Source organism: Mobilisporobacter senegalensis (assembly GCF_003752155.1).
Lineage (GTDB): Bacteria > Bacillota > Clostridia > Lachnospirales > Lachnospiraceae > Mobilisporobacter > Mobilisporobacter senegalensis.
The window spans coordinates 1-57671 of record NZ_RJVG01000015.1 but is presented as its reverse complement, the minus strand read 5'-3'; the positions used below and the strand labels follow the sequence as shown (position 1 = coordinate 57671).

Here is a 57671-nt window from a genome sequence, read left to right as displayed (position 1 = left end):
AAAGAATCTTCTATTGTAGTATCTCTTAACCTGGTTAAGAATGGAGATGCTGATGCTTTTGTTTCTGCAGGCAGTACAGGGGCAGTTTTGGTTGGTGGACAATTTATTGTAGGAAGAATTAAAGGAGTAGAAAGACCGCCTTTAGCACCACTCTTGCCTACGATTAAAGGAGTTTCCTTATTAATTGATTGTGGGGCGAATGTAGATGCAAGATCATCCCACCTGGTACAATTTGCGAAGATGGGTTCTATCTATATGGAAAATGTAGTAGGAATTAAGAATCCAAGAGTTGCAATTGTAAATATTGGGGCAGAAGAAGAAAAAGGTAATATGTTGGTAAAAGAAACATATCCTTTACTAAAGAATTGTCCGGATATCAATTTTATTGGAAGTATTGAGGCCAGAGATATTCCATATGGAGGAGCGGATGTAATTGTTTGTGAAGCCTTTGTTGGAAATGTTATCCTGAAATTATACGAAGGTGTTGGCAGTGCAATTATCAGTTCTGTGAAAAAGGGATTGCTAAGTTCCTTTCAGAGTAAGATCGGTGCCTTACTTATCAAGAAGGACTTAAAGAGAACTCTGAAATCATTTGATGCATCTGAACATGGAGGTGCACCGCTTCTGGGACTGAATGGATTGGTTGTAAAAACTCATGGAAGTTCTAAGAGTACAGAAGTCAAAAATTCAATTATTCAATGTGTTACATTCAAACAACAGAGAATTAATGAAAAAATAAAAGAAAATCTATCTATGAATGAAGATTAAGAAAGGTGATTAGGATGGAATTTGAAAAATTACAAAAAATTATTAGTGAAGTATTAAATGTAGACAAAGATGAAATTACAATGGAGACTACTTTTGTAGATGATCTTGGAGCAGATTCTTTAGACATTTTTCAAATTATTATGGGAATAGAAGAAGAGTTTGATATTGAAATTGCTAATGAAGAAGCAGAAAACATTGTAACAGTAAGTGATGCAGTAGATCAAATCAAGAATGCTCTTAACTAACTATATTAAGGGTGTCTCAATTTTCTGTTGAGACACCTTCTTTATATATAAAGTGGAACTTAATTCAGGTGTGGTTTTTACCACAACTGAATCTTAGTGACACTTATCTAGGGACGTAGCAGCTGTTAACTCCCACTTTAGAAGTGGGAGTTTTACGGCTGATAGTCATCAGATTAAGAAAGGGGGATTTCTATGTCTTATACAGACAATACAAATAAATTTGAAAAAATAATTGGTTATCATTTTAATGAGAAAATGCTTTTAAAGCAGGCATTTACTCATAGTTCCTATTCCAATGAAAGAAAATTGAATAAATTAGCGAATAATGAAAGGTTAGAATTCTTAGGAGATGCCGTTCTTGAATTAGTCACCAGTGAATTTATTTTTAATGATTATCCGGATATGAAAGAAGGGGATATGACAAAATTACGTGCCAGCATTGTTTGCGAACCAACTCTTTCTTTGTGTGCAAAAGACATTGAATTAGGGGAATATCTGCTTCTTGGAAAAGGGGAAGACCTAACCGGTGGAAGAGAACGTAATTCTATTCTTTCAGATGCTCTGGAAGCTTTGATAGGAGCCATATATCTTGACGGTGGTTTTACTAATGCAAAAGAGTTTATCAGTAAGTTTATACTCTCTGATATTGATAATAAGAAACTCTTTTTTGATAGCAAGACTATCTTGCAAGAGATTATACAAAGTAGTTATAAGGAGCCTTTAAATTACAATTTATTAAGTGAAGAAGGTCCTGATCATAATAAAAAATTCACCGTAGAAGCTGTGATAGAAGGAAAAGTTTTGGCCAAAGGAGTAGGCAGGACAAAAAAGGCTGCGGAACAAGATGCAGCATATAAGGCTATTTTAAAAGTAAAGAACAAAATATAAGGTGAATATATATTCATCCTGAGAAAGGGTTATATAAAATATGTATTTAAAAAGTATTGAAGTTCAGGGGTTTAAATCCTTTGCCAATAAAATATTATTTGAGTTCCATGATGGTATTACTGGTATTGTCGGGCCTAATGGCAGTGGAAAAAGTAACGTTGCGGATGCCGTAAGATGGGTACTTGGTGAGCAAAGTGCAAAACAGCTAAGGGGTAGTAAGATGGAGGATATTATATTCTCTGGTACTGAAACAAGAAAACCTCTCGGACTTGCTTACGTTGCTATCACTTTGGATAATAAAGATCATAAACTTCCCATTGAATATGATGAAGTAACCGTTGCCAGAAGAGTATATCGATCCGGTGAGAGTGAATATTTAATCAACGGTCATAGCTGCCGATTAAAAGATGTTCAGGAGCTATTCTTAGACACTGGTATTGGTAAGGAAGGTTATTCGATTATTGGACAGGGCCAGATTGATAAAATTCTTAGTGGAAAGCCGGAAGACCGCAGAGAATTATTTGATGAAGCTGCTGGTATCGTAAAGTTCAAAAAGAGAAAGGCAATTGCCGGGAAGAACTTAGAAGAAGAGAAACAGAACCTTTATCGTATCAATGATATCCTTATTGAAATAGAAAAACAGGTCGGTCCATTAGAAAAGCAATCATCTGTTGCAAAAGATTATTTAAAATTAAAAGAAGAATTAAAAGAGTTAGACGTAAATATGTTTCTATTAGAATACGATAGAATACATGATAATACAGGAGAAGTAAATAAGAAGTTAGAAATTGCAACGAATGATTTAGAACAAACCCAAATTGAATATTCAAGTACCAAAGAAGAATATGATAAATTGGAAGTTCAGATTGAAGAATTTAATGCAGAACTTGATAAAAACCGGAATATACTTAGTGAGAGTAAACTTCGTAAAGAAAAATTAGAAGGCGAGATTAAGGTATTAAAAGAACAGATCAATACTGTGCTTCAGAACGAAGAGCATTATAAAGGAAGAGTTTCTATTATTGAAGCCAATATCGCAGACAAACAGAATGATTTAGATCGTTACCAAAAAGAAAAACAATCAATTGATGAGAAATTAAAATCATTAGGTGACATTCAGGCAAAAGCAAGTATAAAGTTAAATGAAATTTTACAAAATATCATTAATTATACGAAAGAAATTGAAAAGTGTAATAGCGAGATTATGGAATCTTTAAATGGAGATACCAATATTAAAACAAGTTTACAGCGCTATGAAACTATGCTTGAGCAGAATAATATAAAGAAAGTTTCTTTAAGCAGGCAGCTTGTTAAGAATAAAAGTGATGAAGCTTCCTATGAAGATACAATTCGTATTCACAGTGAAGAATTAAATCAGTTCAGTGAAGAATTAAATAAATTAAATAAGGGGAATGGAGAAATTGAATCAGAGATCCAAAAAATTCAAGGAGTACTCCAAGGATTTCATCAATCTTTAAATGAAAAACAGCAGGAATATCATAGAGAACAGTCAAGACTGGATTCATTAAAAAATATTACAGAACGTTATGAAGGCTATGGAAATAGTATTCGTAAAGTCATGGAGCATAAAGAGAAGGAATCAGGAATTATAGGAGTCGTTGCTGATATCATTAAGGTTGAACAAACCTTTGAAACTGCTATAGAGATTGCATTAGGTGGAAGTATTCAGAATATTGTTACAGACAACGAGAATACAGCAAAAAGATTAATTGAATATTTGAAGAAAAATAAATATGGCAGAGCTACTTTTTTACCCCTTACCAGTATGAAGAATAAGATTCCGTTTAATCATGTGAATGCATTGAAAGAAAAAGGAGTCATTGGGCTTGCCAGTAATTTAATAACTGTAGAATCCCGTTTTACGGATTTAGTGGAATATCTCCTTGGCAGGGTGATTGTGGTAGATACTATTGATAATGCAATTGCTTTATCGAAAAAATACAATTACTCTTTAAGAATCGTAACAAAAGATGGGGAACAGTTTAATCCTGGCGGTTCTATGTCCGGTGGTGCTTATAAAAATTCAAGCAATCTAATTGGACGAAGACGTGAGATTGAAGAATTAGAGGGAACCATTCAGAAAATCGGCAAATCCATTAAACTTTTAGAATTAGATATTAATAACGAAAAAGAGAATAGAAACAAACAAAGAGATTTATTAGAGAGTAATAAAAAGAAGATCCAGGAAATTTATTTATTACAAAATACAGCAAAAATAAATCTTGCTCAGGCAGAGCAAAAGAAAAATGAAGCTATTGCCAGCTTTGAAGCAATCAATCGCGAGAGTAAAGAAATTGAGCTTCAAATGAATGAGTTGAAAGATAATATTACAAAATTAAATGAAACTTTACAATCAAGTGCTAGCAGGAATAAAGAAAATGAGATTAAAATTGAGGAGATCAATCAAAAATTAGAAGCTGAGAAAAAATTTGAAAAGGAATATAGTGACCAGGTTGCCGGGTTAAAGATGGAATCTTCCAGTTTGGAACAAAGTAATCAATTTGCTCTAGATAATATAAGCCGTGTAGAAAAAGAAATTAATAAGCTTGAGGAAGAATTGCAGGAGATGATTACAAGCAAGGCAAAATCATCTCAAATTATGGATGAAAAGAAAGTAATTATTGAGAGTACAGAAGAAGAGATTACCTCTCTGAATCAGTCCGTGTCAGAAATTGAAGAAGTAATACGGCAAATCCAAAAGGATAAAGAGGAATTATCAAGAAGCCATAAATCTTTTTTTTCAAAACGTGAAGAACTGTCAGAACGTATTAATATGCTTGATAAAGAGTCCTTCCGCTTGTCAAATCAGGCAGAAAAGCTGTCAGAACAATTAGATTTTCAGATTAATTATATGTGGGAAGAATATGAGTTAACATATAGCAGCTGTTTACCACTTAGAAGTGATGAGGAAATTTCTTTATCACAGATGAAGAAATCTATCGGTGAATTAAAAAATAAGATTCGCAATCTTGGTGATGTTAATGTAAATGCCATTGAAGATTATAAGAATCTGATGGAACGTTTCGAATTATTAAGTAGTCAGAGAGATGATTTAATAAAATCGGAAGAAGCATTAATTAATATCATCAATGAATTAGATGTTTTAATGAGAAAACAATTTGAAGAGAAGTTTCATGAAATTAACAAACAATTTGACCATGTGTTTAAAGAATTATTTGGTGGCGGTAAGGGTACTTTAGAATTGATGGAAGATGAAGACATCTTAGAGGCAGGAATCCGTATTATTGCCCAGCCGCCAGGAAAAAAACTTCAGAATATGATGCAATTATCCGGTGGTGAAAAGGCATTAACAGCGATTTCTCTCCTATTTGCAATTCAGAATTTAAAGCCGTCTCCATTCTGTCTATTGGATGAAATTGAAGCGGCACTTGACGATTCTAACGTTAAGAGATATGCTAAATATCTACATAAGTTAACGAAAGATACACAATTTATTATCATTACACATAGGAGAGGTACAATGGCATCTGCAGATGTATTATATGGTATCACAATGCAGGAAAAAGGAGTATCTACTTTAGTTTCCGTTAACTTAATTGAAAATGAATTAGATAAGTAACTGACAATAAGCAATATATATAATAGAGGTGGAATATGTCTGAGAAAAAAGGTTTTTTTAGCAAATTAGTCTCTGGACTTGCAAAGACAAGAGACAATATTATATCTGGCATTGATTCAATATTTAGTGGATTTTCAAATATTGATGAAGATTTTTATGAAGAGCTGGAAGAAATTCTTATTATGGCTGATTTAGGAATTAATACGACTACAGCAATTATTGAAGAACTTCAAAAGAAAGTCAAAGAGCAGAAAATAAAAGAGCCAAAAGATTGTAAAGATTTATTAATTAGAAGTATAAAAGATCAGCTTCAAGTAGATGAACATCTTTATGATTTTGAAAATAAAAAATCAGTGGTTTTATTAATCGGCGTGAATGGAGTAGGAAAAACTACCTCTGTTGGTAAATTAGCCGGACAGTTAAAAGATATGAATAAAAAAGTTATGGTTGCAGCTGCAGATACATTTCGTGCAGCTGCGATTGAACAGTTAACAGAGTGGGCTAATCGGGCAAAAGTAGATATTATTGCACAAAATGAAGGCTCTGACCCGGCAGCAGTCATTTATGATGCAGTAACCGCTGCCAAGGCAAGAAACACGGATGTTCTATTATGTGATACTGCCGGCAGACTCCATAACAAAAAGAACTTAATGGAAGAGTTAAGAAAGATCGACCGGGTAATTGACAGGGAATATCCAGATGCATATCGTGAGAATTTAGTAGTAGTGGATGGAACAACAGGGCAAAATGCATTGGCTCAGGCAAGACAATTTAGCGAAGTTACGGATGTTACTGGAATTATTTTAACAAAACTGGATGGTACTGCTAAGGGAGGTATTGCAATTGCAATCCAGGCTGAACTTGGAATACCAGTAAAATATATTGGAATTGGAGAAAGTATAGACGATTTGCAAAAATTTGATTCTGATGAATTTGTAAACGCCTTATTTGACGAGAATTCTAACAAATAGTTGCAACAGTTAACCAAGGATCAAAAAGGAGACGTTTATTATGATGACATTGGATAAATTTGAAGAAGCTACAGAGGCCGTCAAGAAAGTTATTTTAAGGACTAAATTGATTTATAGCGAATATTATTCCACCATAACTGAGAATAAGGTATTTTTCAAACCGGAGAATATGCAGTATACAGGAGCTTATAAAGTGAGAGGTGCTTATTATAAGATAAGTACTTTAACAGAGGAAGAGCGGGGAAGAGGACTTATCACCGCATCTGCAGGTAATCATGCCCAGGGTGTTGCATATGCAGCAAAATTGTATAATGCGAAGGCAATTGTAGTTATGCCAACTACAACTCCTTTAATCAAAGTAAATCGTACAAAAAGTTATGGAGCAGAAGTTGTATTACATGGCGATGTATATGATGAAGCTTGTGAATATGCTGTGAAACTTGCAAACGAAAAAGGGTATACTTTTATTCATCCGTTTGATGATGAAATACTTGCAACGGGTCAGGGAAGTATTGCAATGGAGATATTTAAAGATCTTCCAACTGTGGATATTATATTAGTTCCTATTGGTGGCGGCGGACTTGCGGCTGGTGTTTCAACTTTAGCCAAATTATTGAATCCGAATATAAAAGTAATTGGCGTAGAACCTCTGGGTGCTAATTGTATGCAGGAATCTATCAAAGCAGGACATATTGTTACCTTACCGGGCGTGGATACTATTGCAGATGGTACTGCAGTAAAAACACCTGGCGGAAATATCTTTCCATACATACAGAAGAATATCGACGATATCATTACCATAGATGACCGTGAATTAATCGTGAATTTCCTTGATATGATGGAAAATCATAAAATGGTTGTTGAAAATTCTGGTTTACTCACAGTTGCAGCTTTAAAACATCTAAATGTCAAGAATAAAAAAATAGTTTCTGTTCTAAGTGGTGGGAATATGGATGTGATTACCATATCTTCCATTGTTCAGCATGGTTTAATTGAAAGAGGACGTGTATTCTCAGTATCAGTACAGCTCCCGGACAGACCAGGTGAACTTGTAAATGTTGCTTCTGTTGTTGCGGGTGAAAAAGGTAATGTAATTCGTCTTGATCATAACCAATTTGTTAGTATTAATAGAAATAGTGCGGTGGAACTTGTCATTACCATGGAGGCATATGGTCATGAACATAAAGAGCAGATTGTGAAAGCCCTAAAAAAACATGGATACAATCCGGTTATGGTTCAACCAAAAAGTTTATATTAAGTGTATTGAGTGTATTGAGGTGTAAAAACTCCTTTTAAGACATTCCAGAATATCAGTGAATAATTTTATTCATTTGGCTGCCTTTCCTTCAAGTGGTAACTTTCTTAATGAGCCATAAGCTGAGAAAAGCGTTCACATCGAGTTCACGCTTTTTCAATGTCTCATACGAAAGTTTGGCAACCACTTTCAGCCGGTCGACGCCAAACTGAATAAATTATACACTGATATTCATATTTCGTTATTGAGGAGTTTTTACACCTAATTCAGTCCTTGATTATAGTAATTTTTTGTTTGATTCCAATTGTTATTTCATGGTACGATGTTCATATGTATAAACATAGGGATTTTTAATGGATGGAATCAAACAGAGATTTATGGATTTTAAATTTCAGTTGCTTAATAAAAGAAAGTAGTTTGTTAAGTTTAGAAAGGACAAGTTTAAATATGATTTATTTAGATTATGCTGCCCATACTCCTGTGAGTGATGAAGTATTGCAGACTTTTTTTGATGTTTCAAGAGATTATATAGCAAATCCAAATTCTCCTTACAAGTTAGGAAGAGAAGCAGCAGCTAAGATGGAAGAGTCTACAAATCATATAGCAGCTCTTTTAGGAGTAAAAGAGAGTGAAATCATATATACATCTGGTGCAACGGAATCTAACAATCTGGCGATTAAGGGAATTGCCAGTGCTTATAAAAGATATGGGAAACATATTATAACTACCTATCTTGAACATTCGTCCGTTACAGGTGCCATCACTGCACTTCAAAATCAAGGATATGATGTGGATTTTGTCCCAATATTAGAAGATGGATTGGTGGATTTAAATCAATTAAAGGAATTAATCAGAGAAGATACTATTTTAGTATCTATTTGTTATGTAGATAGTGAAATTGGTCTGAAGCAGCCCATTGAAGAAATTAGTGAATTGTTAAAAGATTATCCCCATTGTTATTTTCACGTAGATGCTACCCAGGCAGTTGGTAAAGTACCAATCTCCCTTAATCTCATAGACTTAATGACTTTTACTCCTCATAAATTCTTTGGGATGAATGGTTCTGGAATTTTGATCAAGAAAGAAAATATTCTGTTAGAACCAATCATTCATGGCGGTATCAGTACTACAAAATTTCGAAGCGGTACGCCGGTCCTTCCAATGGCGGTTGCAGCAGAAAAAGCACTTTCTACGATGTTAGAGAACTTAGAGTATAATTATAGTTATGTCACAATATTGAATAAACAATTAAGGGAAGGATTAGAGAAATATTCTAATGTTTGTATTAACAGTACTTCCAATTCCATTCCTTATATTTTAAATATAAGTTTTAAAGGAATTAATTCTGGCGCATTCCAGGAGGCACTTGAGAAACATGATATCTATGTATCTACCAAATCAGCCTGCTGTGCTCCCAATACTGCATCAAGACCAGTTTACGCCATTACCAGAGATAGGAAACTGGCAATGTCAACATTAAGAATCAGTTTGAGCCATCAAACCACGAAAGAGGAGATTGATACTTTTCTTTTTGTTTTTGATGAATGTTTGAAAGAATTAGGTTAGAATACATTAATATTGATAGAAACCATATGGTAAAGAGATTTTAATTTAAGAATTTAAAGGACGAAGGAAATGGAAAAATATAAAGAGATAGAAAGAAGTATTATAAAAAGGTTTCGTAAAGATATATGGTCTAAATTCATTACAGCAGTGAATGATTATGAACTGATAAAAGAGGGAGATAAGATAGGGGTTTGTATCTCTGGGGGAAAAGATTCCATGCTACTTGCAAAATGTATGCAGGAACTTCAAAGGCATGGAAAAGTAAAATTTGATATTGAATTCTTAGTTATGAACCCAGGATATAATGATTACAATCGCCAGGTGATCCTTGATAATGCTGAATATTTAAATATTCCAATTAAAATGTTTGAGACTCAGATTTTTGATATAGTAGCAGAAGTGGAAGATTCTCCATGTTATCTATGTGCGAGAATGAGAAGAGGATATTTATACCGTTATGCCAAGGAACTGGGATGTAATAAGATTGCTTTAGGTCATCATTTTGATGATGTGATTGAAACGGTACTAATGAGCATGCTTTATAATGGACAGTTTAAGACGATGATGCCAAAACTTCATAGCACGAATTTTGAAGGGATGGAGTTAATCAGACCTCTGTATCTTGTGAAGGAAGATACCATAAATACGTGGAAACAATCCAATGATCTTCAATTTATCCAATGTGCCTGTCGCTTAACGGAGAATTGTATGCTTGGAGATGATGGAATCGGCTCAAAACGTAAAGAGATGAAAGTACTCATTAAGAAATTCAGACAGACAAGTTCGATTATTGATATGAACATATTCCGCAGTGTCCATAATGTGAATTTAAATACGATCATTGGATATCAAAAAGATGGGGTAGAGCATAGTTTCCTTGATGATTATGATGAGGAATAATTATATTCTATAAATATTATGAAAGGGAAGAATAATGTTTCTTGAAGCATATTATTTAAGGTGATTGTATGAATGTTAAAAAAGTTGATTTAGAATCTTACCCAAGAAAAGCACATTTTCAGTATTTTAAGAGTATGGCATATCCCTATGTTGGTGTAACGGTAAATATTGATATTATTGAATTACATCATATTATTAAAAAAGAAAAATTGCCCTTTTTTCTTTCGGTTCTTTATGTAGCATCGAAAGCAGCAAATAGTGTTCCAGAGCTTAGAAGACGGATAAATGGAGAGGATATTTTAGAATATTCGTATTGTAATACTTCACATACAGTTGCCCTGGAGGATGGGACATATTGTTATTGTGAACTGGATTCTTCCATGGACTTTAAAACATATATTGAATATGGGATTCAGAAACAAAATAATGCAAAGGAAAAAGGTGTTTTGGAAGAAGGAAAAGACGCAGAATCTTTTTTATTCGTATCGAGCCTGCCATGGTTAAGCTATACATCTTTGATTCAGCCGGTTCCTCATCCGGCAGATAGTAATCCCCGCATTACATTTGGCCGCTTCTTTGAACAGGATAATAAAATATTATTGCCAACATCTATATTAGCAAATCATGCACTTGTGGATGGGAAACATATTTCTGAGTTTTATGAATACTTTAATGAGATTATGAAAGAATTAAAGAATGAGTTATCAATTTAAGAACAAATTAATTCTGAATAGGATAAATATTTAGAAATAAAGGGTGAAAAAAAGTCAAAGGAAAGGAGAATGTACAAACTATGAAATTAATGATAGCATCTGATATACATGGTTCAGCCTATTATTGTGAGAAAATGATACAGTCATATAAAAATGAAAAGCCAGAGAAATTACTATTACTTGGAGATATCCTTTACCATGGACCACGGAATGATTTACCAAAGGATTATAATCCAAAACAAGTTATTACCATGCTGAATGAAATTTCAAGTGAAATATTATGTGTAAAAGGGAATTGTGATACGGAAGTGGATCAAATGGTACTTAATTTTCCAATTATGGCGGAGTACTGTATTCTTTATGTAGATCACCATATGATATTTGCCACTCATGGACACAAATTCAATGAAACCACTCCGCCGTCTTTAAAAAAGGGCGATATACTTTTAAATGGACATACCCATGTGTCAAAGTGTGAAATATATGAAAACTTTATCTATATGAATCCAGGTTCGGTTTCTATCCCGAAAGAGAATAGTGCACATGGATATATGATAATAGAAGAGAAGATTGTGTGTTGGAAAGACCTGGCTGGAGAAATATACAAACAGGAAGTAATTTAACAGGTTGCATTATATATTATTAATAACATTTTCCAATATATTGTCTAAAGCAGGATACCCCTCATAAAAACAGGAGGGGTATTTTTAACGCTTATTTTTCTCTTTCAAACATTCTTCGGGATCTATTTTTATTAATTTCCAATCCTCATCCTTAGTTTTCATATATTGGGCGATTTCAATATCGTTATCATTGGTCAATTGAAAAAATTCTATCATATAATCGTTATCATCTGTTCCTTTGAAATATATCTTTTTTACATAATCTTCTTTTTGTGTAGGATATCTTTCCTTTACAAGGGAACACCATCCGCCATATTTAACATCTACGACCCCCTCTGCATCCCAAGCCCATCCATGCATAGGAGCACATAGATAATCTTCACCATGGAATTCTAAGTTTGATATTTTAAATAGATCATTTTCTTTTATCAAATCAACATATCCATAATAATACCCAAAGTAAGCTACTGATTTTTCAGAACCTTCAATAGTCTCAATTTCAACAAAATAGCGAATAGTATTAGAATTATTATATACTGGAATTTCTTTATATTTTATTAAATTTAAATGAAGGATATTTTCAAAGGATTCTAAATACTGTTCAAAAGATAATTTTTCTTTAAATGGTGACGATAAAAAGGTATAGGCAAATGGATATGGAGTCATTGCATGACCAATCGTACCGCAGCCGGCGTGCTTTCCTTCTTCCGGATTAGCAGCGTCCCGTAAGATACTGAAGTAATTTAATATCATATCTTCTGGAGTTTTAAATAATTCATCAGGTAAAGTGATTTTGGACCAATCTTTTTTATAATAATCATCCAGAAAGGAGATGTTATAATTCCTATTGTTCAGCACAGGTAATTTAGAAGGACGATAATATGTCTCAACATCATCATTTTTATATATCATTGTATTCTCATCGGTTACTGTACTTTGAATATAATAAGTTCCTCCCATAACCATTTTTACGTCATTTTGATTCTGAAAATTCTTGAAAGGGAATGAAAAAATAATTATTGTTAGTATAGTAAATAGGATGATCATTAGATTATTATTTATTATTTTTTTTCTATTTGCCATTTTAAATCAACTTCATAAGGTTTATTATTAATGTATATGAAATGTAATGGAAATAAAGACAGAGAAAGGAGAACTATTCTATTGAAGATTTTACATACAGAAATTCCAGAAGTTCTAATCTTTGAATATGAAAAACAATTAGAAATCAGAGGATACGCTTATGCCTGGAAGCTCCTTTCTTAGTGAACAGTGATTGCAACCTTTAAGTTTGTAAAATCAGGTATTTACAAATTATATTTGTAATGATATAATACAGTATATAGTAAATATGCTGTATTATTTTTTTACATTCAACTCATGTTGTTTATCCTTACATAGCTACTTTCTAATATATAATTCTTATTTTTATCCCATCATATTTTTATACATTCACTATAATTCCCAATTTTAATCAAGCCCTTTTAGGGAGCTGACTAGAAATGAAATCATTTCAAATAGTTTTAAATAACCTATTTTTTAGCTCTATATCATCAAATTAGGATTCATTAAAAAAATGAAATATGAGTTGACAAGAAGTAAAAAATACGATACTATATTCATAGATTATAGAACATTAGTTCGTTTAGAGAAGGAGATATAAAATGGCAAAGGACGATAATAAGTTAAGAGCGCTAGAATCAGCGCTGGCCCAAATAGAAAAAACATATGGTAAGGGCTCTGTTATGAAGCTTGGTGATACGGCAGCCCACATGAATATCGAGACGGTTCCTACAGGATCCATCAGCCTTGACATAGCCCTTGGACTTGGTGGTGTTCCAAAGGGAAGAATAATAGAAGTATATGGACCAGAATCAAGTGGTAAGACAACAGTTGCTTTACATATGGTGGCCGAAGTTCAAAAGAGAGGCGGAATCGCTGGATTTATTGATGCAGAGCATGCACTTGATCCTGCATATGCTAAGAATATTGGTGTAGACATTGATAATTTATATATTTCCCAGCCAGATAACGGAGAACAGGCATTAGAGATTACAGAGACAATGGTTCGTTCAGGTGCAGTTGATATCGTTATTGTGGATTCCGTTGCGGCATTGGTACCTAAAGCTGAAATTGATGGAGATATGGGAGATAGTCATGTTGGTCTGCAGGCAAGATTAATGTCACAGGCACTTAGAAAGTTAACCGCTGTAATTAGCAAATCTAATTGTATCGTAATCTTTATCAATCAGCTCCGTGAGAAAGTTGGAGTTATGTTTGGCAGTCCGGAAACTACAACAGGCGGACGTGCACTTAAGTTTTATTCTTCCATCCGTCTGGATGTAAGAAGAATTGAAGCTTTAAAGCAAGGTGGAGAGATTGTAGGTAATAGAACGAGAATTAAAGTAGTTAAGAACAAGATAGCCCCTCCTTTTAAAGAATCAGAATTTGATATTATGTTTGGTCAGGGTATCTCCAGAGAAGGGGATGTGCTTGATCTTGCAGCGAATGAAGGAATCATTGTTAAGAGTGGAGCATGGTATGCTTATAATGATGCAAAGATAGGTCAAGGACGCGAGAATGCAAAATTATATCTGAAAGAGAACCCAGATATCTTTAATGAAGTTGAGAAGAAAGTCAGGGAGAAATTTAATTTAGAAGATTCGGTGACTTTAAAAGCATCTTCTGTGGAAGATGAGGAATAGTAATATGCACGTCCTTTTACTGAAGAAAGGACGTGCTTTTTTATGATGATTACTAGATTAGAAACGATAGATAAAAAAAGATATAAAGTATATATTGATTATGAATATAGTTTTATGCTGTATACTTCAGATATAAAAAGATATAATATTGTGGAAAATGAGGATATTAGCGAGGATATTTATCATGAGATCATAGAAGATACAGTTTACCGAAGAGCAAAACAGAAGGCTTTAGCAATCCTAAAATATATGGATAGAACAGAAGCAGAGCTTGGCAGCAAACTAAAACAGGCTTATTATACAGATGAGATTATCAAACGTACCATAGAATACGTTAAGTCTTACCATTATATTGATGATGAGAGATATATCAGTAATTATATTCAATCCAAAAAATCTACAAAAAGTAAGAAGCAGATTCAGGCAGGATTATATCAAAAAGGAATCGACAAAAATCTAATAGAGGAGTGCTTTGAGAGTGAATTGGAGAGTGATGAGGTAGCTTTACAAAAAGCAATCCACAAAAAGACAGATAATCCAGAGAATTTATCCTTTGAAGAGAAACAAAAACTGATTGCTTCCTTATGTAGAAAAGGCTTTTCCTATGATGATATCATGCATTTTCTATAAAATATGTATAAGTTTAATAATTCTCACATAGAATGGGAACTATTTTTGATGAAAATTAGCGAATTGCATAAAAACGTTGTAAGGATACTTGACATCTTAGTCAAAACAGTATAAAATTTATATGTTGTATACGTACAATGAAAACTAAATAAGGAGGTGCTCCTGTGCCAGAACTAATGAAAATAGTAGTTGCTATTCTTGGTACCTTCGTAATTTCTGCTCTAGTTTTTTGGAAGCTTGCTATATTTTACAGAATTAAATCTTATGAGAGTAAAGTAGGAACAGCGGAAGAAAAATCAAGAGAAATCATAGATGAAGCTTTAAAAACAGCTGAAACTAAGAAAAGAGAGGCCTTACTCGAAGCAAAGGAAGAGTCACTAAAGACTAAGAATGAAATTGAGAGGGAAACAAAGGAAAGAAGAGCTGAATTACAGCGTTATGAAAAACGTGTATTAACTAAGGAAGAAACATTAGATAGAAAAACTGAAGCACTAGAAAAGAAAGAATCTAAGCTTTCTGTAAAAGAAGCTGAGCTTGACAAACTTAGGAGTGAAGCTGAAGAACTTCATGCAAGACAATTACAGGAGTTAGAGAAAATTTCTGGACTTACCTCCGAACAAGCAAAAGATTATCTTTTAAAAACTGTTGAAGATGAAGTAAAACATGAAACGGCAATATTAGTAAAAGAACTTGAAAACAAAGCAAAAGAAGAAGCTGACAAAAAAGCAAAGGATTATGTTGTTACAGCAATTCAGAAATGTGCAGCAGATCATGTGGCTGAGACTACAATATCTGTAGTACAACTTCCTAATGACGAAATGAAAGGTAGAATCATTGGTAGAGAAGGACGTAATATTCGTACTTTAGAAACTATGACTGGTGTTGATTTAATTATTGATGATACTCCAGAAGCAGTAATACTATCAAGTTTTGATCCAATCAGAAGAGAAGTTGCAAGAATTGCGCTTGAAAAGTTAATAGTTGATGGTAGAATTCACCCAGCAAGAATTGAAGAAATGGTTGAAAAAGCGCAAAAGGATGTAGAAACAATGATTCGTGAAGAAGGTGAAGCGGCGACTTTAGAAGTTGGTGTTCACGGAATTCATCCAGAACTTGTACGTTTACTTGGTAGAATGAAGTTCAGGACAAGTTATGGTCAAAATGCTTTAAAACATTCCATCGAGGTTGCCCATCTTTCAGGCTTATTAGCAGGCGAAATCGGTGTTGATGTAAGAACAGCAAAAAGAGCAGGTTTATTACATGATATTGGTAAATCCGTAGACCATGATATGGAAGGTTCACATATTCAAATCGGCGTTGATTTATGTAGAAAATATAAAGAATCACCGATTGTAATTAATGCGGTAGAGTCTCATCATGGAGACGTTGAACCTGAATCATTGATCGCTTGTATAGTACAGGCAGCAGATACGATTTCTGCAGCAAGACCAGGTGCAAGAAGAGAGACGCTAGAAACTTATACCAACAGATTGAAACAATTAGAAGATATTACGAACGGCTTTAAAGGGGTCGATAAGTCTTTTGCAATTCAAGCAGGTAGAGAGATTCGCGTTATGGTAATACCAGAACAGATATCTGATGACGAAATGATATTACTTGCTAGAGACTTATCAAAACAAATTGAAAATGATTTAGAATATCCAGGACAGATCAAAGTTAATGTTATAAGAGAGTCCAGAGTTACAGACTATGCGAAATAAAAATTAATACTAATGTAAGATGACTGAAATCCTTAATTTATTATTTGAGGATTCGGTCATCTTTTTTTGTGGGTCGGTATAATTAAAAAACGGAAAGCATATTTTTTAGAGATACTATACTTATAACTGTTTATAAATAGTTTATATGGAGGGAGAAAAACGAGAAAAATCATTAGATTTACCCTTAGGACATTAATATTAACAATGATGCTCTTTCTTGTATCTTGTAAAAGGGACAAAACTGAGGATGATACTTATATATCAAGCGTAGAAACCAGTAAAAATATAGCAGAGAATGAGGGAAATAAAGAGAGATATACTATAGGTTGGTCTGTTAATGAAGCATCAAGAGAATTTTATAAGTCAATACAGGATGGAGTTTTAGCGAAAGCGGAAGAACTTGGAATTGATGTAATACCTCATGATGAAAGGGGAAGTACTGCAGAGATGATTACAGGAGCAATTAACCTGATTGAACAAGGAATTGACGCATTAGTAATAGCACCCGTTACGCCTGAAGCAATGGGTATTGTATCTGATGCGGCAAGAGAGGCTGGAATTCCAATTGTTGTCCTGGATACTGGTTATAATGGTGCAGATATAGACGCCTTCATTGTCTCTGATTCTTTTGGGGGTGGGGTACTGGCTGGAGAATATGCCTTGGAATTAATTGCAGATCATAACCTGACAAGCAAAAATGTTGCAATTATTACGGTGGAAGAAAAATTCATATATGCCCGCCGGCGGGGAGAAGGATTTAGAAATGTAATGCTTGATGCCGGATATGATGTTGTTGCACAACTGCCAGGTAATTCTAATCCTATAGATGGTTATTTGGCAATGAAAAAAATTCTAAGTCAGTCTGGAGACGATTTAGCCGTGGTATTTGCGGAAAATGATAGAATGGCCTTAGGTGCCGTCCAGGCCATTAATGAAGCAGGCAAAAAGGGAGAAATAATGGTTATTGGGTTTGATGCAGAACCCTCAGCAATCCAGGCGATTAAGGAAGGTTTAATGCAAGGCACCATAGCACAAGAATCGTTTGAGATGGGAGAATTAGGTGTAGAAACAGCAAATACGCTCCTAACGGGAGGAATTGTTGCTTATGATGACAGAGTTAACAAGGAACTGTATGTAGAAGTATATCTCATAGATGAGACAGGTGAACCAAGACAAGTGGAAGTGCCAAGAGAAGAAAGTAAATCATCACAAAAAGAGGGACCACCCCAGAAAAATCAAATAATACCAATATAAGAAATAAGATAAATAAAAGAAAGGAGAGCACATTCTTCTTTCTTTTATTTTTATATGATCCTAAAATGGACAAGCATATGAAAAATGCAATATTGTGAAATTAAACTTGCAAAAATAATTTAAATAACGACTTCAATTGATGTAAAACTTGCATTTTTGATTAATTAAAATTAATAATAAGAATCATTCAAAATAATAACTTGCAAAATTATAAGGAATATAATAAAATTAGTAAGGTAATTATATAAAAATAAAGAATAATTAAGGGTAGGTGTTGAGTAATGGCATTAACATTATCAAAAAAAGCGATGGCAGTAAAACCATCTTCAACATTAGCAATCACAGCTAAAGCAAAGGAATTAAAATCTCAAGGGATTGATGTCGTGGGATTCGGGGCAGGTGAACCAGATTTTAATACTCCTGACAATATTAATGAAGCCGCAATTAAAGCAATCCACGATGGTTTTACCAAATATACTCCAGCATCCGGTACAGATGAATTAAAAAAAGCGGTATGTGCAAAATTTGCATCTTTTAATAAATTACATTATGATCCAAATCAGATTGTAATCAGTAATGGTGGTAAGCATTCTTTGACCAATATATTTTCAGCTATTTTAAATCATGGAGATGAAGTTATTATTCCAGCACCTTATTGGTTAAGTTACCCTGAAATCGTAAAATTAGCTGATGGTGTACCTGTCTATATTCGTGGAGAGAAGGATCAGGGTTATAAAGTAACGGCTCAACAGATAGAAGACGCCTGTACAGATAAAACAAAAGCATTTATATTAAATACACCAAGTAATCCTACAGGTATGATTTACACAAGAGAAGAATTAGAAGCAATTGCAGAAGTTGCTGTTAGAAAAAATATTTACGTTGTTGCTGATGAAATGTATGAATATCTTGTATATGACGGAGAAGAACATGTAAGTATTGCTTCACTGAATGATGAAATATATAAAAGGACCATTACTTGCAGTGGATTAGCAAAAAGCTATGCTATGACAGGATGGAGAATCGGATATACCGGATCATCGAAAGAAATTGCAAAGTTAATGGGAAGCGTTCAAAGTCATGAAACTTCTAATCCAAATTCAATTGCACAAAAAGCAGCAGTTGAAGCTTTACTTGGACCTCAGAATACTGTAGATACTATGAGAGATGAGTTTAACAAAAGAAGAGAATATATGTATAATAGGGTTAAAAATATATCTTTTATATCAGCCCTTGAACCAAAAGGAGCGTTCTATTTATTTGTAGATATATCTGAACTTCTAAATAAGGAATACAAAGGGGAGAAGATAGGTACAGTAGATAAGCTTGCGAAAGTTTTAATTGAAGATTATAATGTGGCAGTAATTCCATGTGAAGATTTTGGATTTGATGATCATATACGTTTATCTTATGCAATTTCAGTTGAGCAAATTGAAAAGGGATTAGGCAGAATTGAAAACTTTGTTAATACACTAAAATAAAATAGATAGGAATATAAATTCAATCATGCTATACTACTTAAGTATAGGATCAAAGGATTTATATTCCTTTTTTACTTGAAAATAATTTATATATCAATTAAAATATTTAGAAATCTAAAAAGAAATATATTTGTAATAGAAAGGATGTTGGAATATGGCATTAATAGGGTTTATAGGAATTGGTAATATGGGTTACGCCATGCTTGGCGGAGCATTAGAAAAATTTGAACCGGAAGAACTAACATTTACTGATGTGAATGGAAAAAGGCTGGAATATGTGAAAGAACAAAAGGGAGTAAATTATCTACATGATAATACTACACTTGTAGAACAGTGTAAATATATAGTTTTATCCATAAAGCCCCAGTTTTATGATGTTGTATTAGATAGTATTAAAGATAAGATTAGTCCAGGTCATGTTGTGATATCCATTGCTCCGGGAATAAGTATAGATTATTTAAAGACAAGTTTAGGAGAAGATATAAAAATTGTCCGTGCTATGCCTAATACACCAGCACTGGTGAATGAGGGGATGTCAGGAGTCTGCTATTCCAATGGTAATTATACTGAGGATGAAAAGTCAGTGGTTGACAAGCTATTTTCTTCCATCGGTAAATATGAGGTAGTGCCAGAGCAATTATTAGATGCAGTCATATGTGCAAGCGGCAGTTCTCCTGCCTATGTTTATATGTTTATAGAGGCATTGGCTGATAGTGGAGTCAGATATGGGATTCCAAGAGATAAAGCATATACCTTTGCTGCCCAGACTGTATTAGGTGCAGCAAAGATGGTTCTTGAAACAGGAAAGCATCCAGGAGAATTAAAGGACCAGGTATGTTCTCCAGGCGGCACTACAATTGCAGGAGTTGCGGCTTTAGAAGAATATGGATTTCGTAATGCGATTATGAAAGCTTCAGATCAATGTTTTAATAGAATACAGGAGATGAAGAAGTAGAATGGAAAGAAAGGAAACGGTAAGATATGTCTGATTACAAACTTGTGAAAAGAGAACTCATACATAAAGGTAAGATTGTAGAGTTCTATGCTGATACGATGCAATTACCAAATGAAAGAATTGTAGAATGGGATTATATACACCATAATGGTGCGGCTGCTGTTATTCCGGTAGATAAAGATGGTAAGATAATTATGGTGAAACAGTATAGAAGCCCTGCTGGGCGCTACACATTAGAAATCCCCGCCGGAGGGACTAATGGGGAAGAGGACAAACGTATTTGTGCGATTCGTGAATTAGAAGAAGAGACAGGATACGCATCTGACCATGTGGAACATCTTATTGATATTTATCCGGCATTTGCTTATAGTGATGAAATTATAGGGATTTATTATGCAACTGATTTAATTCCAACCAAGCAGAATTTAGATGAAGATGAGTTTATTAATATTGAAAGATATTCTATAAATGAATTAACCCAGTTGATTCTGGAGGGTGTCATTCAAGATGCAAAGACAATTGCAGGTATACTGGCATACAAAGAAAAGATGAATTAAGTTTCACTTGATAATAAAAGGCTCTGTCAAGATTGGCAGAGCTTTTTCTGTTATACGAAAACAATTTTATATGTTTGTACCATTGAAGTATACTTTTAAAGGTTGGCTCATATGTTTAGTTATATGGAAAATGTTGTATGATAATAATGAAAACAATAGAGGTAGGAGCATGAAGATACGTTATGGTGTTTCAAAAGATGCAAATATTATAAAAATAGCAGTTATGGTATTTTTGGTAGGAGTACTACTTGGAGCAATTGGGGCAAATGTATTTAAAGACGCATATTTTAAAGATATGAAGATTTTTGGAGAAGGCTATTTTGATAAGCTCTATGTATTAGATATTGATCACGGAAAATTATTTGGGTATATTTTCTGGAATAACTTAAAAAAATATCTTCTATTCTGGATTTTTTCAGTAACTGTAGTTGGAATCCCATATATGGTTTTCTCTGTGGGATATTCAGGGCTTAGCACAGGATTTTTGCTTGCGGTATCAGTACTTAAATTTGGAGTCAAAGGAATATTTCTTTTCTTACTGTATATTTTCCCCCAATATTTAATTTATTTCCCCGTTGCATTAATAACCCTTATCCAAGGATATCATCTGTGCACGAACCTTTATTTTAGAGTACCTTTGAATAAAAAAGGAAAAGCAAAAATAATTCTTGAAAAAGTTCCAACAATATTAATACTGTTTTTAATCATATTAATTGGTGCTTTATCAGAAGCATATATAAATAGTTTTATAATACAGAAAATGGCCAGATATTTCTAATAAAGCGTCTGTTAAAAACTATTAGGAAGAATAGAAAGAAGATCTATGCTCTCCCTTAAATTTGTGTATGAAGGGAAAGCATAGATCTTTTTGTGTTATAAGACTGAAAAAGAGACAGCTCCTTTTACTTTATACGTTATCTGCAATGGAGTAGATTAATTTTTCAGTATCTTCCCAACCCAGGCAAGGATCTGTAATTGATTTACCATAAATACGATCACATATCTTTTGACTTCCTTCTTCAATATAACTTTCTATCATAACACCTTTTACAAGAGATGCAATTTCAGAGGATAATTTACGGCTGTGCAGTACTTCCATTACGATTCTTATCTGTTCACGGTATATTTTGTTGGAGTTTGCATGATTTGCATCGATAATCGTTGCCGGATTCTGTAAATCTCTTTCATTGTACATATTGTAAAGCTGAATCAGATCTTCATAGTGATAATTTGGGATACTTTGTCCCTGCTTATCCACAGCACCTCTTAAAATAGTATGAGCCAAAGGATTTCCGGTAGTTTTCACTTCCCAGCCTCGATATAGGAAAGTGTGGTTTCCCTGGGCGGCTACACAGGAATTAAGCATTACGGATAAATCTCCACTGGTGGGATTCTTCATACCTGCCGGAACATCCATACCGCTTATGGTAAGTCTGTGTTGTTGGTCTTCAACAGAACGGGCACCTACGGCAACGTAAGATAAGATATCTTCAACATATGGCCAGTTTTCAGGATAAAGCATTTCATCCGCAGCAGTAAGACCTGTTTCTTCAATTGCACGAATATGCATTTTGCGCATTGCATAAAGACCTTCTAATAGATTAGGTTTTTTCTCAGGGTCTGGCTGATGAACCATCCCTTTGTAACCTTCCCCTGTAGTTCTGGGTTTATTTGTATAAATTCGTGGAATGATCATTATCTTATCAGAAACCTTTTCCTGTACTTTAGCCAGTCTGGTTATGTAGTCGCAAACAGCATCTTCATTATCTGCAGAACAAGGCCCCACAATGACTAAAAATTTATCTGATTCACCGGTAAACACATTTTTTATTTGTTCATCTCTGTCTTCTTTTATTTTCACACAATGTTTTGGTAGGGGATATTCTTTGATTAAATCTTCTGGTGTGATTGCTTCTTTTAAAAATTTGAAACTCATGCTCTCTTCTCCTTTATGTTTGATAAATCATCTGGTAGATAAAACGGATCTTCGTATTAAAATATTAAAATTCATGATATATCAAGAAGCCAAACAAGTCAAGCAATTATATCACAAATCTGATTCTTAGGACATTCTGATATGAACATGATGTAAGCAAAATTATTTCATATTTTTATTGACTATTTTCTCGAAATGATGTATATTTTAATAAATAAACGCATTAATACATTAAAGCATTAATGCTTTTAACCACTGAAACAAAATCATAGAAAAGAGGAGATAGGATGAAGATTTCCAAAAAATTAATTGCATGTTTTTTAACATTAATGATTGTTGGTACATCCGTTGTAGGATGTAGTTCAAAAGAAGAAAGTGAAGCTACAAGTTCAGAGGCAAAAACAGAAGATGTCCTGAATGATGCTGAGGAGGAAGCTTCTACAACAGATAAAGTATTTAAAATTGGCGTGAATCAATTAGTGCAGCATGACGCCCTGGATGCTTCATATCAGGGATTTATTGACGGTTTAAAGGAAGCTGGATATGAAGAAGGAAAGAACATTAAGATAGATTATCAGAATGCCCAGGGAGATCAATCCAATGCAAATACCATTGCTACAAAATTTGTGAATGATAAAGTGGATCTTATCTTAGCAATTGCAACTCCATCCGCTCAGGCAGCTGCAAATGCGACAAAAGATATTCCTATCTTAGTAACTGCTGTAACAGACCCTGCATCTGCAAAATTAGTTGCGACTAATGAAGCACCTGGTGGTAATGTTTCTGGAACTTCCGATTTAACACCGGTAAAGGAACAGATGAATTTATTGACAAAATTGCTTCCAGAGGCGAAAAAAGTAGCAATGCTTTATAGTTCAAGTGAAGTAAATTCAGAGATTCAGGTTGAAATGGCAAAAGAAGCAGCAAAAGAACTGGGTCTTGAAACAGTGGATGCAAGTGTATCAAATTCAAATGAGATCCAACAGGTAGTTCAGTCATTGGTAGGTAAGGTGGATGCAATTTATGCTCCAACAGATAATTTAATTGCTTCCGGTATGCAGACAGTTTCATTAGTTGCAAAACCAGCTGGAATTCCTATTATCTGCGGCGAAAGCGGAATGGTCGACAATGGCGGTCTTGCTACATATGGTATTGATTACTATAATCTTGGTAAATTAACTGCAGCTCAGGCTGTAAAGATATTTGAAGGCACAGGGACTACTGCACAAATGCCAATTGAATATCTATCAGATTCAGAACTTAGCGTTCTAATTAACGGTGAGTTAGCAAAAGAATTAGGAATTACCATACCAGATGAATTTAAAGATCAAGTCAAATAATTAATGAAAGAATTAGGAATGATCTGATATGGAATATTTGGGACAGCCTTACATTTAAGTCTGTCCCTATCATCGTTTTCTAATGAGAATAGTAATAAGTTAAAAAGGACTTTACAGCAATTAAGGAGGACTCTATGAGTATTAATATAGTTAGTATAATACTTGCAATTCAAGGTGCCATATCCCAAGGACTTATATGGGGCGTAATGGCATTGGGCGTATATATTACATTTAAAATTTTAAATTATGCAGATATGACTTGTGATGGAAGTTTTGCGTTTGGGGGTGCAGTTAGCGCTACACTTACGGTTGTGTTCGGTTGGAATCCATTCTTAAGTCTGATAATAGCTACATTATCCGGAATGGCAGCAGGAGCCGTAACTGGTCTCTTACATACAAAGTGTAAAATACCGGCGATCCTTTCCGGTATTCTGACCATGATTTCTTTGTTCTCCATAAACCTTCGGGTTATGGGGAAGGCAAATACTCCATTATTAGGAGTGGATACGATCATTACGAAGATTATTAATATTTTACCAGAGTCCATTACGTCCATTTATAACATTAATGCATGGGTAACAATGTTTGTTGGTATTGTATTTACCATTGCAACGATAGGTATACTCTACTGGTTCTTTGGTACTGAAATAGGTTCCACAATCAGAGCGACTGGCAATAATGAAGATATGGTAAGGGCCCTTGGTGGGAATACTGATGTTATGAAGATTTTAGGTCTTGTAATCGGAAATGGTCTGGTAGGACTTTCCGGCGGATTGGTAGCCCAGACCCAGGGATATGCAGATGTTGGCATGGGAACCGGAACTATTGTAATTGGTTTAGCTTCTATTGTAATTGGAGAAGCATTGTTTGGAAGACGTTTTTCATTTGCTTATAAATTAATGTCCGTAGTCATTGGTTCTGTTTTATATCGAATCATTATAGCTGTTGTCCTTCAACTGGGTCTAAAAACGGATGATATGAAGTTATTAACTGGCGTACTTGTTACAGTTGCACTTTCTGTACCTGAATTTAACAGACAAAGAGCCATGAAGAAGAAAATGAGATCCTATAACTAAAAGGAGGTAAATCAGCATGTTATCAATTAGTAATGTATATAAAACATTTAATCCAGGTACGATTAATGAAAAGCGTGCATTAAATGGAATGAATTTAGAACTAAGACCAACCGATTTTGTAACTATTATTGGTGGCAATGGAGCAGGAAAATCAACAATTCTTAATATGATAGCGGGAGTATATCCCATTGATTCAGGCTCCATAGTTCTTGATGGAATAGATATATCAACAAAACCCGAACATGAAAGAGCTAAATTTCTTGGGAGGGTATTTCAAGATCCAATGCGTGGTACGGCAGCGGATATGGAGATTGAAGAAAACCTTGCTCTGGCATATAGAAGAGGCAGAAAAAGAGGACTTAGCTGGGGAATAACAAAGGCAGAAAAACATAATTATGTAGAAGCTCTTCAGACCTTGGATCTTGGTCTTGAAACAAGGCTGACTTCAAAAGTCGGATTATTATCCGGTGGTCAAAGACAGGCTCTTACTCTTCTTATGGCAACTTTGCAAAAACCAAAACTATTATTATTAGATGAGCATACTGCCGCCCTTGATCCCAAAACGGCAAGCAAAGTTTTGGAACTGACAGAAAAGATCATTAATGAGAACCAGCTCACAGCATTAATGGTAACTCATAATATGAAAGATGCCATTCGTTTAGGAAACCGTTTGATTATGATGCACGAAGGACGGATTATCTACGATATATCCGGAGAAGAAAAAAAGAATCTTCATGTGAAAGATTTACTTGAGAAGTTTGAAATGGCAAGCGGTGGGGAATTTGCCAATGACCGAATGATGTTAGCCTAAATTATAATATAAATATATTTATATATAACTAAAGTATATTTAATGTAAAAAATAAGTATATTTAAAATGAGAATGGAATATTCCATAATTTACATCATAAGATAAGGTAAGAGAGTATCTTACGGGGGGATGTATATATGGATAACTCGTCGAACAACAAGCAGAATCAAAAGAGCAATAAAAATTTAAGCATACTATTGAATATGTTATTCTTTAGTATGCTTTTACTATTAATCGGAATCCTGATCTATCCTCACACTCTTTTTTTCTATCAGAAAAAATACTATACCCCATTGGAAATGAGGTTAAATAAGGATGACATTGTACTGGAAAAAGGAAAAAGTGAAAAACTATACATGATCGCCATCAATAAGAGAGTAGATTATTCTTCTACTGATTTTAAGGTTGCTGATGTGAATTTGCTTGGGAAAGTAACCGCTAAAAAGGCAGGAAAGGCAGTAATAAAAGCAAAAGTGGATGGCCGTGTTTTTAAATGCAGGGTACAAGTTATTGATATCAATAAGAAAAATCTTAGTATTTCTATTGGAGAAGCAAAAAAACTCAAAATTAAGGGTACATGGAGTAATGTAAAATGGGAGAGTAAGAATAAGGGAATTGTTAAAGTCAGCAGTTCTGGAAAGGTTGTTGGGGTAAAGAAAGGGAGGACAACAGTAACTGCCAAAGTAAAAGGAATTAAGATTACTTGTATCGTAACTGTAAAGTAAAGTATTACAGTTCAGCCCTAAGCGGGGTTTCGCTTTGCTGCACCTCGCTTAGGCAGAGCGCCATATAGAAAGTAGCTTACAAACCGCACTTAGCGTGCAAGCACTCATGTGCAATTTGTAAGCACTTTCTGCATGGCTGAACTGTAATTAAAATAAATGGTATAAATTCTATATATCCTTATAAAATATAGTAATAAATAGTTCGCGGTGAATGATATGAAAAAATATGAAAAGCTTATTTGTGGATTATGCATTATTGTATTATTGTTCTCTTTGTTTTCTACAGATGTAGTACAATCAAAAAGCCTTATGAATGGGAATTTGATACAACAAACAGAAGAGGAACAGAATACGGGTGGAGATAGTACAAAGGAATCGGATAAGAAATCGACAGAAGAAAAAGGAACTGCAAAAACCCCCAATTTAGATATTACAGCACAAGCAGCTGTTCTTATTGAAGGTTCTACAGGAGAAATTCTTTATGAAAAGAATAAAGATGAACAGTTAAGGCCGGCAAGTATTACAAAAATTATGACCTTGCTATTAATCTATGAAGCATTAGAAGAGGGGAAAATATCATTAACAGATGAAGTATCGGTAAGTGAACATGCTGCGTCTATGGGAGGTTCTCAAGTTTTTCTGGAACCTTTTGAATCCCAAACGGTAGAAACTATGCTTAAATGTATTAGTATTGCCAGTGCAAATGATGCATCGGTAGCAATGGCAGAATTTTTAGCAGGATCTGAGGAAGAATTCGTTAACAGAATGAATGAAAGAGCAAAAGAGTTAGGAATGAATAATACCCATTTTGTAAATGCATGCGGGCTGGATGAAGATAATCATTATTCCAGTGCTTATGATGTTGCCCTAATGTCAAGGGAATTGATTATTAACCATCCGGAAGTAAGTAAATTTTCTACTATTTGGATGGATACCTTTGTACATACAACAAAAAAAGGGAAAACTGAATTTGGATTAACCAATACCAACAAATTAATCCGTACTTATGATGGAATCACAGGATTAAAAACAGGATCTACAAAACTGGCAAAATATAGTTTATCAGCTACCGCCAAAAGAAATAGTATGGATTTAATTGCAGTTGTTATGGCTGCTCCAGACTATAAAATCCGTTTTAGTGAAGCTTCTAAACTTCTTGACTATGGCTTTGCGAACTGCAGTGTATTTGCAGATGATAATAAGGATCTAAAACTGGAGCCATTAAAAATCAAGAAAAGTGTAAAAGATACTCTGAATTGTGAAGTTGGAGAGACATTTTCATATATCTGCCTAAAAGGTGTGAAAAAAGAAGATATCACAAAAGAAGTCACCATAAATGAAGAAATAGTTGCACCGATTGCAGCTGGTGATAAGGTAGGAGAAGTTACTTATTCTTTAAATGGAAGCACCATTGGAAGTGTACCAATTGTAGCCACAGAAAGTATAGAGAAAGCATCATATAAAGATTATTTTGTTAAAGTTTTAGATTATTACTTTATCAAAAAATAAAAAGTACTCCCTTGTAGGTGTTATTAATCAATGATATCACTTATAGGGGAGTAAATTTATGAACCACATAAAATTATAAAGATCCAGGGGAAGCAAGATTCGTTTGACAGAAACGAAAGAATTGGATATATTTAAATAGCATTGAAATCAAGGTCTCATTATAGAAAAAAGAGGGCACTTTATGTTAAACAATATATTGATATTATTACTGATTATATTGGTAATACGTATGATATTTGAAAATAAAATGTTAAGTACTACACATTATACTATTTCATCAGAGAAATTTTCTGCCAATTTTCAGGGAAAACGAATCATTTTATTAAGTGATTTACATAATAATTCATTTGGTAAAAACAATAAAAAATTATTAAATGCAATTCATGACTCAAAGCCTGATGTTATTATGATAGCAGGTGATATGCTGGTAGGACATCCGAAGGCAGATAATACAGTTGCTTTAAAACTGGTAGAAGAACTGGCCAGACAGTATACTGTTTTTTATTCCAAAGGAAATCATGAACAAAAATTAAGTTTAAATCCTCTTACATGGGAGTCCTCATACAAAGAATACGAAGATAAATTAAAAAAATCAAATGTTAAATTTCTTGTGAATGAATCGGAAAATTATGAGAATATCATAGTTTCAGGTATAGATATATCCATAGACTTTTACCGTAAATTTAACCGGCCTGAGATGAGTGTATCTTACTTGGAAGAATCTTTAAAAAAACCGGATATGGATAAATTTACTATTTTACTGGCACACAATCCAATGTATTTTAAAGACTATGTAAAATGGGGAGCAGATCTTGTTTTATCAGGACATGTCCATGGGGGGATCGCACGTATTCCCGGTCTTGGAGGAGTCATTTCTCCTCAATATAAATTTTTCCCCAAATATGATTATGGAGAATTTAAGGAAGGCTCTTCTACTATGATCTTGTCAAGAGGACTTGGCGCCCATACGATTAAACTGCGTCTTTTTAATCTGCCGGAGCTGGTCGTGATTGATTTAATAGGAAAACAATAGCGGATTTTTATCTGTAATGTTTAACTTGATAAATGGTCTGTTAATTAGTAAAATATATAAGTGAAGGGTTGAAAGGAATCTTTCAGCCCTTCATTTGAGGAAGTAAGAATCTAAGGCCTTATATAAGAAAGGACATATATGAAAGAACAGATATTGCAATTAGTAACACTGGTAATCGCAGGAATACTGGTTATGATATTACATGAATTGCCAAAGTCAATCATGTATAATTTAAAGAATAAAAATCAAAGTCCAAATATAAGAAGAAAAATATATAAATTATTTCATTACATTGATCCAATTGGTTTGATTTTATGTATTACAACATTAACAGGGTTCTCAAAGCCTTATATGTATCGTATCAAAGAAAAGAAAACTAATTTAATGTTGGGGATTACAGGGTTGATATCATTATTTATTATATTTTTATTCAGCATTACCATTTGGAAAATTTATTATCCGATTGGTGATACATTCTCATATTCTACAACAGTAGAATGGGTGATCAAGAACTTTCCAAACTATCTATTTCAGTTTATAGCAGTTATAAGTATGAATATGATATTTGTAAATTTAATACCAATATCAACTTTTGATCTTGGACTTATTATTGCAGGTAAGTCACCTGGTAAATATTTTTCCATTATTCGAAATGATTATCTGATAAAAATGATTTTAATATTAGCTATTGTATTTCGAATTATTCCTAATATGAGTAATTTTATTATTCAATTATTTATTGTACTTTAAGAAAGGTAATGGTACAAGCTATGAGTATTGCTGTGAAACTACAGGCATTTGAAGGACCGCTCGACCTTTTATTGCACCTGATCGATAGAGATAAAATTAATATTTATGATATTCCAATTGTAGAAATAACGGAACAATATATGGAATATGTGAGAGCAATGGATACAAAAGATATGAATGTAATGAGTGAGTTCCTTGTAATGGCAGCCACTTTATTAAATATTAAATCTCAGATGCTCTTGCCACAGGATGAGAATATACCTGAGGAAGAGAAAGAAGACCCAAGAAGAGAACTCGTAGAACGTCTGTTGGAATATAAGATGTTCAAATATGTTTCTGATGAGCTTAAGGATAAGCAGATTGATGCCTCCAAACTGATGTTCAAAGAACCTACAATACCAGATGAGATTGCTGGTTATAAGGAAGAAGTTAATATTGGAGATCTGTTAAATGATTTAACACTTGCTAAATTACAGGATATATTTAAATCGGTAATGAAGAAGCAAGTGGATAAAATTGATCCCATTCGTAGTACATTCGGAAAAATAGAGAAAGAGGAAATCAACCTTTCAGATAAGATCTTATACATAGAAGCTTATGGTGTACAGCATAAAAACTTTAGTTTTAGAAAATTACTGGAAAAGCAGAACAGCAAAATGGAAATTATTGTTATATTCTTGGGCGTATTAGAGTTGATGAAAATGGGCCGTATCAATATTATTCAGGATAATATATTTGACGATATACGGATCACTTATAATAGTAATTTGGAGCCAATGGGAGAATTGCTTTTGGAGTAGTTTATTCATTAAATGGTGATTCAACTAAGGAATAAATATTTTCGCAATTTTAAAACTGGGAGGAATATTACTTTGGAGATAAAGAAATTAGAGGCTGTTATAGAAGCAATATTATTTACCATGGGAGAAGCAGTGGAACTTAGTCGAATTGCTGCTGCAGTAGAGCATGATGAAGATACGGTACGTCGGATTCTCCGCAGCATGATGGATCAATATGAATCTGAAGAGAGAGGTATACAGATTATTGAATTAGATGGGGCATTTCAGATGTGCACTAAACAATCTATGTATGAATCTATTATTAAGATTACCCACGTACCCAAAAAACATGTTTTGTCGGATGTCTTATTAGAGACTCTTTCTATCATTGCATATAAGCAGCCAATCACAAAATTAGAAATTGAAAAGATTCGTGGAGTAAAATGTGACCATGCAGTAAATAAATTAATTGAGTATAACTTGGTATGTGAAGTAGGAAGAATGGATGCACCTGGAAGACCACTGGTATTTGGTACTACCGAAGAATTTTTAAGATATTTTGGGATTGAATCCTTAGAAGATCTTCCTATCATAAATCCGGAAAAAGTTGAAGATTTTAAGATTGAAGCAGAGGAAGAGATTCAGCTAAAATTAGATCTGTCTGCTGACTAGGCAGTAAGACTACCTTAAAAAAAGAAAGCCGGCAGCGACTATGTCTCTGGATAAGTTCCACCAGAATTCACATAATTTAAGCACTTTTCATATATAATAATATATAAAATAAAACTTAGTTCAGATGTGTTGAATCACATCTGAATTTTAGTTGGGAGGTGTTTTTTTGTGCGGAATAGCTGGTTTTTGTGACTTTACACAGAACTTAAATAATGAGTATACCAAGAATAAAAATATAGTAATAGAAATGGGTAAGACATTAGAACACAGAGGACCCAATGACTCAGGTCATTATATCAGCGAACATGTTGCTTTTGCACATACAAGGCTTGCCGTCATTGATCTGCTTGGCGGTGTTCAACCAATGAAAAGGATAGAGAAGGGATACGAATACGCAGTTGTTTATAATGGAGAATTGTATAATACAGATGAAATTAGAGAGGACTTACGAAGGAAAGGCTATACTTTTAATACTACATCAGATACAGAAGTTCTTTTAGTTGCATATATTGAGTATGGAACTGATTGTCCAAAATATTTTAATGGTATTTTTAGTTTTGCAATATGGGATAGCTTTCATAGACTTTGTTTTCTATGCAGAGATCGATTTGGAGTAAAACCATTGTTTTTCTCTGTCGTAGATCAAAAGGTGGTATTTGGCTCAGAGATAAAGGCACTTTTTGAACATCCTTCCATTCATCCAGTAATCAATCAGTATGGCCTTTGTGAAATATTTGGATTAGGTCCGGCAAGATCTCCTGGTTGTGGTGTATATGAGGGTGTAAATGAAGTCATGCCGGGTCATGCTGCAATTATTGATTATAGTGGGATGAAATTATATTCATACTGGTCATTAACAGCTGAGGAACATAGGGATAATTATGAGCAGACTGTTGAAAAAACAAGAGAATTATTATTAGATTCAATAAGAAGACAGTTGGTCAGTGATGTACCTATCTGTACATTACTCTCTGGTGGCTTGGACAGTAGTGTTGTATCTGCTGTGGCAGCTAATGTATTAAAAGAAGAGGGAAAGAAATTAGATACTTATTCTTTTGATTATAATGAAAATACCAAATTCTTTAAAGCGTCCTCTTTTCAACCAACGGAAGACAGGCCATTTGTTGATATTATGGTAGATGCGATTGGTTCAAATCATATTTATTTAGAATGTGATCATCATTCCTTATATGAAACTTTGTATGAGGCAGTCATTGCGAAAGATCTGCCTGGAATGGCCGATGTTGACTCCTCCATGTTATATTTTTGCAGGCAGATAAAGAAGAATCATACGGTATGTTTATCAGGAGAATGTGCGGATGAAATCTTTGGCGGCTATCCATGGTTTCGTGATGAAGAAGCCTATAATACTAACGCATTTCCATGGTCTAAGAACCTGGATTATAGAAAGAGTATCCTTTCACCTCACCTTCGTAAAGTATTACCTTTGGATGATTATGTGCAAAGTGAATATCAAAAGACAATCAGAGCAGTACCAAAATTAGATGGTGAAAGTAAACTTCCAGCCAGACAAAGAGAAATCAGTTATTTAAATACATCATGGTTTATGACCACTTTACTGGATCGAAAAGATAGAATGACAATGGCTAGTGGGCTTGAAGTAAGAGTTCCTTATGCGGATCATAGATTAATTCAGTATTTATATAATGTTCCTTGGGAGTATAAATACCATAATAATGAAGTAAAAGCGCTTCTTAAAGATGCAGTGAAAGGTATTTTACCTGATGAGGTTTTAAATCGTAAAAAAAGCCCGTACCCAAAGACATATGATCCAAAATATGAGAATTTATTAAAAGAAGAATTAAGAAAGATTATGAGTGACGATTCGGCTCCAATTCATATGTTAATCGATCATGAGGCCATTCATAAATTAATGGAAGGTAATTCGGATTATGGCAGACCATGGTTTGGCCAGCTAATGGCTACGCCACAGTTATATGCCTATTTAATCCAGACGAATTTCTGGTTGAAACATTATAATGTGACTTTAAAGATATAATTGGTCTTTTGGTCGTAAAATAGCGTGTGAATTATTAATCCATCAAGAGACCGTGTCTCTGGTGGATAATAATCACACGCTTTTTTACCTAAAATAATGATAAACTCACTAATTTAAAAAGGGCACTACATTTATGCTATTACATAATCACTGGCTGAAGCTGTTTTCCATCCAATGCGCTTATTAATGCTGGGATAATCAGTTCAGTATGGGCAACCATAGAGTTTGGTTTATCCTTATAATTATCCTGACCAAACGGTACAAAATAAATATTCTTTGCATTTAAAAGAATTCCTATATTTTTAAGATTCATACTTAATGCATCATTACTTGCCAGACAAATAACTAAAGGTTTCAAATTTCTTAGATGAGCCTTTGCAGCCATAAGAACAGGGGTGTCAGTAATGCCTGTTGCTAATTTTGCCAGGGTATTGCCAGTACATGGAGCTATGACCATAACATCGAATGAGCTTTTTGGACCAATTGGCTCAGCATCTTTTATTGTAGTAATTGGCTGTTTACCTGTTAAGAGGTAAGCTTTATCAATAAAATCCTTAGCATTCCCAAATCGTGTATCAGTAGTCTGGGAGGTGTTAGAGAATATAGTAGTTACATTGGCTTTTTCATTTATAAGGTTTTCTAATTCAATAAATACTTTATCAAAAGTGCAAAATGATCCTGTAAGAGCAAAACCTACGTTTGCATTTATAAGAGTCATATTATTCACTTCCTTTTTTTATAATCTTGAAGATGGCATCCACTAAAATATTAGCAGATGTTTTTGGCGCTACCTTACCAGGGAGTCCAAGACATAGGTGAGCATTTAAATTATTTTCTTTGGCATAATCATAGTCTACACCACCAGGGGCAGAAGCAATATCTATAATTGTTGTTTCCTGAGATAGGAGTTCCAGTAATTCTTTTGATAGAACAACGGACGGTATAGTATTAATGATATAGTCAAAATCAGAGATATATTCCTTTAAATGAGAAAGTAATATACCTTCATACCCAAAGCTCTTTGCACTGGCTAAATTTTCTGGCCTTCTTGCACAGATAGTGATATCCACATCCAGTCCGGAAAGTTTTTTGGCCAGTACAGTGGCACATCTGCCATATCCAAGTATAAGACATTTACTACCATGAAGATTTATCGTGCTGTGTTTGATTGCTTCAAATATTGTTCCCTCTGCAGTAGCAATTGAATTCAAAATGGTAATTTGTTCATCTTTCATTAAATCATAATAAAGTATCTCCTTTTCATTACAAATCTGTACCAGGCTGGCAGGTATGTTTCCACCAATAAAAAACTGGCCGCTATGAAGTTCTTCTGATAAAGTTGAAAGCTTTAAGTCTTTTTTCTCTTCTTTCCCATAAATATGTGTCTTATCTCTTGTAACCGGTATTGGGCCAATGATAATATCACCCATATTTATAGCATCTTTCAATGATTTCGCTTTTTTGCAATTTACATCAAGAGTTGGATGATCCAGGCCATACACAACAACATTTAAGCCTTTACTTATTAAAATGTTGGCCATATAAATCTGGCGAAGATCACCACCTATAATTAAGATAGTATCATTAATTGACATAGGACTCCCTCCTAGTTTAAATATGTTTTTTCGACATAAAATATCGAAAGTTCATTTGCTGTGTGCTAAAAATCTAGTAAAATATTGATTTAAATAGCCTTCTAGATTAATATTTTATGAATAAATAATAGGATGGTTCCAAAAAATAAAAATTAGATAATACTAATCTTAAAGTTTAGTATTGCTATTATTAATAAAATGTAGTAATATTGAATTCGTGAAAATTCGAGAAAGGTTGTGATGTTAGGGTTGGAGAATAAGCTAAAACTTTATGGCTTTAACAACCTCACAAAAACGTTAAGCTTTAACATTTATGATGTTTGCTACGCAAAAAGTGAGCGAGAACAAAAGGATTATATCTCTTATATTGATGAACAGTATAATTCAGAGAGATTAACCAATATTTTGTGCGATGTTACTGAGATGATTGGGGCACATGTACTCAATGTTTCAAAGCAAGATTATGATCCCCAAGGGGCAAGTGTAACTATTTTAATTACAGAAAAAGCTCTGGCTCTTCATGAGATAAATGAAGCGTTTCATTCTGGTGAAGAAAATCTTATGCAACTTAGGGATAGTGTAGTCGGACATCTGGATAAAAGTCATGTTACTGTACATACGTACCCAGAATATCACCCAGACAATTCCATTGCAACGTTCCGTGTTGATATTGACGTTTCTACGTGTGGAGAAGTATCACCATTAAATGCACTCGATTATTTAATAGGAAGTTTTGATTCAGATATAATAACAATTGATTATAGAGTTCGTGGGTTTACGAGAGATTTAGACGGTAAAAAATTATTTATGGATCATGATATAACATCAATTCAGGACTATATTGATGATAAAACGCTAAAAAAATATGATGCCATTGATGTGAATGTGTATCAATCTAATATCTTTCACACAAAGATGTTAATTCAGGAAATAGATTTACAGAATTATTTATTTAATACGGATGTATATGAATTAGCTCCCAAGAAAAGACTTGAGATAACATCTAATCTGCGTAGAGAGATGATAGAAATTTTTAGCGGAAGCAATATATATTAGTTAGGACTGAAAATAAATGAATAAAGAATTGCAAAATAAGAGCCCAATTTATGAGGCTTTAGAAAAATATAAGAAAATGAGAGTTGTTCCTTTTGATGTCCCTGGTCATAAAAGAGGACAGGGGAATAAGGAACTTACTGATTTTTTAGGGGAGAAGTGCTTAACTGTAGATGTGAATTCTATGAAGCCCCTTGACAATCTATGTCACCCCGTATCCGTGATTAAAGAAGCGGAAAGCTTGGCAGCAGATGCTTTTGGAGCAAAACATGCCTTTTTTATGGTGAATGGTACAAGTTCTGCGGTACAGGCCATGGTTATGGCAGCATGTAAAAGAGGGGATAAGATAATTATGCCTAGAAATGTACACCGCAGTGCTATTAATGCACTTGTAGTATGCGGTGCAGTACCTGTATATGTAAATCCTGGTGTAAATAAAGAACTTGGTATTCCTCTTGGTATGTCAATTCATGATGTAAAAAAAGCGATTGATGAAAATCCGGATGCAAAAGCCATTTTGATAAATAATCCAACCTACTACGGGATCTGCTCTCCGTTGAAGGCAATTACGGAACTTGCACATGAACATAAAATGTTAGTTTTAGTGGATGAAGCACATGGGACCCATTTCTACTTTAATGAAGATCTACCTGCCTCAGGAATGAGTGTTGGAGCAGATATGGCAGCAGTCAGTATGCATAAGACTGGGGGTTCCTTAACCCAAAGTTCTTTTTTACTTATCAATAATGAACTTAGTAAAGGCTATATAAGGCAGATAATAAACTTAACACAAACAACAAGTGCATCTTACCTTTTAATGTCATCTCTTGATATCTCAAGAAAAAATCTTGCTCTTAATGGACAAGAGATTTTTGCAAATGTTGTCAAGATGGCAGAATATGCGAGAAAAGAAATTAATAAAATAGGCGGGTTATATGCTTTTGGCAGGGAATTGATCAACGGAGATACGGTTTATGATTTCGATACTACAAAACTGTCTATTCATACAAGGGATATTGGGTTAGCCGGAATTGAAGTATATGACATCCTTCGGGATGACTACGGTATCCAGATAGAATTTGGTGATATTGGTAATATATTAGCAATCATATCAGTAGGAGATAAGCCCCTTGCCATTGAGCGCCTCATTTCTTCTTTATCTGAAATAAAAAGACTTTATTGTAAAGATAAGGCAGGAATGTTCGATCATGAATATATTAATCCTAGTGTTGCCATGACACCTCAGGAAGCTTTTTATACTGACAAAAAGTCTGTTCTTATGAAAGATAGTGAAGGTTCTATATGTAGTGAATTCGTTATGTGCTATCCACCAGGAATCCCAATCCTGGCTCCAGGAGAACGAATAACGAAGGAAATCTTAGATTATATTGCCTATGCAAAAGAAAAAGGCTGTTTCTTAACCGGAACTCAGGATATTAATATAGAATATATCAATATCGTAATATAAGTGACTAGATGATTATATTTATTATTGTATTACTAATATTTGTTTAAAAATATTATATTAGTGACGATCTGATCTGTAATATAATAATAAAAATATATAAATAAAATAACACAGTTAAAAACAATATAATTTTAATACTTGTACATGTAATATTAAATTAAATATAATATACAAAAATACTGTATAATTTTACTAAAGATACTAGAAGATATATAGGAAGAGGGTGTCAAAGCCTTTGAAAATCATAGAAAGAATACCAGTTTATCATTTATTTGGTTGGCGTCGACCGGCTGAAAGTGGTTGCCAAGCTTCCGTGTGAGACATTGAGAAAAAGTGCGCCCTATGCGTGCGTTTTCTCAGCTTATGGCTCATTAAGGAAGTTACCACTTGAAGGAAAGGCAGCCAATGAATAAATGATAAACTGATATTCATCAAGGAACTTCAAGCTTTGACACCCGACTGATAGATAGAATAAAGAAGAGGTGATGATTATGGAATTATGGTATACCGAAGAACATAGTAAGGATGTTCGTTTTTCCATTCGAGTAGACAAACAATTATATTCTGGTAATAGCGAATACCAAAAGATTGATGTCATGACTTCAAATGAATTTGGAACATTTTTAACACTTGATAGTTTAATGATGTTAACAGAAAAGGATGAATTCATCTATCATGATATGATAGTCCATGTACCTATGGCAACAAATCCAAAGATAAAGAAAGTTTTAGTAATTGGCGGCGGCGATGGTGGTACTGTTAGAGAACTTACCAGATATGATACCATTGAACATATTGATTTAGTTGAGATAGATAAGTTAGTTGTGGAAGTATGTAAGGAATTCCTGCCTCAGACCGCATGTAAGTTAGAGGATCCCCGTGTTACTATACATTACAAAGATGGACTGAGATACGTCAGAGCCATTGAAAATGAATATGATTTAATTATTGTGGACTCTACGGATCCTTTTGGACCGGGAGAAGGTCTGTTTACTAAAGAATTCTATGGTAATTGCTTTAAAGCACTGAAAGAAGACGGGATTTTAGTAAATCAGCATGAGAGTCCATATTATGAAAATTATGCGAATTCATTGAGACGGGCACATGAACGAATTGTCGAATTCTTTCCGATTACCAGAGTTTATCAGGCACATATACCAACATATCCTTCTGGATATTGGATGTTTGGCTTTGCTTCAAAAGTTTACGATCCTGTGAAAGATTTAAATGCAGAAGCTTGGAACCAATTAGGAATAAAAACAAAATATTATAATACAAATCTTCACAAAGGGTGTTTTGCATTGCCTAACTATGTAAAAGATTTGTTGGAGAATAAAAATGAATAGAAATATAGATACATTTATTGGTTGTGATAATGAATATGATGAATCAAAAATTGTTATCTTTGGAGCCCCCTTTGATTCCACTACTTCATTTCGTCCAGGTACAAGATTTGCAAGCAAGGTAATGCGAAGTGAATCTTTTGGAATTGAAACCTATAGTCCATATCAGGATAAAGATCTGGAGGATTTAGAAGTATTTGATGGTGGAGATCTTGAACTGGTTTTTGGCAATACACCCAGAGTATTAAACCAAATTGAGGAATTTACAAAAAGAATCTTAGATGATGGTAAAATACCGGGAATGATTGGTGGAGAACATCTGGTTACACTAGGCGCTATGAGAGCAGTTACTAAGAAATATGATAATCTTCATATTATACATTTTGACGCACATGCAGATTTACGTAAGGATTATTTAGGTGAAGAACTTTCCCATGCTACAGTTATGCGCAGATGCTATGATTTAACAGGTGATCAAAGAATTTTTCAATTTGGAATTCGTTCTGGAGAAAGAAGTGAATTTGATTGGGCAAAAGATCATATCTTTACCAATAAATTTGATTTTAATGGATTGGAAGAAGTTGTTCAGGAATTACAGAAGGTACCTGTTTACCTGACGATTGATCTGGATGTCCTTGATCCAAGTATTTTCCCTGGAACCGGAACTCCGGAAGCAGGAGGAGTGAATTTCTTACAACTATTAGATGCAATACGCTTAGCATCAAAGCTTAACATAGTAGCTTTCGATGTGAATGAATTATCACCTGCATATGACCATAGTGGTGTATCAACTGCAGTTGCATGTAAAATACTCAGAGAGCTGTTATTAGCAATCGGAATAAAGTGAAACTTTAATACTATTTAAATATAAAACAAAGGAGGACTTTTCATGGGAAGAGCGTTAATTATTGGCGCTGGTGGAGTTGCCAGTGTAGTAGTTCATAAATGTTGTCAAAATTCTGAGGTGTTTGAAGAAATCTGCATTGCAAGCAGAACAAAAGAAAAATGTGATGCGTTGAAAGAAAAATTAGAGGGTGGAAAAACGAAGATTTCCACTGCTTATGTGGATGCAGATAATACGGAAATGCTAATAGAATTAATCAATTCTTTTAAACCAGATATTGTTATCAATGTTGCATTACCATATCAGGATCTGACTATAATGGATGCCTGTCTGGCAACTGGAGTAGACTATGTGGACACAGCCAATTATGAACCACTGGATACTGCAAAATTCGAATATAAATGGCAATGGGCATATAGAGAAAAATATGAAAAGGCAGGTATTACAGCTTTACTTGGCAGTGGATTTGATCCTGGGGTTACTGGTGTATTCTGTGCATATGCAATGAAACATTATTTTGATGAAATTCATTACATTGATATCCTGGATGCCAATGCCGGAGATCATGGATATCCATTTGCCACTAATTTCAATCCGGAAATCAATATTCGTGAAATTACTGCAAAAGGAAGTTATATTGAGAATGGAAAGTGGGTTGAAACAGAGCCTCTTGAATTTAAACAAGTATATGATTTCCCTGAAATAGGACCAAAGGATATCTATCTATTACATCATGAAGAATTAGAATCCCTTGCTCTTAATATTAAAGGTGTTAAAAAGATTCGTTTCTGGATGACATTTTCAGAAAAGTACATTAATCATCTTACAGTGTTAGAAAATGTAGGTATGACATCTATTGAACCAATTGAATACGAAGGAAAGCAAATTGTTCCACTTCAATTCTTAAAAGCAGTTTTACCAGATCCAGCATCCCTGGGTCCAAGAACAAAAGGTAAAACAAACATTGGTTGTATTATGCAGGGTGTGAAAGATGGAAAACCATTAACCTACTATGTATATAATGTATGTGACCATGAAGAATGTTATAAAGAAGTAGGCTCACAGGCAATTTCTTATACAACTGGTGTACCTGCTATGATTGGTGCAATGATGGTCATGACTGGTAAATGGAAAAAACCTGGTGTAAATAATATAGAAGAATTTGATCCAGACCCATTTATGGAAGCTTTAAATAAATGGGGATTACCTTGGAAAGAAAGCTTTTCACCAACTTTATTAGAGGAGTAACCAATGAATTTTAATGAAGTACAAACACCCTGTTATGTAGTTGATGAAAGATTACTAATTCAAAACTTAGAACTGTTAAAATCCATAGAAGACAGGACAGGCTGCCATATTCTTTTAGCACAGAAGGCTTTCTCCATGTATTCATTATATCCGCTTATTGGAAAATACCTTCATGGGGTGGCATCAAGTTCACTTCATGAAGCAAGATTAGGATATGAAGAGATGGGAAAAGAAGTGCACACTTTTTCACCAGCCTACATTGATTCGGATTTTGATGATATTATGAAATATAGTGATCATATTGTATTCAACTCCTTTGATGAATGGGGAAAATATAAAGATAGAATTAAAAAGACTAATAAGCATATTGAATGCGGTATCCGGATTAATCCAGAATATTCTGAGATCGAAACGGACATATATAATCCTTGCTTTACTCATTCAAGACTTGGAGTAACGCTGGCGAATTTTAAACCAGATGAGTTAGACGGAATTGATGGGCTGCATTTTCATACCATGTGTGAACAGAACTCGGATACTCTGGAACGTACTATCAAGGTTGTAGATGAGAAGTTTGGTCCATACATGAAGCAAATGAAATGGATTAATTTTGGTGGCGGACATCATATTACAAGAGAAGATTATGATGTAGAAACCCTTATCCGCTGTATAAATTATATTCAGGATAAATATGATGTAGAAGTCTATTTAGAACCAGGGGAAGCAGTAGCATTAAATACAGGATTCCTGGTATCTACAGTTCTGGCGATAACAGAAAATGAAATGAAACTAGGAATTCTTGATACATCAGCTGCCTGTCATATGCCGGATGTGATAGAAATGCCTTACAGACCTAATATCATTGATGCGGGTGAGCCAGGAGATTATCCATATACGTATCGTTTTGGAGGACCGACCTGCCTGGCAGGAGATATTATTGGAGACTATTCCTTCCAGAGGCCATTAACGGTTGGTGATAAAGTGGTATTTTGTGATATGGCTATTTATTCTATGGTTAAAAATAATACCTTTAATGGAGTAAATCTTCCTTCCATTGCTTATTATAGCAAAAAAGAAGGTATGAAGGTTATTAAAACGTTTGGATATGAAGATTTTAAATCCAGATTGTAAAATCAAATTCAGGTTAATTATTACGAAATAAATGAAAGGTAGATCGCAGAAAAATAAGATCTACCTTTTTTTGTATTTATTATTTCTTTATATATCCACCATGAGCTACTTTCACGTCATTCACTATAATGACTGCATTATTTAAACTGGATTTAATAAGGCTGACAGCAGTAGGAATTCTTTTTCTCATAAGGTGAAGTACCATAAGATCCCGGACACCATCTTTCCCTGAGCCTTTTAAAATAGTAACAGCATAATCATTGGATCTAAGTGTTTTTACTAATTCATCACTTACTTCTCCCTCAGGGACAATTACCTGGATGGAACTAAGACCGAATGCCAGTTTTTCTTCTAACCAGGATCCTAAATAATTACCTACTGCAAAAGCTATAGCAAAGACAATTACCCGAATAATATCTTCTTGAAAACCAGCCAGCACAGTACCTGTAATAAATAACCATAATAAAATCTCGAAGAAGGCTATGACAGCTCCTTTTTCTCTCTCACCACGATTAATTAAAACTACCCTTACCGTGGCTACTGTTACTTCTAAAATCTTGCCCAGGAATATAAACAAGTAAATAAAAACGCTTCCCTCTAAAAAATCCATACTGATTCCTCCTAATGTCATTTTAAGTAATTATAATCAACTATAAAAATCAAGTCAATGAGTTCTATGTAGAAAGAGATTAGAAGTTATCAGTATAAATTTAAGAATTATTATTAAAATATTTTTAATACACATATTGCAAAAACAACACCTGTTGTGTATAATGTGTTTATAGATAGATATAATTTTGCAGTAATCTCAAAATTTATATTTATCTGATAATTGGGTTAAATTGTATTATGGTCCAATCACATCTGAATTAAGTTGCACTTGACTCAGGTGGATTCTATATTATATGTTGGAAGAGTGAGATGGGAAAATGAGTTTAAATATTAAAAAAGAAGATCCTAGGGTGCGTAGGACCCACAAATTATTAATAGAGTCTTTCGGTAAACTTCTAACATTAAAAAATTATGAGTCTATCTCCATTACAGATATTACAAAAGAAGCGGATGTTAATAGAGCTACATTTTATGCACATTTTAGTGATAAGGATGAACTATTTGAAGAAGTAGTGAATGAATCCTTTCAAAAGATACTAGATCCTGCACTTGGTGAGAATAATGATATTAACGAAACTATTATTCGTAAAGTAACGATATCATTATATGAATATCTTGAAGAGATGGAGGGAAAATGTTCTCAATATAATGATGCAACAAAATTACTGGTAGAACATAAAATGAAGCTGACATTATCAGAATTTATGTTTCACAGATTAAAACAAAACTGCAAAGTTAATATTGCAGAGAATGTTTTAAAAGTAAATGCAGCTATGATAGGGAATGCCATATGTGGTGCAGCCTGTATGGGAAATACTACAAGTATTGATATCCTGACAGATGAGATCTGTTACATGGTTCTACCTAAAATTAATAGTCTGACCATGTGATAAAATATGAAACTCTTATTAATTATAATGATTTATTTAGAACAATTAACTTTTTTTATAATATAGGAAGTGAGAATATGAAAGTAACAAAAATTAATGAAAATCAAGTTAGATGTGTAATAAATAAAGATGACATAAAATCAAGAAATACTAACATCATTGAATTATTCCATAATAGAGAAAAAATGCATAGTCTTTTTTCTGATATGATGGAAGAGGTAAGTAAAGAATATGGAGATGCATATCAAGATTCAGGAATTATGATGGAAGCAATTGTTACCTTTGAAGGCTCTATTATTGTTACCCTTACAAAACAGGAGGAGAAAGAACTCTTAGAAAAGAATACTGATTTAGACGAGAATACTGCGTATATTGTATATTCATTTGACAATCTGAAAATCGTTATGGAAGTAAGTTCTTTATTAAAAGAATTTAAGGGTAGAAATACTCTCTATAAAGATAATGATAATGAAAAATACTATCTGGTATTTTCTAAGAATGACAAAGAAGAGATAGAAGATAGGATTTATTTCTTAAATGAATATGGTCAGGAAGAAAATTTATCAAAAATATATATGTCTTATCTTAAGGAACATTATAGTATTATAGTAAAAGAGTCTGCAGTTCAAACTCTTGGTATGATATAATGAAAGCAATGAGCCAAGCGCGAAGCATTTGGCGAATGCAACAAGATCATGAACTTGTTCATGATATAATGAAAGTAATGAGCCAAGCGCGAAGCATTTGGCGAATGTAACAAGATCATGAACTTGTTCATGATATAAGAATAGAATTTTGAGCGACCTATTTTCAATAGGTCGTTCTTTTTAGGAAGAAAACTGCGAGACGTAATGCCCTTTTCTTGTGGTTCCAATAAAATTATGTTAAAATGAGTAAATTATACACGTGATTAGGAGAATAAAATGGAGAAGAAAGTTAATATAACAAATCCAAGGTATCAGCAGATTGCAATGGATATAGCTTCTAAAATAGCAAAAAAACATTATATTGTGGGTGAGAAAATATATGCCAGATCAGCTATGGCCAGTCAGTATGGAGTATCATCAGAAACAGCAAGGAGAGCTATCGGAATCTTAGCGGACCTTGATATTGTTGAAACTACCAAAGGTAGTGGAGTTATGATAAAGTCTTATGAGAAAGCATTAGAATTCGTACATCAATATAATGACATCCAGACGGTTTATGATTTAAAAAAAGAGATAACAGAGAGTATAAACAGACAAACGAAAGAACTGGATTACTTTAATCATTGTCTGTCAAAATTTATTGAAAAAACAGATAAATTTCGATATATCAATCCATTTACTCCATTTGAAATTGAAATAATCAAGGAATGTCCCCACCTTAATAAAACCATATCTGAAGTTAACTTCTGGCATAATACAGCAGCGACGATTATTGCCATTAAGAGAGACAATACTTTAATTATGTCACCTGGTCCATATGCTTTATTTTTAGAAAGAGATATAGTTTATTTTGTAGGGGATGACAATTGTCTGGAACGGGTACAGAATTTTATTCATCCAATAAATCAAAATATTTAAAAATCAACAAGGAAATTATAATCGGCCTTATGTTAAAGAAAATCAACTTTGACATAAGGTTTTTTGTATATGATTGGAAATTTGACAAATAAACTATTTCCCTTTATAATAAAAACACATTAGTAACAACTTCATAATTACGACAAGTTGTTACTTAAAACGATAGAGGAGGTAGTATAATGATAAAATTTGAGAATATTACAAAGAAATTTAAAGATAAAAAAGTATTAAAAGATATATCCTTTGAAATTAATAAAGGCCACTTAGTAGCTTTTATCGGTGCCAGCGGTTGCGGTAAAACAACAACGTTAAAAATGATCAACCGCTTAATTAAGCCTTCATCAGGTAAGATATTTATTAATGGAGAGGATATTGAGAAAAAAGATGTGATTGCATTAAGACGTAATATGGGATATGTAATCCAGCAGACTGGTTTATTTCCACATATGACAATTAAGGAAAATATTGAGATTATTCCTAAGGTTGAAAAGAAAAATAAAGATGAAATTACAAAGCGTACCATGGAACTTATGGAAATGGTGGGACTTAATGCAAAAGAGTTTCTTAACCGTTATCCTACAGAACTTAGTGGAGGACAGCAGCAAAGAGTAGGAGTGGCAAGAGCTTTCGCCACGGATCCTGAAATTATTTTAATGGATGAGCCTTTCTCTGCATTAGATCCCATTACAAGAGTGGGGCTTCAGGAGGAGTTAATTGATCTGCAATCTCACTTAAAAAAGACAATTGTATTTGTAACCCATGATATGGATGAGGCGATTAAAATAGCTGATATGATCTGTATTATGAAGGATGGTGAAATACTGCAATATGATACACCAGAAAATATATTGAAGAATCCAGTCAATGAATTTGTTTCAGAATTTGTTGGTAAGAACAGAATTTGGACTTCCCCAGAATTTATTAAGGCTGAGGATATTATGCTGGATTCACCGGTTAGTTGTTTAAGTAACCTGACCTTAAACAGATGTTTAGAAAAAATGCGTTCTAACAAGGTGGATAGTTTAATGGTAGTGGAAAGCAAAACAAAAAAACTCTTGGGAATCATTAATGCTAAGAAAATCCAAGAAACGTTAGACCGTTCTAAAGAAGTGAATGAAGTTATGGAAACGAATCTTATAAGTGTTGAGCCAAATGATTCCATAATCGATATATTACAACTGGTAGAAGATAATAATGTTTCAACAGTACCAGTTTTGGACAAAAATAAAAGGCTACTTGGACTAATTACGAAAAGCAGCCTCGTGACAACCTTGAGCCAACAATTTATTGACACAGAGGAGGGGATGCTGTCATGAATTTTATAGAATATGTGATTGTAAATAAGGAACAGATATTATCTTTGACCCTGGAACATATTAAACTTACAATAATAGCTGTAGGATTTGCAATTTTATTAGGTGTTCCATTGGGAATATTGATCAGCTATGTAAAACAATTAAACAAACCAATTCTGGGAGTTGCGAATATTATTCAGGCAATACCCAGTATGGCATTATTAGGATTTGCGATTCCCTTTTTAGGGATTGGAACACTGCCGGCAATCGTAATGGTCATATTATATTCATTGCTTCCGATCATTAAAAATACTTTTACAGGCATACAAAATATTAATGCCCAGACAATTGAGGCTGCAAAAGGTATTGGTCTGACTAAATTCCAGATATTATTTAGGGTACAAATTCCTTTAGCACTTCCTGTTATTATGGCTGGTGTTCGTATCTCATCAGTTACAGCAGTAGGTCTTATGACTATGGCAGCATTTATTGGTGCAGGTGGACTTGGATTTCTTGTCTTTTCAGGAATTCGTACTGTGAATAATCTTCAGATACTGGCAGGTGCTATACCAGCATGTTTATTGGCATTATTCGTGGATTTCATAGTTGGAATCGTTGAAAAACTTGTAACTCCAATCAGCTTACAAAAAATAAATGGGTCTAAGAGTAAAAGAATACAAATCAGAAAAATAGAAAAAGTTATACTTTCTTTTACAGCATTGGTGGTTGCTATTATATTTGGTTTTTCAGCAATCTTAAATGGAACCACAGATCAAAAAGTTATCCGTATTGCCAGTAAAGATTTTACAGAACAACATATTCTGGCGCATATGTTTTCTGATTTGATTGAAGACAGAACAGATATTTTGGTTGACCGAAAAATTAATTTGGGGGGTACACAGGTATGTTTTTCAGCCCTAAAATCAGATGATATAGATATGTATATAGATTATAGCGGTACAGCATATGGAGACACTCTTAATTATCCGCCTATCTCAGATATGGAAAAAGTATATGATACAGTAAAATCTGATTTTAAAGAACAATTTAACATAGAGGTGTTAAAGCAAATCGGGTTTAATAATACTTACGTTTTAGCTGTTAACAAAGATACTGCCAAGAAGTATCAGCTTGAAACAATCAGTGATCTGGCAAAGGTTGGAACTAAACTCAGAGCCGGGACTACACTGGAGTTTTTAAACAGGGAAGATGGTATACCGGGACTAATAAAGCATTATAACTTTAATTTTAAAGATACAACAGGGTTGGACGGTTCACCAAGATATATTGCATTAAATAATAATGAAACGGATGTAGTTGATGCATTTTCTACAGATGGGTTATTAAAGAAATTTGATCTGGTTACATTAAAAGATGATAAAAACTTTTTTCCACCTTATTATGCCATACCACTGGTGAGAGGCGAGGTCATTGAACTCTATCCTGAAATTGTACCAATTATAGAGGAATTGGGTAGTATTCTGAATGATGAAATTATGATAGAGCTAAATTATAAAGTGGATGAACTTCAGATGGAACCAGATGTAGTAGCCAAGGAATTCTTAACAGAAAATGGTTTATTAGAAGAATAATATATAGAGTGTCCTCTCAGAACAATTAAGAGGGCACTTTTTATAATGAAATTTGCAAAATAACAAAATATGATATAAGATATTATTAGGATATTATATTTTGACAGGATATAATAAAAGTATCATTGCAATACGTAATAACATGTGGGAAGGGTTAAAAGATGAGAATAAATTTTAAAAAGAAAGATTTAATTACAATACCTAATATATTAACATATATCAGGCTTATACTTATACCGGTCATTGTTATATTATATGTGAATGCGAAAAGTCCAAGGGACTATTATACAGCAACAATCATCTTTGTCATATGTGCTTTAACAGATTCTCTGGATGGATTTATAGCAAGACATTATAACCAGATAACTGACTTGGGAAAAATTATTGATCCAATTGCGGATAAAGCAATGCAGGCAGCTATCCTATTATGTTTATTGATCCGTATCAAGGGGATTTTACCTATCTTTATTTTATTTGCTATTAAGGAAATCTTTATGGGAATTGCTGGCCTTATGCTCTTAAAGACCGGCCGCAAACTGACTGGTGCCAAATGGTTTGGAAAGGTCTGTACTGTAGTCCTTGATACGGTGATGGTAATATTATTTGCCTTTCCATCCTTAGATTTATCAATTGTCCGCATTTTATTAGGGCTCAGTGTCATATTTATGATTTTCTCTCTTATTATGTATGCAATGGATTATATTAAAATTTTTCGTAGGTAAATCAATATAGGTGTTATGAACGGGTAATACCTATTGCATGCTATTAAAATCCAGGCAGAGAAGACCTGGTAATAGATTCCATGGAAAATATTGAAACATTATGTATAATGGTATATAATGTTATTAATAAAATGAATTTTTTGCATCAACTGGAAAATATAATCTTAAAAATGGGAGATGGTGTTTTAGTGTATCTGTTACCAATATCAATTATCACCCTTATTCTCTATGGAATGGGAATTGGGATAATGTTCTTAAGTATTTACTGTTTGATCTTAGCAATTAAAGCTTTAAAAATTTATATCAGTAAGAACGAGTAAATAATTATTTCATTTATTATTTTGGGAGGTAGTTATGTTATTTTGGAATCGGAAAGTTGTATATCATGGTTTTCTTGTATTTGAAAAAGGTAAGATTAGTGATATATTAACGGCTAATCATATTAAACATGTAGCAAGGTTTGTAAACAAGAAGAGTAAATATATAATGAATCATAAAAATCAGTTAAGTTATGAGGGGTTTGCACTTAACCTGAATTATGAAAAAGAGTTTTATATTTATGTGTCTAAGAAGGACTATTATCGCGCATTAAATCTCATTTCATCCAACGGCTAATCATTGATTTATAATACATAGAATAATTCATCATAAATGGGGTAGTATTTTTAAGTAGATAGAAAGGATGTGTTTACTTGAGAATACCAAATCACATTGGAATTATTCCGGATGGTAATAGAAGATGGGCGAAAGGCCAGGGCCTTGGGAAAGAAGAAGGATATCAGCATGGACTGGCTCCTGGGCTGGAACTATTAAGACAGGCAAAAGCGTATGGGATTGAGGAAATTACTTATTATGGTTTTACTGCCGATAATTGCAAAAGACCTAAAATTCAGCAGGAAGCATTTCAAAAGGCATGTGTGGAAGCGGTTCATATGATATCTATGGAAGGAACATCTTTATTAATTGTTGGTAACACTGAGTCAGAATCTTTTCCTAAAGAATTATTACCGTATACCAGACGTACGGATATAGCAGGAGGAGGAATGAAGGTCAATTTCCTTGTTAATTACGGATGGGAATGGGATTTGTCTTGTATTCAGTCTTCAAAGGAGATGCCAATAATACATCAATTACATTCAAGAGATATTTCAAGAATCGATTTAATTATACGTTGGGGAAATACAAGAAGATTGTCTGGATTTTTACCGGTACAATCGGTGTATTCAGATTTTTATGTGATCGATGAAATGTGGCCTGATTTTAAGACGGAACATTTTAAAGATGCAATAGAGTGGTATAATAAACAGGATATAACGTTAGGTGGCTGATTATTTTTTATAGGCGGGTATATATTCATATGCTTGCTTTTTTTATTAAGGAAGTGATTGGAATGAATAAAAAATATTTGAGTATATTTACGGCTATAGTTCTATGTATAATATTTATTGGAATGGTATATTATCTGGAGCAGAATAGCATTGCAAATCCACCGGATATTACTGTAAAGATTGAAGATCAACTGATAAATACGGAAGTTGGTTTAAATGAGTGGAATGGAGCAGTTTATGACAGGGAAGATGTTTTCAAAACAATTATAAAGCAGAATAATCAGATACCTTATGTTCAATTAGGTGAAATGGTGCAAATAGAATTTAAGGAAAATAATCCGGATAAGATAACCGTAACGGATTATATACTGACGAAAGAGGGAAATCTTAAATATTCTGATAAAGCAAAGGAAATAATTGCACTGGAGAAGGAAGATGGAGCATATAGATTTCAACTAAAATCCAACCTTGCTTCATTTTTAAGTTCTAACAGCGAGGATTATAAGAAGGGAAATACCATACGTGGATTTCGGATTCTATGTAATTGGGGTAAAAATGAATGTGAATATGGATTTATACTTAGAACAGATGGGAGTACCACTCAGGTAGATAACGAAGAGATGTTACAGGAGGATGTGGAAGTATTTCATACCATTTTGCCGGAGGGCAACAATTTGGCAACACGGATTATTCCACCGAAAGATTATGTCAGAACAGAAGAAGACAACAATAGTTTTATGGCATTTATGAGAAAATTGCCCCTAAAAAGGGATGGTAGTCCTGTATTATTATACAATGGTGATGAGAAAAATAATCAGGATGTTCACATTGCTGTTTTTGATATAGATATTGGAGAGAAAGATTTACAACAATGCGCAGATTCCATTATAAGAATATATGCAGAATATTACTGGTCAAATGAGGAGTATGATAAAATTGCTTTTCATCTTACCAACAATTTTCTCATGGAATATATAAAATGGAGGGATGGGAATCGTTTAAAAGTAAATGGGAATCAAACTTCATGGGTAAAAACGGCAGCCTACGATGACTCTTATGAAACTTTTCGAAAGTTTCTGGACACAGTTTTTATTTATGCAGGAACGTTATCATTAGACAGAGAAAGTGAAAAAATAGGGTTAGAGAATATTCAGGCTGGTGATATGTTTATAAAAGGGGGAAGTCCCGGACATTGTGTCTTAGTAGTAGATGCCGCAGTAAAGGAAAATGGAGACCGGGCTTATCTTTTGGCACAAGGGTTTATGCCTGCTCAGGAATTTCATGTTCTGAAGAATCCTTTGCATGAAGAAGATCCGTGGTATTACGACAATGAAATAGTATATCCGCTGAAAACTCCCCAATGGACCTTTGAAGAGGGGAGTTTAAAGAGATGGATGGAATGATATAGGCCGAGCAACAAGATTTAGAAACACTAGCGTATTTCTAAATCTCGCGGGCTTCGCCCAATGTTTATATAGTTATGATAATCTAAGCCGAGCAACAAGATTTAGAAACACTAACGTATTTCTAAATCTCGCGGGCTTCGCCCAATGTTTATATAGTTATGATAATCTAAGCCGAGCAACAAGATTTAGAAACACTAACGTATTTCTAAATCAACGTATTTCTAAATCTCGCGGGCTTCGCCCAATGTTTATATAGTTATGATAATCTAAGCCGAGCAACAAGATTTAGAAACACTAACGTATTTCTAAATCTCGCGGGCTTCGCCCAATGTCATCATATATTAAGATAAATTTTCATGCAAGCATGAACTCATCTTAATATATGATGACGCTCGGCTCATTGCCATCGCGCAAAAGAGGACGTTATTTTAATCAAATAACGTCCTTATATTTTGGGCTTAAATGTTTATAATGATAGTATAAAGTGAAACTTGATTCAGATATGGCCTGAAATATAATGCAATTTAGCCTGACTTATCTGTTGATGGTTAATAGAAATAAAAGGAGGAGTCAAAAATGCAAAAGTACTATTTGGCAGTAGATATTGGAGCATCAAGTGGAAGACATATTTTAGGATCTGCTCAGGATGGGAAAATCGTTTTAGAAGAAATATACCGTTTTGAAAATGGAATGGTAAAGAAAAATGGCAACTTATGTTGGGAACTTGATAGACTCTTTGTGGAGATAAAAAATGGTTTAAAAAGATGTAAGGAATTAGGAAAGATACCAGCCAGTATGGGAATTGATACCTGGGGGGTTGATTATGTATTACTTGATTCCAATGATCAAATTCTTGGGAATACTGTTGGATATCGTGATAAGAGGACAGAAGGAATGGATTCATTAGTATATGATATCATATCTGAAGATGATTTATATCAAAGAACAGGAATTCAAAAACAGATCTTTAATACAATCTATCAATTAATGTCTGTGAAAACAAAGAATCCGGAACATATGGCTGCGGCAAAAAGCTTATTAATGATACCTGATTATTTTAACTTTTTACTTACAGGGAATAAACTTCAAGAATATACCAATGCTACAACCGGTCAGTTAGTAAGTCCGATTACAAAAGATTGGGATTATGAACTAATTGAAATGCTGGGGTACAACAAAGATATGTTTTGTAAAATGTCAACTCCAAAAACAGTGGTCGGTAATTTCAGTGATGCTATTAAAGCAGAAGTGGGATTTGACTGCGAAGTTGTATTACCGGCAACACATGATACTGGTTCTGCAGTACTATCAATCCCTGCAAATGATGACGACTACTTGTATATTAGCTCAGGGACATGGTCATTAATGGGAATTGAAAGAATGGAAGCTGATTGCAGTTTAGACAGTAAAAATGCTAATTTTGCCAATGAAGGCGGTTTTGATTACCGTTTCCGTTACTTAAAGAATATTATGGGCCTTTGGATGATTCAATCTGTAAGACATGAACTAAATGATGCCTATTCTTTTGCTCAGTTATGTGATATGGCAATTGCAGCAGGAGATTTTAAATCCAGAGTAGATGTGAATGCAGATTGTTTCCTGGCTCCTGAGAATATGACAGAAGCAATCAAACAATATTGTAAGATAACAAATCAGGACGTTCCTAATACAATAGGTGAAATTGCAGCATGTATCTATAATAGCCTTGCCATGAGCTATGCCAATACAGTAGAAGAAATTGAGAAGATATCCAATAGAACTTTCAATCGGATTCATATTGTAGGCGGCGGTTCCAATGCGGGATATCTGAATGAATTAACTGCAAAATATACGAAAAAAGATGTATATGCAGGTCCGACAGAAGCAACTGCAATAGGTAATATATTGGCACAAATGATTAAAGCAAATGAATTTAAAACAATTGAAGAAGCAAGACAATGTGTATTTGATTCTTTCCCAATAACAAAATATGAATTTTAAAAAGGAGAAATTATTATGACTACAAAACAAAGATATGAATCAGCAAAAGAGATTTATAAAAATTTAGGCGTAGATACGGATAAGGTTTTAGAACAATTAAAAAATGTACCTATTTCCATGCATTGCTGGCAAGGAGATGACGTTGCAGGATTTGAAGGAAGCAAAGAATTATCCGGTGGAATCCAGGCAACTGGAAACTACTTTGGAAAGGCTAGAAATCCGGAAGAATTAATGGCTGATATAGATAAAGCCTTAAGTTTAATTCCAGGAACACATAGAATTAATTTACATGCAAATTATGCAATTTTTGAAGATGGACAAGAAGTAGACCGTGATAAATTAGAACCAAAACATTTTGCAAAATGGGTTGAATTTGCAAAGACACGAGGTCTGGGCTTAGATTTTAATCCTACTTATTTCTCACATCCAAAGGCTGATGGTTTAACTTTATCAAGTGAAGATGAATCTATTAGAAAATTCTGGATCGATCATGGTAAGGCATGTATCAGAATCTCAGAATATTTTGCGAAAGAATTAGGAAAGCCATGCTTAATGAATATCTGGATTCCAGATGGTTTTAAAGATATCCCTGCAGATCGTATCAGTCCAAGAGCAAGACTTAAAGACTCTCTTGATCAAATTATATCTATTGGATATGATAAGGAATTAGTTCATTTAGCAGTGGAATCTAAAGTATTTGGTATTGGCTTAGAAGCTTATACCGTTGGATCCCATGAATTTTATATGAATTATGCGGCTAAGAATAATATTTTATGCTTATTGGATAACGGACATTATCACCCAACAGAAGTAGTATCAGATAAAATTCCTTCCATGTTATTATTCTCAGATAAGATAGCTCTTCATGTTACAAGACCAATCAGATGGGATAGTGACCATGTAGTTATCTTTGATGATGAGACAAAAGAAATCGCAAAAGAAATTGTTCGCTGTGATGCTCTTGACAGAGTTTTAATTGGACTTGATTTCTTTGATGCAAGTATCAACCGTATTTCTGCATGGGTAGTTGGCATGAGAAATATGCAAAAAGCCCTATTATATGCAATGTTAACACCAAATAAAAAATTAGCAGAATTACAAAACGAAAGAAATTATACAGAACTGATGATGCTGCAGGAAGAATTAAAATTATATCCATTTGGTGATGTATGGAATTACTTCTGTGAAATCAACAATGTTCCAGAAAAAGAAGATTGGTTTAAAGTAGTAAAAGAATATGAAGCTGCTGTTTTAGCAAAAAGAAATTAATCACTGCCCTCTCATAAACCCTTTATAATATAGTCATAAACAGCCGGAACTTTTGTTCCGGCTGTTATTCAATATTTATAGCATCCATTCTTTACGATAGCCTAATGGAGTAGTGTTTTCTCTCGATTTAAACAGATTAATAAAATGACTCTCGGAATTCATACCACAGGCATAAGTAATCTCCTCAATGGAAAGGTCAGAATACTTAAGAAGTTCTTTGGCATAAGATATGCGGGTGCTAATGATATATTCATTAATCGTAGTACCCGTATATCTTTTAAACTCTCGTGCTAAATGATATTTACTAATACTATATTTATCTGAAAAAAAATCTAAACTTAAGGAATCCATAAAATTTTTATCAATATCTTTCATGATTCCATTGATGGATGGTGGTATAAAAATACTTTTTGTACTGTTCGTACTGGTTTCAATAAGTAATTCAGTCAAAAGAACAGTAATCAACTTTGAAGTCAGAGCTTCCGTGGTGACATCTCTATTGGTATTAATGGCTATGATCTTTCTTAATGTACTTTCAAACAGGGATTGATCTGAAACTTTTAAACTATTAACTCCATTCTTTCTAAATTCTTCATAATACCCTAATGCATTATTCCCAAGGAAATGAATCCATAAAAATTCCCAGGGTTCATTATTAAAATTACTATAATAATGATAGTCCATACAATTTATATAAAAACATTGTCCCCGTTCTAATATAAATTCTTCATTGCCATAACGAAGGAGCCCTTTTCCGGATATAGTATAGACGATTAAAAAAGAGTTTAGATTATTTCGTTCTGTGAAATAGGAAGGGAGAGTCTTAAAATATCCAACTTCCTGAACATAAAAATAGATGGATTTTGCTACTTTGCTTGGAGTAATAATTAATCGTATAGAATCCTTTGACCAATCGTAGGATACCCGTTCTGTAAATTGTCTCTTCATAAACCCTCCATAAAATCATACCGTAAACTTCATGGTCTAATCTACTTATCATGAATCCAGTATAACATGGCAATAATATTTTATAAAGGATAAAAAAGTTTTAAAATTAGTGATTTTATAGAAAAATCATTGACAGCAATATTCTTATATTTTTCAACAACATTCTGTAATGTATTTTAATACATGTGCCATTATAATGAAATCACTAGATAACTTAACAACACTTTTGAAATAAATGGAGGAATCTGTTATGAGATTAAAAGAAACAAAAAAAGCAAGAATCGGTGTATATACCATGGGATTAAAACATTATTGGGGACAGTTTCCCGGACTTAGGGAGCGCATGATAGAATATGGTGAATTCATATCAAAAAAAGTAAAAAATATGAATGCCGAAGTATTTTTCTATGGCCTTGTAGATTGTGAAGAAGAAGGGAAAAAAGCCGGAGAATATTTTAATGGGAACAATGTAGATCTTATCTTAGCCCATGCAGGAACATATGTGACCAGTGCATCCGTACTTCCGGTACATCAAAGATGCAAAGCATTAACAATAATATTAAATCTTCAACCCACTGCAAAGATTAATTATGAGAAGACTACAACAGGAGAATGGCTTGCCCACTGTGGCGCTTGTCCGGTGCCTGAACTAGCCAATGCGTTTCATCGCTCAGGAATCCAGCATAAGATAGTTAATGGATTATTAGGTCTTGATTATACACCTGAAATATCTCTTACGAAAGAAGATACAGGAAATCGTCCGGAAGCAATCAAAGCCTGGAAACAGATAGAAGAATGGGTATTGGCGGCCAGTGTTAAATCAGGTCTTAGTAATGCCAGATTTGGATTCTTAGGAAACACATATAGCGGTATGTTAGATATGTATAGTGACTTTACTATGTTCCAGGCACAAACAGGTGCCCATCTTGAAGTACTTGAAATGTGCGATCTAAACAGAATGTTAGAAACAGTAACAGAAGATGAAGTGAAGGAAAAAAGAAAAGAAATTGAAGAATTCTTTCTTATTAGTGAAGATGTAGCGGCAGATCCTTTGGCACAGAAACCGACAGAAGAACAGCTAAACTGGTCAGCCAAAGTAGCTGTAGCTCAAGAAAAATTAGTAGAAGAATTTAATCTGGATGCATTAACTTATTACTACCATGGTGCACCTGATGGAGCATATGAAAAATTACAAGGCGGATTTATTGTCGGGCATTCACTACTTACTGCAAAAGGGATTCCTTGTGCAGGAGAGGGGGACTTAAAAACTTGTCTTGTCATGAAAATATGTGATATTGTAAATAAAGGGGGAAGTTTCTGTGAAATCGTAGTAACGGACTATGAAGATGGGACAATTCTTCTGGGACATGATGGTCCTTTTCATCTGGCAATTGCAAACGGGAAACCAATTCTTCGTGGAATGGGATTATATCATGGGAAACAAGGGACCGGTGTATCTGTAGAAGCGAAAGTAAAAACAGGTGACATTACAACTTTAGGATGTACTCAGACCATCGATGGAAATTTGAAATTTATTATTACAGAAGCAGAGTCTACAGACGGAACAATTATGACAATTGGCAATACCCAAACGCCAGTCAGATTTAAAAAAGATCCGGATTCCTATATGGATGAATGGTTTGGAGAGGCTCCTACCCACCACTTTGCAATGAGTGTTGGTCACAATGGTTCTTTATTCGAGAAAATTGCAATGGTATTGAATATTCCATCTGTCATATTAGATAAATAAGCTAGATTTATCAAAAGATTAGATTCTCCAATTATGAGAATAATAATTTTAGTAAAGGGGCTGTAAAAAAACTCCCCTAAAAGAAAAATCGCTGTAGGCATAGAGCTTACAGCGATTTTTTGATATAATTAGTTATGCGATTAACTAA

At 33.8% G+C, this 57671-nt stretch carries 52 protein-coding genes (1 of these 52 running past the window's edge); 46 read left to right on the top strand and 6 right to left on the bottom strand.

The genetic code is table 11. The features are described 5' to 3' along the window. From plsX to yfcE, 10 genes are all read left to right on the top strand, one after another. On the top strand, window positions 1–768 hold the 3' portion of the coding sequence (gene plsX / locus EDD66_RS17110; RefSeq protein ID WP_123610808.1) for a phosphate acyltransferase PlsX. It extends 246 nt beyond the left edge of the window; 768 of the gene's 1014 nt are visible here — the last part of the coding sequence; the start codon falls outside the window, past its left edge; its stop codon occupies window positions 766–768. Between the two features lie 14 nt (window positions 769–782). Beyond that, window positions 783–1013, top strand: a complete 231-nt coding sequence (gene acpP, locus EDD66_RS17105) for an acyl carrier protein (protein ID WP_123610807.1) — start codon at window positions 783–785, stop codon at window positions 1011–1013. Window positions 1014–1205: 192 nt separating this feature from the next. After that, window positions 1206–1901: a ribonuclease III gene (gene rnc / locus EDD66_RS17100; protein ID WP_123610806.1), complete on the top strand. Its 696-nt coding sequence runs from the start codon at window positions 1206–1208 to the stop codon at window positions 1899–1901. 40 nt (window positions 1902–1941) lie between these two features. Then, a complete protein-coding gene (smc, locus tag EDD66_RS17095; protein ID WP_123610805.1) occupies window positions 1942–5502 on the top strand; it encodes a chromosome segregation protein SMC in 3561 nt (1186 codons plus the stop codon). 35 nt (window positions 5503–5537) lie between these two features. Then, complete coding sequence (gene ftsY / locus EDD66_RS17090; RefSeq protein WP_123610804.1) at window positions 5538–6473, top strand: signal recognition particle-docking protein FtsY; 936 nt, start codon at window positions 5538–5540, stop codon at window positions 6471–6473. A 40-nt stretch (window positions 6474–6513) separates the two neighbouring features. Next, complete coding sequence (ilvA, locus tag EDD66_RS17085) at window positions 6514–7731, top strand: threonine ammonia-lyase (protein ID WP_123610803.1); 1218 nt, start codon at window positions 6514–6516, stop codon at window positions 7729–7731. A gap of 444 nt (window positions 7732–8175) precedes the next feature. Beyond that, window positions 8176–9294 carry a cysteine desulfurase family protein gene (locus tag EDD66_RS17080; protein ID WP_123610834.1) on the top strand — a complete coding sequence of 373 codons (1119 nt, stop codon included), beginning with the start codon at window positions 8176–8178 and terminating at the stop codon, window positions 9292–9294. A gap of 69 nt (window positions 9295–9363) precedes the next feature. Then, entirely contained in the window at window positions 9364–10194 is an 831-nt protein-coding gene (locus tag EDD66_RS17075) for a tRNA 2-thiocytidine biosynthesis TtcA family protein (RefSeq protein WP_123610802.1), read from the top strand. A gap of 68 nt (window positions 10195–10262) precedes the next feature. Further along, window positions 10263–10907 (top strand): CatA-like O-acetyltransferase, encoded by a 645-nt coding sequence (locus EDD66_RS17070; RefSeq protein WP_123610801.1) that lies wholly within the window; start codon window positions 10263–10265, stop codon window positions 10905–10907. Window positions 10908–10987: 80 nt separating this feature from the next. Further along, window positions 10988–11530, top strand: a complete 543-nt coding sequence (yfcE, locus tag EDD66_RS17065; RefSeq protein WP_123610800.1) for a phosphodiesterase — start codon at window positions 10988–10990, stop codon at window positions 11528–11530. An 84-nt stretch (window positions 11531–11614) separates the two neighbouring features. Here yfcE and EDD66_RS17060 read toward each other — a convergent pair whose 3' ends face one another. Continuing rightward, window positions 11615–12613, bottom strand: a complete 999-nt coding sequence (locus EDD66_RS17060; RefSeq protein WP_123610799.1) for a hypothetical protein — start codon at window positions 12611–12613, stop codon at window positions 11615–11617. Between the two features lie 581 nt (window positions 12614–13194). Here EDD66_RS17060 and recA point away from each other — a divergent pair. From recA to EDD66_RS17020, 8 genes are all read left to right on the top strand, one after another. Continuing rightward, window positions 13195–14235 carry a recombinase RecA gene (gene recA, locus EDD66_RS17055; protein ID WP_123610798.1) on the top strand — a complete coding sequence of 347 codons (1041 nt, stop codon included), beginning with the start codon at window positions 13195–13197 and terminating at the stop codon, window positions 14233–14235. Between the two features lie 42 nt (window positions 14236–14277). After that, window positions 14278–14865 carry a regulatory protein RecX gene (locus EDD66_RS17050; RefSeq protein WP_123610797.1) on the top strand — a complete coding sequence of 196 codons (588 nt, stop codon included), beginning with the start codon at window positions 14278–14280 and terminating at the stop codon, window positions 14863–14865. Between the two features lie 176 nt (window positions 14866–15041). Then, window positions 15042–16586, top strand: a complete 1545-nt coding sequence (gene rny, locus EDD66_RS17045) for a ribonuclease Y (protein WP_123610833.1) — start codon at window positions 15042–15044, stop codon at window positions 16584–16586. Between the two features lie 204 nt (window positions 16587–16790). Next, window positions 16791–17840 (top strand): substrate-binding domain-containing protein, encoded by a 1050-nt coding sequence (locus EDD66_RS17040; RefSeq protein WP_123610796.1) that lies wholly within the window; start codon window positions 16791–16793, stop codon window positions 17838–17840. Window positions 17841–18121: 281 nt separating this feature from the next. Next, entirely contained in the window at window positions 18122–19321 is a 1200-nt protein-coding gene (locus EDD66_RS17035) for a pyridoxal phosphate-dependent aminotransferase (RefSeq protein WP_123610795.1), read from the top strand. Between the two features lie 154 nt (window positions 19322–19475). Continuing rightward, complete coding sequence (proC, locus tag EDD66_RS17030; RefSeq protein WP_123610794.1) at window positions 19476–20276, top strand: pyrroline-5-carboxylate reductase; 801 nt, start codon at window positions 19476–19478, stop codon at window positions 20274–20276. Window positions 20277–20302: 26 nt separating this feature from the next. Next, complete coding sequence (locus EDD66_RS17025; protein ID WP_123610793.1) at window positions 20303–20833, top strand: NUDIX hydrolase; 531 nt, start codon at window positions 20303–20305, stop codon at window positions 20831–20833. A gap of 130 nt (window positions 20834–20963) precedes the next feature. Beyond that, window positions 20964–21611: a stage II sporulation protein M gene (locus EDD66_RS17020; RefSeq protein WP_170164409.1), complete on the top strand. Its 648-nt coding sequence runs from the start codon at window positions 20964–20966 to the stop codon at window positions 21609–21611. Window positions 21612–21740: 129 nt separating this feature from the next. Here EDD66_RS17020 and EDD66_RS17015 read toward each other — a convergent pair whose 3' ends face one another. Next, window positions 21741–22769 (bottom strand): 3-deoxy-7-phosphoheptulonate synthase, encoded by a 1029-nt coding sequence (locus EDD66_RS17015; RefSeq protein ID WP_123610791.1) that lies wholly within the window; start codon window positions 22767–22769, stop codon window positions 21741–21743. A 287-nt stretch (window positions 22770–23056) separates the two neighbouring features. Here EDD66_RS17015 and EDD66_RS17010 point away from each other — a divergent pair, with 287 nt between their 5' ends. The 10 genes from EDD66_RS17010 (at window position 23057) to asnB (ending at window position 33484) form a co-directional block, all read left to right on the top strand. Beyond that, entirely contained in the window at window positions 23057–24109 is a 1053-nt protein-coding gene (locus tag EDD66_RS17010; RefSeq protein WP_207667813.1) for an ABC transporter substrate-binding protein, read from the top strand. Window positions 24110–24243: 134 nt separating this feature from the next. Next, window positions 24244–25185: an ABC transporter permease gene (locus EDD66_RS17005; RefSeq protein ID WP_207667812.1), complete on the top strand. Its 942-nt coding sequence runs from the start codon at window positions 24244–24246 to the stop codon at window positions 25183–25185. Window positions 25186–25201: 16 nt separating this feature from the next. Next, a complete protein-coding gene (locus tag EDD66_RS17000) occupies window positions 25202–25996 on the top strand; it encodes an ABC transporter ATP-binding protein (RefSeq protein WP_123610790.1) in 795 nt (264 codons plus the stop codon). A gap of 137 nt (window positions 25997–26133) precedes the next feature. Further along, window positions 26134–26721 (top strand): Ig-like domain-containing protein, encoded by a 588-nt coding sequence (locus EDD66_RS16995; RefSeq protein WP_123610789.1) that lies wholly within the window; start codon window positions 26134–26136, stop codon window positions 26719–26721. Between the two features lie 216 nt (window positions 26722–26937). After that, window positions 26938–28230 carry a D-alanyl-D-alanine carboxypeptidase family protein gene (locus tag EDD66_RS16990; protein ID WP_123610788.1) on the top strand — a complete coding sequence of 431 codons (1293 nt, stop codon included), beginning with the start codon at window positions 26938–26940 and terminating at the stop codon, window positions 28228–28230. A 181-nt stretch (window positions 28231–28411) separates the two neighbouring features. Beyond that, window positions 28412–29263: a metallophosphoesterase gene (locus EDD66_RS16985; RefSeq protein WP_123610787.1), complete on the top strand. Its 852-nt coding sequence runs from the start codon at window positions 28412–28414 to the stop codon at window positions 29261–29263. A gap of 138 nt (window positions 29264–29401) precedes the next feature. Further along, complete coding sequence (locus tag EDD66_RS16980; RefSeq protein WP_123610786.1) at window positions 29402–30013, top strand: hypothetical protein; 612 nt, start codon at window positions 29402–29404, stop codon at window positions 30011–30013. Between the two features lie 20 nt (window positions 30014–30033). Then, window positions 30034–30813: a segregation and condensation protein A gene (locus tag EDD66_RS16975; protein ID WP_123610830.1), complete on the top strand. Its 780-nt coding sequence runs from the start codon at window positions 30034–30036 to the stop codon at window positions 30811–30813. Between the two features lie 72 nt (window positions 30814–30885). Next, window positions 30886–31464 carry an SMC-Scp complex subunit ScpB gene (gene scpB, locus EDD66_RS16970; protein ID WP_243115408.1) on the top strand — a complete coding sequence of 193 codons (579 nt, stop codon included), beginning with the start codon at window positions 30886–30888 and terminating at the stop codon, window positions 31462–31464. A 166-nt stretch (window positions 31465–31630) separates the two neighbouring features. Further along, a complete protein-coding gene (asnB, locus tag EDD66_RS16965; RefSeq protein ID WP_123610784.1) occupies window positions 31631–33484 on the top strand; it encodes an asparagine synthase (glutamine-hydrolyzing) in 1854 nt (617 codons plus the stop codon). Window positions 33485–33623: 139 nt separating this feature from the next. On the opposite strand, the gene EDD66_RS16960 is transcribed toward asnB, so the two are convergent. Together EDD66_RS16960 and dpsA are read right to left on the bottom strand one after the other, a co-directional pair. Continuing rightward, window positions 33624–34202, bottom strand: coding sequence for a dipicolinate synthase subunit B (locus tag EDD66_RS16960; RefSeq protein WP_123610783.1), 579 nt, complete (start codon window positions 34200–34202; stop codon window positions 33624–33626). Window position 34203: 1 nt separating this feature from the next. After that, window positions 34204–35079: a dipicolinate synthase subunit DpsA gene (gene dpsA / locus EDD66_RS16955; RefSeq protein WP_123610782.1), complete on the bottom strand. Its 876-nt coding sequence runs from the start codon at window positions 35077–35079 to the stop codon at window positions 34204–34206. A 249-nt stretch (window positions 35080–35328) separates the two neighbouring features. Here dpsA and speD point away from each other — a divergent pair, with 249 nt between their 5' ends. The 6 genes from speD (at window position 35329) to nspC (ending at window position 42166) form a co-directional block, all read left to right on the top strand. Next, window positions 35329–36135, top strand: a complete 807-nt coding sequence (speD, locus tag EDD66_RS16950; RefSeq protein WP_334295116.1) for an adenosylmethionine decarboxylase — start codon at window positions 35329–35331, stop codon at window positions 36133–36135. Window positions 36136–36151: 16 nt separating this feature from the next. After that, window positions 36152–37600, top strand: a complete 1449-nt coding sequence (locus EDD66_RS16945) for an aminotransferase class I/II-fold pyridoxal phosphate-dependent enzyme (protein ID WP_123610780.1) — start codon at window positions 36152–36154, stop codon at window positions 37598–37600. A gap of 491 nt (window positions 37601–38091) precedes the next feature. Beyond that, complete coding sequence (speE, locus tag EDD66_RS16940; protein WP_123610779.1) at window positions 38092–38946, top strand: polyamine aminopropyltransferase; 855 nt, start codon at window positions 38092–38094, stop codon at window positions 38944–38946. After that, window positions 38939–39790: an agmatinase gene (gene speB / locus EDD66_RS16935; RefSeq protein WP_123610778.1), complete on the top strand. Its 852-nt coding sequence runs from the start codon at window positions 38939–38941 to the stop codon at window positions 39788–39790. The genes speE and speB overlap by 8 nt, the downstream gene beginning before the upstream one ends. A gap of 42 nt (window positions 39791–39832) precedes the next feature. Next, window positions 39833–41035 (top strand): saccharopine dehydrogenase family protein, encoded by a 1203-nt coding sequence (locus EDD66_RS16930; RefSeq protein WP_123610777.1) that lies wholly within the window; start codon window positions 39833–39835, stop codon window positions 41033–41035. Window positions 41036–41038: 3 nt separating this feature from the next. Beyond that, window positions 41039–42166, top strand: coding sequence for a carboxynorspermidine decarboxylase (gene nspC, locus EDD66_RS16925; protein ID WP_123610776.1), 1128 nt, complete (start codon window positions 41039–41041; stop codon window positions 42164–42166). Window positions 42167–42245: 79 nt separating this feature from the next. Here the strand turns inward: nspC and EDD66_RS16920 are convergent, their stop codons facing one another. Beyond that, window positions 42246–42776 carry a DUF2179 domain-containing protein gene (locus EDD66_RS16920; protein ID WP_123610775.1) on the bottom strand — a complete coding sequence of 177 codons (531 nt, stop codon included), beginning with the start codon at window positions 42774–42776 and terminating at the stop codon, window positions 42246–42248. Window positions 42777–43095: 319 nt separating this feature from the next. Here EDD66_RS16920 and EDD66_RS16915 point away from each other — a divergent pair, with 319 nt between their 5' ends. The 11 genes from EDD66_RS16915 (at window position 43096) to EDD66_RS16860 (ending at window position 54825) form a co-directional block, all read left to right on the top strand. Further along, window positions 43096–43668, top strand: coding sequence for a TetR/AcrR family transcriptional regulator (locus EDD66_RS16915; RefSeq protein WP_123610774.1), 573 nt, complete (start codon window positions 43096–43098; stop codon window positions 43666–43668). A gap of 77 nt (window positions 43669–43745) precedes the next feature. Then, window positions 43746–44315 carry an adaptor protein MecA gene (locus EDD66_RS16910; RefSeq protein WP_123610773.1) on the top strand — a complete coding sequence of 190 codons (570 nt, stop codon included), beginning with the start codon at window positions 43746–43748 and terminating at the stop codon, window positions 44313–44315. Between the two features lie 276 nt (window positions 44316–44591). Continuing rightward, window positions 44592–45233 (top strand): TrkA C-terminal domain-containing protein, encoded by a 642-nt coding sequence (locus EDD66_RS16905; RefSeq protein WP_123610772.1) that lies wholly within the window; start codon window positions 44592–44594, stop codon window positions 45231–45233. A 179-nt stretch (window positions 45234–45412) separates the two neighbouring features. After that, on the top strand, window positions 45413–46549 hold the full coding sequence (locus EDD66_RS16900; protein ID WP_123610771.1) for an ABC transporter ATP-binding protein: 1137 nt from the start codon (window positions 45413–45415) through the stop codon (window positions 46547–46549). Further along, the gene (locus tag EDD66_RS16895) at window positions 46546–48120 is read left to right on the top strand and encodes an ABC transporter permease/substrate-binding protein (protein WP_123610770.1); all 1575 of its coding nucleotides are present in this window, start codon (window positions 46546–46548) and stop codon (window positions 48118–48120) included. The genes EDD66_RS16900 and EDD66_RS16895 overlap by 4 nt, the downstream gene beginning before the upstream one ends. 161 nt (window positions 48121–48281) lie before the next feature. Continuing rightward, the gene (locus EDD66_RS16890) at window positions 48282–48842 is read left to right on the top strand and encodes a CDP-alcohol phosphatidyltransferase family protein (protein WP_123610769.1); all 561 of its coding nucleotides are present in this window, start codon (window positions 48282–48284) and stop codon (window positions 48840–48842) included. A 354-nt stretch (window positions 48843–49196) separates the two neighbouring features. Continuing rightward, window positions 49197–49457, top strand: a complete 261-nt coding sequence (locus EDD66_RS16880; protein ID WP_123610767.1) for a hypothetical protein — start codon at window positions 49197–49199, stop codon at window positions 49455–49457. 77 nt (window positions 49458–49534) lie between these two features. Beyond that, window positions 49535–50170 (top strand): undecaprenyl diphosphate synthase family protein, encoded by a 636-nt coding sequence (locus EDD66_RS16875; RefSeq protein ID WP_123610766.1) that lies wholly within the window; start codon window positions 49535–49537, stop codon window positions 50168–50170. Window positions 50171–50232: 62 nt separating this feature from the next. Next, on the top strand, window positions 50233–51573 hold the full coding sequence (locus EDD66_RS18770; RefSeq protein WP_243115407.1) for a DUF4846 domain-containing protein: 1341 nt from the start codon (window positions 50233–50235) through the stop codon (window positions 51571–51573). A gap of 579 nt (window positions 51574–52152) precedes the next feature. After that, entirely contained in the window at window positions 52153–53556 is a 1404-nt protein-coding gene (rhaB, locus tag EDD66_RS16865) for a rhamnulokinase (RefSeq protein WP_123610765.1), read from the top strand. Between the two features lie 15 nt (window positions 53557–53571). Next, entirely contained in the window at window positions 53572–54825 is a 1254-nt protein-coding gene (locus EDD66_RS16860; RefSeq protein ID WP_123610764.1) for an L-rhamnose isomerase, read from the top strand. A gap of 75 nt (window positions 54826–54900) precedes the next feature. Here EDD66_RS16860 and EDD66_RS16855 read toward each other — a convergent pair whose 3' ends face one another. After that, a complete protein-coding gene (locus EDD66_RS16855) occupies window positions 54901–55773 on the bottom strand; it encodes an AraC family transcriptional regulator (RefSeq protein WP_123610763.1) in 873 nt (290 codons plus the stop codon). Between the two features lie 250 nt (window positions 55774–56023). On the opposite strand from EDD66_RS16855, the gene EDD66_RS16850 reads away from it, so the two are divergent. Beyond that, entirely contained in the window at window positions 56024–57523 is a 1500-nt protein-coding gene (locus EDD66_RS16850) for an L-fucose/L-arabinose isomerase family protein (protein WP_123610762.1), read from the top strand. Window positions 57524–57671: the final 148 nt, after the last annotated feature.

Coding starts and splice junctions, on each gene's coding strand:
- acpP (WP_123610807.1), top strand. CDS start 783: ATGGAATTTGAAAAATTACAAAAAATTATTAGTGAAGTATTAAATGTA.
- rnc (WP_123610806.1), top strand. CDS start 1,206: ATGTCTTATACAGACAATACAAATAAATTTGAAAAAATAATTGGTTAT.
- smc (WP_123610805.1), top strand. CDS start 1,942: ATGTATTTAAAAAGTATTGAAGTTCAGGGGTTTAAATCCTTTGCCAAT.
- ftsY (WP_123610804.1), top strand. CDS start 5,538: ATGTCTGAGAAAAAAGGTTTTTTTAGCAAATTAGTCTCTGGACTTGCA.
- ilvA (WP_123610803.1), top strand. CDS start 6,514: ATGATGACATTGGATAAATTTGAAGAAGCTACAGAGGCCGTCAAGAAA.
- EDD66_RS17080 (WP_123610834.1), top strand. CDS start 8,176: ATGATTTATTTAGATTATGCTGCCCATACTCCTGTGAGTGATGAAGTA.
- EDD66_RS17075 (WP_123610802.1), top strand. CDS start 9,364: ATGGAAAAATATAAAGAGATAGAAAGAAGTATTATAAAAAGGTTTCGT.
- EDD66_RS17070 (WP_123610801.1), top strand. CDS start 10,263: ATGAATGTTAAAAAAGTTGATTTAGAATCTTACCCAAGAAAAGCACAT.
- yfcE (WP_123610800.1), top strand. CDS start 10,988: ATGAAATTAATGATAGCATCTGATATACATGGTTCAGCCTATTATTGT.
- EDD66_RS17060 (WP_123610799.1), bottom strand. CDS start 12,613: ATGGCAAATAGAAAAAAAATAATAAATAATAATCTAATGATCATCCTA.
- recA (WP_123610798.1), top strand. CDS start 13,195: ATGGCAAAGGACGATAATAAGTTAAGAGCGCTAGAATCAGCGCTGGCC.
- EDD66_RS17050 (WP_123610797.1), top strand. CDS start 14,278: ATGATGATTACTAGATTAGAAACGATAGATAAAAAAAGATATAAAGTA.
- rny (WP_123610833.1), top strand. CDS start 15,042: ATGAAAATAGTAGTTGCTATTCTTGGTACCTTCGTAATTTCTGCTCTA.
- EDD66_RS17040 (WP_123610796.1), top strand. CDS start 16,791: ATGATGCTCTTTCTTGTATCTTGTAAAAGGGACAAAACTGAGGATGAT.
- EDD66_RS17035 (WP_123610795.1), top strand. CDS start 18,122: ATGGCATTAACATTATCAAAAAAAGCGATGGCAGTAAAACCATCTTCA.
- proC (WP_123610794.1), top strand. CDS start 19,476: ATGGCATTAATAGGGTTTATAGGAATTGGTAATATGGGTTACGCCATG.
- EDD66_RS17025 (WP_123610793.1), top strand. CDS start 20,303: ATGTCTGATTACAAACTTGTGAAAAGAGAACTCATACATAAAGGTAAG.
- EDD66_RS17020 (WP_170164409.1), top strand. CDS start 20,964: ATGTTGTATGATAATAATGAAAACAATAGAGGTAGGAGCATGAAGATA.
- EDD66_RS17015 (WP_123610791.1), bottom strand. CDS start 22,769: ATGAGTTTCAAATTTTTAAAAGAAGCAATCACACCAGAAGATTTAATC.
- EDD66_RS17010 (WP_207667813.1), top strand. CDS start 23,057: ATGAAGATTTCCAAAAAATTAATTGCATGTTTTTTAACATTAATGATT.
- EDD66_RS17005 (WP_207667812.1), top strand. CDS start 24,244: ATGAGTATTAATATAGTTAGTATAATACTTGCAATTCAAGGTGCCATA.
- EDD66_RS17000 (WP_123610790.1), top strand. CDS start 25,202: ATGTTATCAATTAGTAATGTATATAAAACATTTAATCCAGGTACGATT.
- EDD66_RS16995 (WP_123610789.1), top strand. CDS start 26,134: ATGGATAACTCGTCGAACAACAAGCAGAATCAAAAGAGCAATAAAAAT.
- EDD66_RS16990 (WP_123610788.1), top strand. CDS start 26,938: ATGAAAAAATATGAAAAGCTTATTTGTGGATTATGCATTATTGTATTA.
- EDD66_RS16985 (WP_123610787.1), top strand. CDS start 28,412: ATGTTAAACAATATATTGATATTATTACTGATTATATTGGTAATACGT.
- EDD66_RS16980 (WP_123610786.1), top strand. CDS start 29,402: ATGAAAGAACAGATATTGCAATTAGTAACACTGGTAATCGCAGGAATA.
- EDD66_RS16975 (WP_123610830.1), top strand. CDS start 30,034: ATGAGTATTGCTGTGAAACTACAGGCATTTGAAGGACCGCTCGACCTT.
- EDD66_RS16960 (WP_123610783.1), bottom strand. CDS start 34,202: ATGACTCTTATAAATGCAAACGTAGGTTTTGCTCTTACAGGATCATTT.
- dpsA (WP_123610782.1), bottom strand. CDS start 35,079: ATGTCAATTAATGATACTATCTTAATTATAGGTGGTGATCTTCGCCAG.
- EDD66_RS16945 (WP_123610780.1), top strand. CDS start 36,152: ATGAATAAAGAATTGCAAAATAAGAGCCCAATTTATGAGGCTTTAGAA.
- speE (WP_123610779.1), top strand. CDS start 38,092: ATGGAATTATGGTATACCGAAGAACATAGTAAGGATGTTCGTTTTTCC.
- speB (WP_123610778.1), top strand. CDS start 38,939: ATGAATAGAAATATAGATACATTTATTGGTTGTGATAATGAATATGAT.
- EDD66_RS16930 (WP_123610777.1), top strand. CDS start 39,833: ATGGGAAGAGCGTTAATTATTGGCGCTGGTGGAGTTGCCAGTGTAGTA.
- nspC (WP_123610776.1), top strand. CDS start 41,039: ATGAATTTTAATGAAGTACAAACACCCTGTTATGTAGTTGATGAAAGA.
- EDD66_RS16920 (WP_123610775.1), bottom strand. CDS start 42,776: ATGGATTTTTTAGAGGGAAGCGTTTTTATTTACTTGTTTATATTCCTG.
- EDD66_RS16915 (WP_123610774.1), top strand. CDS start 43,096: ATGAGTTTAAATATTAAAAAAGAAGATCCTAGGGTGCGTAGGACCCAC.
- EDD66_RS16910 (WP_123610773.1), top strand. CDS start 43,746: ATGAAAGTAACAAAAATTAATGAAAATCAAGTTAGATGTGTAATAAAT.
- EDD66_RS16905 (WP_123610772.1), top strand. CDS start 44,592: ATGGAGAAGAAAGTTAATATAACAAATCCAAGGTATCAGCAGATTGCA.
- EDD66_RS16900 (WP_123610771.1), top strand. CDS start 45,413: ATGATAAAATTTGAGAATATTACAAAGAAATTTAAAGATAAAAAAGTA.
- EDD66_RS16895 (WP_123610770.1), top strand. CDS start 46,546: ATGAATTTTATAGAATATGTGATTGTAAATAAGGAACAGATATTATCT.
- EDD66_RS16890 (WP_123610769.1), top strand. CDS start 48,282: ATGAGAATAAATTTTAAAAAGAAAGATTTAATTACAATACCTAATATA.
- EDD66_RS16880 (WP_123610767.1), top strand. CDS start 49,197: ATGTTATTTTGGAATCGGAAAGTTGTATATCATGGTTTTCTTGTATTT.
- EDD66_RS18770 (WP_243115407.1), top strand. CDS start 50,233: ATGAATAAAAAATATTTGAGTATATTTACGGCTATAGTTCTATGTATA.
- rhaB (WP_123610765.1), top strand. CDS start 52,153: ATGCAAAAGTACTATTTGGCAGTAGATATTGGAGCATCAAGTGGAAGA.
- EDD66_RS16860 (WP_123610764.1), top strand. CDS start 53,572: ATGACTACAAAACAAAGATATGAATCAGCAAAAGAGATTTATAAAAAT.
- EDD66_RS16855 (WP_123610763.1), bottom strand. CDS start 55,773: ATGAAGAGACAATTTACAGAACGGGTATCCTACGATTGGTCAAAGGAT.
- EDD66_RS16850 (WP_123610762.1), top strand. CDS start 56,024: ATGAGATTAAAAGAAACAAAAAAAGCAAGAATCGGTGTATATACCATG.